56 protein-coding genes and 1 rRNA gene (1 of these 57 running past the window's edge) are annotated in these 57,671 nt (G+C 39.1%); 34 read left to right on the top strand and 23 right to left on the bottom strand.

What is annotated here, in order from left to right; translation table 11 throughout:
• Together glmS and AC1M9F_RS04165 are read left to right on the top strand one after the other, a co-directional pair.
• Nucleotides 1–1,827, top strand: the 3' portion of a protein-coding gene (gene glmS, locus AC1M9F_RS04170; RefSeq protein WP_481597146.1) for a glutamine--fructose-6-phosphate transaminase (isomerizing). Its footprint begins 12 nt before the window's first position; 1,827 of the gene's 1,839 nt are visible here — the last part of the coding sequence; the start codon falls outside the window, past its left edge; its stop codon occupies nt 1,825–1,827.
• 61 nt (nt 1,828–1,888) lie between these two features.
• Nucleotides 1,889–2,353, top strand: a complete 465-nt coding sequence (locus tag AC1M9F_RS04165) for a 2-thiouracil desulfurase family protein (RefSeq protein WP_481597145.1) — start codon at nt 1,889–1,891, stop codon at nt 2,351–2,353.
• A 6-nt stretch (nt 2,354–2,359) separates the two neighbouring features.
• On the opposite strand, the gene AC1M9F_RS04160 is transcribed toward AC1M9F_RS04165, so the two are convergent.
• The 3 genes from AC1M9F_RS04160 to mhpT form a co-directional block, all read right to left on the bottom strand.
• Entirely contained in the window at nt 2,360–3,325 is a 966-nt protein-coding gene (locus tag AC1M9F_RS04160; protein WP_481595697.1) for a bile acid:sodium symporter family protein, read from the bottom strand.
• Between the two features lie 49 nt (nt 3,326–3,374).
• A complete protein-coding gene (gene pncA, locus AC1M9F_RS04155) occupies nt 3,375–4,028 on the bottom strand; it encodes a bifunctional nicotinamidase/pyrazinamidase (RefSeq protein WP_481595696.1) in 654 nt (217 codons plus the stop codon).
• Between the two features lie 143 nt (nt 4,029–4,171).
• Complete coding sequence (gene mhpT, locus AC1M9F_RS04150; RefSeq protein ID WP_035264856.1) at nt 4,172–5,380, bottom strand: 3-(3-hydroxy-phenyl)propionate transporter MhpT; 1,209 nt, start codon at nt 5,378–5,380, stop codon at nt 4,172–4,174.
• 681 nt (nt 5,381–6,061) lie between these two features.
• Here mhpT and dapA point away from each other — a divergent pair.
• Genes dapA through purC form a run of 3 tightly spaced genes read left to right on the top strand, consistent with a single transcriptional unit; the run spans nt 6,062 to nt 8,341 of the window.
• Complete coding sequence (dapA, locus tag AC1M9F_RS04145; protein ID WP_092766583.1) at nt 6,062–6,961, top strand: 4-hydroxy-tetrahydrodipicolinate synthase; 900 nt, start codon at nt 6,062–6,064, stop codon at nt 6,959–6,961.
• A gap of 17 nt (nt 6,962–6,978) precedes the next feature.
• Nucleotides 6,979–7,584, top strand: a complete 606-nt coding sequence (locus AC1M9F_RS04140; protein ID WP_092766584.1) for a lipoprotein-34 precursor (NlpB) — start codon at nt 6,979–6,981, stop codon at nt 7,582–7,584.
• 37 nt (nt 7,585–7,621) lie between these two features.
• Complete coding sequence (purC, locus tag AC1M9F_RS04135) at nt 7,622–8,341, top strand: phosphoribosylaminoimidazolesuccinocarboxamide synthase (protein ID WP_092766585.1); 720 nt, start codon at nt 7,622–7,624, stop codon at nt 8,339–8,341.
• Between the two features lie 419 nt (nt 8,342–8,760).
• Here the strand turns inward: purC and AC1M9F_RS04130 are convergent, their stop codons facing one another.
• From AC1M9F_RS04130 to AC1M9F_RS04120, 3 genes are all read right to left on the bottom strand, one after another.
• Nucleotides 8,761–10,035 carry a replication-associated recombination protein A gene (locus AC1M9F_RS04130; RefSeq protein ID WP_092766586.1) on the bottom strand — a complete coding sequence of 425 codons (1,275 nt, stop codon included), beginning with the start codon at nt 10,033–10,035 and terminating at the stop codon, nt 8,761–8,763.
• Nucleotides 10,036–10,137: 102 nt separating this feature from the next.
• Nucleotides 10,138–11,322: a PQQ-dependent sugar dehydrogenase gene (locus tag AC1M9F_RS04125; RefSeq protein WP_481597144.1), complete on the bottom strand. Its 1,185-nt coding sequence runs from the start codon at nt 11,320–11,322 to the stop codon at nt 10,138–10,140.
• 107 nt (nt 11,323–11,429) lie between these two features.
• Nucleotides 11,430–11,882, bottom strand: coding sequence for a YcgN family cysteine cluster protein (locus AC1M9F_RS04120; RefSeq protein ID WP_481597143.1), 453 nt, complete (start codon nt 11,880–11,882; stop codon nt 11,430–11,432).
• A 190-nt stretch (nt 11,883–12,072) separates the two neighbouring features.
• On the opposite strand from AC1M9F_RS04120, the gene AC1M9F_RS04115 reads away from it, so the two are divergent.
• From AC1M9F_RS04115 to AC1M9F_RS04085, 7 genes are all read left to right on the top strand, one after another.
• Nucleotides 12,073–12,231: a DUF1328 domain-containing protein gene (locus tag AC1M9F_RS04115; protein ID WP_481597142.1), complete on the top strand. Its 159-nt coding sequence runs from the start codon at nt 12,073–12,075 to the stop codon at nt 12,229–12,231.
• A 229-nt stretch (nt 12,232–12,460) separates the two neighbouring features.
• Nucleotides 12,461–13,198 carry a dienelactone hydrolase family protein gene (locus AC1M9F_RS04110; protein WP_035264872.1) on the top strand — a complete coding sequence of 246 codons (738 nt, stop codon included), beginning with the start codon at nt 12,461–12,463 and terminating at the stop codon, nt 13,196–13,198.
• A gap of 62 nt (nt 13,199–13,260) precedes the next feature.
• Nucleotides 13,261–13,629, top strand: a complete 369-nt coding sequence (locus AC1M9F_RS04105) for an HIT family protein (protein ID WP_265596980.1) — start codon at nt 13,261–13,263, stop codon at nt 13,627–13,629.
• A 106-nt stretch (nt 13,630–13,735) separates the two neighbouring features.
• Complete coding sequence (mutY, locus tag AC1M9F_RS04100; RefSeq protein WP_416224315.1) at nt 13,736–14,767, top strand: A/G-specific adenine glycosylase; 1,032 nt, start codon at nt 13,736–13,738, stop codon at nt 14,765–14,767.
• 59 nt (nt 14,768–14,826) lie between these two features.
• Nucleotides 14,827–15,351: a M23 family metallopeptidase gene (locus AC1M9F_RS04095; protein ID WP_035264946.1), complete on the top strand. Its 525-nt coding sequence runs from the start codon at nt 14,827–14,829 to the stop codon at nt 15,349–15,351.
• Nucleotides 15,352–15,380: 29 nt separating this feature from the next.
• Nucleotides 15,381–15,626: a hypothetical protein gene (locus AC1M9F_RS04090; RefSeq protein WP_035264881.1), complete on the top strand. Its 246-nt coding sequence runs from the start codon at nt 15,381–15,383 to the stop codon at nt 15,624–15,626.
• A gap of 18 nt (nt 15,627–15,644) precedes the next feature.
• Nucleotides 15,645–16,214 carry a DNA-3-methyladenine glycosylase I gene (locus AC1M9F_RS04085; RefSeq protein WP_481597141.1) on the top strand — a complete coding sequence of 190 codons (570 nt, stop codon included), beginning with the start codon at nt 15,645–15,647 and terminating at the stop codon, nt 16,212–16,214.
• 5 nt (nt 16,215–16,219) lie between these two features.
• Here AC1M9F_RS04085 and AC1M9F_RS04080 read toward each other — a convergent pair whose 3' ends face one another.
• Nucleotides 16,220–17,662, bottom strand: a complete 1,443-nt coding sequence (locus tag AC1M9F_RS04080; RefSeq protein ID WP_481597140.1) for an aminotransferase-like domain-containing protein — start codon at nt 17,660–17,662, stop codon at nt 16,220–16,222.
• A gap of 94 nt (nt 17,663–17,756) precedes the next feature.
• Here AC1M9F_RS04080 and AC1M9F_RS04075 point away from each other — a divergent pair, with 94 nt between their 5' ends.
• The gene (locus AC1M9F_RS04075) at nt 17,757–18,167 is read left to right on the top strand and encodes a hypothetical protein (RefSeq protein WP_481597139.1); all 411 of its coding nucleotides are present in this window, start codon (nt 17,757–17,759) and stop codon (nt 18,165–18,167) included.
• 18 nt (nt 18,168–18,185) lie between these two features.
• Here the strand turns inward: AC1M9F_RS04075 and AC1M9F_RS04070 are convergent, their stop codons facing one another.
• Both AC1M9F_RS04070 and dapB read right to left on the bottom strand, forming a co-directional pair.
• Nucleotides 18,186–18,836, bottom strand: coding sequence for an START domain-containing protein (locus tag AC1M9F_RS04070; RefSeq protein ID WP_481597138.1), 651 nt, complete (start codon nt 18,834–18,836; stop codon nt 18,186–18,188).
• A gap of 55 nt (nt 18,837–18,891) precedes the next feature.
• Nucleotides 18,892–19,713 (bottom strand): 4-hydroxy-tetrahydrodipicolinate reductase, encoded by an 822-nt coding sequence (gene dapB, locus AC1M9F_RS04065; RefSeq protein WP_035264896.1) that lies wholly within the window; start codon nt 19,711–19,713, stop codon nt 18,892–18,894.
• A 220-nt stretch (nt 19,714–19,933) separates the two neighbouring features.
• Here dapB and AC1M9F_RS04060 point away from each other — a divergent pair, with 220 nt between their 5' ends.
• The 10 genes from AC1M9F_RS04060 to AC1M9F_RS04015 all read left to right on the top strand — a co-directional run bounded on the left by AC1M9F_RS04060 (nt 19,934) and on the right by AC1M9F_RS04015 (nt 28,961).
• Nucleotides 19,934–20,089, top strand: a complete 156-nt coding sequence (locus AC1M9F_RS04060) for a hypothetical protein (RefSeq protein WP_171076739.1) — start codon at nt 19,934–19,936, stop codon at nt 20,087–20,089.
• Between the two features lie 280 nt (nt 20,090–20,369).
• Nucleotides 20,370–20,768 carry an RcnB family protein gene (locus AC1M9F_RS04055; protein ID WP_092766593.1) on the top strand — a complete coding sequence of 133 codons (399 nt, stop codon included), beginning with the start codon at nt 20,370–20,372 and terminating at the stop codon, nt 20,766–20,768.
• Between the two features lie 179 nt (nt 20,769–20,947).
• A complete protein-coding gene (locus AC1M9F_RS04050; RefSeq protein WP_481586941.1) occupies nt 20,948–21,325 on the top strand; it encodes an RcnB family protein in 378 nt (125 codons plus the stop codon).
• Nucleotides 21,326–21,475: 150 nt separating this feature from the next.
• Nucleotides 21,476–22,828 (top strand): amino-acid N-acetyltransferase, encoded by a 1,353-nt coding sequence (gene argA, locus AC1M9F_RS04045; RefSeq protein WP_481597137.1) that lies wholly within the window; start codon nt 21,476–21,478, stop codon nt 22,826–22,828.
• A 363-nt stretch (nt 22,829–23,191) separates the two neighbouring features.
• Nucleotides 23,192–24,166 (top strand): sulfonate ABC transporter substrate-binding protein, encoded by a 975-nt coding sequence (locus tag AC1M9F_RS04040; protein ID WP_481591997.1) that lies wholly within the window; start codon nt 23,192–23,194, stop codon nt 24,164–24,166.
• An 81-nt stretch (nt 24,167–24,247) separates the two neighbouring features.
• On the top strand, nt 24,248–25,180 hold the full coding sequence (locus AC1M9F_RS04035; RefSeq protein ID WP_481597220.1) for a sulfonate ABC transporter substrate-binding protein: 933 nt from the start codon (nt 24,248–24,250) through the stop codon (nt 25,178–25,180).
• Nucleotides 25,181–25,201: 21 nt separating this feature from the next.
• Entirely contained in the window at nt 25,202–26,377 is a 1,176-nt protein-coding gene (gene ssuD, locus AC1M9F_RS04030) for an FMNH2-dependent alkanesulfonate monooxygenase (RefSeq protein ID WP_092766595.1), read from the top strand.
• Nucleotides 26,374–27,228 (top strand): aliphatic sulfonate ABC transporter permease SsuC, encoded by an 855-nt coding sequence (gene ssuC / locus AC1M9F_RS04025; protein ID WP_481597136.1) that lies wholly within the window; start codon nt 26,374–26,376, stop codon nt 27,226–27,228. The genes ssuD and ssuC overlap by 4 nt, the downstream gene beginning before the upstream one ends.
• Before the next feature lie 8 nt (nt 27,229–27,236).
• Nucleotides 27,237–28,031 (top strand): ABC transporter ATP-binding protein, encoded by a 795-nt coding sequence (locus AC1M9F_RS04020; RefSeq protein ID WP_035264921.1) that lies wholly within the window; start codon nt 27,237–27,239, stop codon nt 28,029–28,031.
• Between the two features lie 315 nt (nt 28,032–28,346).
• Nucleotides 28,347–28,961, top strand: coding sequence for a TetR family transcriptional regulator C-terminal domain-containing protein (locus AC1M9F_RS04015; protein WP_481592000.1), 615 nt, complete (start codon nt 28,347–28,349; stop codon nt 28,959–28,961).
• A 77-nt stretch (nt 28,962–29,038) separates the two neighbouring features.
• Here the strand turns inward: AC1M9F_RS04015 and AC1M9F_RS04010 are convergent, their stop codons facing one another.
• Nucleotides 29,039–29,608: a 5'-methylthioadenosine/S-adenosylhomocysteine nucleosidase family protein gene (locus tag AC1M9F_RS04010; RefSeq protein ID WP_481597135.1), complete on the bottom strand. Its 570-nt coding sequence runs from the start codon at nt 29,606–29,608 to the stop codon at nt 29,039–29,041.
• 189 nt (nt 29,609–29,797) lie between these two features.
• Here AC1M9F_RS04010 and ribF point away from each other — a divergent pair, with 189 nt between their 5' ends.
• The 5 genes from ribF to AC1M9F_RS03985 all read left to right on the top strand — a co-directional run bounded on the left by ribF (nt 29,798) and on the right by AC1M9F_RS03985 (nt 35,380).
• On the top strand, nt 29,798–30,799 hold the full coding sequence (ribF, locus tag AC1M9F_RS04005) for a riboflavin biosynthesis protein RibF (protein ID WP_481597134.1): 1,002 nt from the start codon (nt 29,798–29,800) through the stop codon (nt 30,797–30,799).
• Nucleotides 30,800–30,860: 61 nt separating this feature from the next.
• Nucleotides 30,861–33,707, top strand: a complete 2,847-nt coding sequence (gene ileS / locus AC1M9F_RS04000) for an isoleucine--tRNA ligase (protein ID WP_481597133.1) — start codon at nt 30,861–30,863, stop codon at nt 33,705–33,707.
• On the top strand, nt 33,700–34,242 hold the full coding sequence (lspA, locus tag AC1M9F_RS03995; protein ID WP_035270556.1) for a signal peptidase II: 543 nt from the start codon (nt 33,700–33,702) through the stop codon (nt 34,240–34,242). The genes ileS and lspA overlap by 8 nt, the downstream gene beginning before the upstream one ends.
• Nucleotides 34,235–34,717, top strand: a complete 483-nt coding sequence (locus AC1M9F_RS03990; protein WP_035270560.1) for an FKBP-type peptidyl-prolyl cis-trans isomerase — start codon at nt 34,235–34,237, stop codon at nt 34,715–34,717. Before lspA ends, AC1M9F_RS03990 begins: the two co-directional genes overlap by 8 nt.
• 120 nt (nt 34,718–34,837) lie before the next feature.
• The gene (locus AC1M9F_RS03985) at nt 34,838–35,380 is read left to right on the top strand and encodes an NADPH-dependent FMN reductase (protein ID WP_481588750.1); all 543 of its coding nucleotides are present in this window, start codon (nt 34,838–34,840) and stop codon (nt 35,378–35,380) included.
• Between the two features lie 135 nt (nt 35,381–35,515).
• Here the strand turns inward: AC1M9F_RS03985 and AC1M9F_RS03980 are convergent, their stop codons facing one another.
• The 12 genes from AC1M9F_RS03980 to AC1M9F_RS03925 all read right to left on the bottom strand — a co-directional run bounded on the left by AC1M9F_RS03980 (nt 35,516) and on the right by AC1M9F_RS03925 (nt 49,315).
• A complete protein-coding gene (locus AC1M9F_RS03980) occupies nt 35,516–35,782 on the bottom strand; it encodes a PAAR domain-containing protein (protein ID WP_481595680.1) in 267 nt (88 codons plus the stop codon).
• A 23-nt stretch (nt 35,783–35,805) separates the two neighbouring features.
• Nucleotides 35,806–36,564, bottom strand: a complete 759-nt coding sequence (locus AC1M9F_RS03975; protein WP_481597132.1) for an OmpA family protein — start codon at nt 36,562–36,564, stop codon at nt 35,806–35,808.
• The gene (tagF, locus tag AC1M9F_RS03970; protein WP_092766605.1) at nt 36,564–37,523 is read right to left on the bottom strand and encodes a type VI secretion system-associated protein TagF; all 960 of its coding nucleotides are present in this window, start codon (nt 37,521–37,523) and stop codon (nt 36,564–36,566) included. Before tagF ends, AC1M9F_RS03975 begins: the two co-directional genes overlap by 1 nt.
• Nucleotides 37,524–37,566: 43 nt before the next feature.
• Nucleotides 37,567–41,406: a type VI secretion system membrane subunit TssM gene (gene tssM / locus AC1M9F_RS03965; RefSeq protein ID WP_481597131.1), complete on the bottom strand. Its 3,840-nt coding sequence runs from the start codon at nt 41,404–41,406 to the stop codon at nt 37,567–37,569.
• Nucleotides 41,407–41,432: 26 nt separating this feature from the next.
• A complete protein-coding gene (locus tag AC1M9F_RS03960) occupies nt 41,433–42,839 on the bottom strand; it encodes a hypothetical protein (protein WP_481597130.1) in 1,407 nt (468 codons plus the stop codon).
• Nucleotides 42,836–43,831 carry a type VI secretion system baseplate subunit TssG gene (tssG, locus tag AC1M9F_RS03955; protein WP_481597129.1) on the bottom strand — a complete coding sequence of 332 codons (996 nt, stop codon included), beginning with the start codon at nt 43,829–43,831 and terminating at the stop codon, nt 42,836–42,838. Before tssG ends, AC1M9F_RS03960 begins: the two co-directional genes overlap by 4 nt.
• Complete coding sequence (gene tssF, locus AC1M9F_RS03950) at nt 43,795–45,603, bottom strand: type VI secretion system baseplate subunit TssF (RefSeq protein ID WP_481597128.1); 1,809 nt, start codon at nt 45,601–45,603, stop codon at nt 43,795–43,797. The genes tssG and tssF overlap by 37 nt, the downstream gene beginning before the upstream one ends.
• A gap of 13 nt (nt 45,604–45,616) precedes the next feature.
• Nucleotides 45,617–46,096, bottom strand: coding sequence for a type VI secretion system baseplate subunit TssE (tssE, locus tag AC1M9F_RS03945; RefSeq protein ID WP_092766610.1), 480 nt, complete (start codon nt 46,094–46,096; stop codon nt 45,617–45,619).
• A 68-nt stretch (nt 46,097–46,164) separates the two neighbouring features.
• The gene (locus AC1M9F_RS03940; RefSeq protein WP_092766611.1) at nt 46,165–46,668 is read right to left on the bottom strand and encodes an Hcp family type VI secretion system effector; all 504 of its coding nucleotides are present in this window, start codon (nt 46,666–46,668) and stop codon (nt 46,165–46,167) included.
• Between the two features lie 44 nt (nt 46,669–46,712).
• A complete protein-coding gene (tssC, locus tag AC1M9F_RS03935) occupies nt 46,713–48,194 on the bottom strand; it encodes a type VI secretion system contractile sheath large subunit (protein WP_092766612.1) in 1,482 nt (493 codons plus the stop codon).
• Nucleotides 48,187–48,699, bottom strand: coding sequence for a type VI secretion system contractile sheath small subunit (tssB, locus tag AC1M9F_RS03930; protein WP_092766613.1), 513 nt, complete (start codon nt 48,697–48,699; stop codon nt 48,187–48,189). Before tssB ends, tssC begins: the two co-directional genes overlap by 8 nt.
• Nucleotides 48,700–48,727: 28 nt before the next feature.
• Nucleotides 48,728–49,315 carry a hypothetical protein gene (locus tag AC1M9F_RS03925; RefSeq protein WP_092766614.1) on the bottom strand — a complete coding sequence of 196 codons (588 nt, stop codon included), beginning with the start codon at nt 49,313–49,315 and terminating at the stop codon, nt 48,728–48,730.
• 432 nt (nt 49,316–49,747) lie between these two features.
• Between AC1M9F_RS03925 and tssH the strand changes: the two genes are divergently transcribed.
• From tssH to AC1M9F_RS03895, 6 genes are read left to right on the top strand one after another with little or no spacing between them, the layout of a single operon-like run.
• Nucleotides 49,748–52,444: a type VI secretion system ATPase TssH gene (tssH, locus tag AC1M9F_RS03920; protein ID WP_481597219.1), complete on the top strand. Its 2,697-nt coding sequence runs from the start codon at nt 49,748–49,750 to the stop codon at nt 52,442–52,444.
• Between the two features lie 22 nt (nt 52,445–52,466).
• The gene (gene tssA, locus AC1M9F_RS03915) at nt 52,467–53,585 is read left to right on the top strand and encodes a type VI secretion system protein TssA (protein WP_481597127.1); all 1,119 of its coding nucleotides are present in this window, start codon (nt 52,467–52,469) and stop codon (nt 53,583–53,585) included.
• A 5-nt stretch (nt 53,586–53,590) separates the two neighbouring features.
• Entirely contained in the window at nt 53,591–54,955 is a 1,365-nt protein-coding gene (gene tssK, locus AC1M9F_RS03910; RefSeq protein WP_481594548.1) for a type VI secretion system baseplate subunit TssK, read from the top strand.
• Nucleotides 54,956–54,974: 19 nt separating this feature from the next.
• Nucleotides 54,975–55,778, top strand: a complete 804-nt coding sequence (gene icmH / locus AC1M9F_RS03905; protein WP_481597126.1) for a type IVB secretion system protein IcmH/DotU — start codon at nt 54,975–54,977, stop codon at nt 55,776–55,778.
• Between the two features lie 12 nt (nt 55,779–55,790).
• Entirely contained in the window at nt 55,791–56,408 is a 618-nt protein-coding gene (locus tag AC1M9F_RS03900; RefSeq protein WP_481597125.1) for a hypothetical protein, read from the top strand.
• Nucleotides 56,405–57,382: a M15 family metallopeptidase gene (locus AC1M9F_RS03895; protein ID WP_481597124.1), complete on the top strand. Its 978-nt coding sequence runs from the start codon at nt 56,405–56,407 to the stop codon at nt 57,380–57,382. The genes AC1M9F_RS03900 and AC1M9F_RS03895 overlap by 4 nt, the downstream gene beginning before the upstream one ends.
• A gap of 214 nt (nt 57,383–57,596) precedes the next feature.
• On the opposite strand, the gene rrf is transcribed toward AC1M9F_RS03895, so the two are convergent.
• A 5S ribosomal RNA gene (gene rrf, locus AC1M9F_RS03890) occupies nt 57,597–57,671 on the bottom strand; the annotation flags it as partial.

Below are 57,671 nucleotides of genomic sequence, written 5' to 3'. Positions count from 1 at the left end.
GTCGGCGGTGTAGCAGAACGAAGCATAACGAATATTCTAATTGAAGGCTTAAAGCGTCTTGAATACCGTGGTTATGACTCAGCGGGATTAGCTTTAATCAATGCAGGTCAAGTTTTACGTGAACGTCGTGTCGGTAAAGTTATCAACCTTGAAGAAGCGGTTTCAGAAGCAGCAATCACTGGCGCGCTTGGTATCGCACATACACGTTGGGCTACTCATGGCAAACCTACAGAAAATAATGCACATCCGCATATATCTGGTCAAGTCGCTGTGGTACATAACGGTATTATTGAAAATTACCAAGAGCTTAAAGATGATCTTGAAGCATTAGGATATGTGTTTACATCCCAAACAGATACTGAAGTTGTTGCACACTTAGTTCACGATGCACTGAAGTCTGCTCCTAACCTGCTTAAAGCCGTTGAACAAGTTGTGCCTCAACTCAAAGGTGCATTTGCACTCGGTATCGTACATACAGATTACCCAAATGAATTGATCACTGTTCGTGAAGGTTCACCGCTCGTGATCGGTGTGGGAATTGGTGAGAACTTTATCAGTTCTGATCAATTGGCCCTATTACCGATTACCAATCGTTTTATATACCTTGATGAAGGTGATATTGCGCGTTTAACACGTGATACGATTGAAGTCTATGTACAAGGTGAGCGCGTTGAACGCCCTGTCAAAGAACTTGATGCGACAGTGAGTAATGCTTCAAAAGGTGAATATAAGCATTACATGCTGAAAGAAATTTATGAGCAACCTGAAGCGATCAAGCAAACCATCTCTCAAGCCTTAAATGCCGATCACTTACGTGATGATTTTCTTGCAAATGCTGTAGAAGATTTTTCTCAGATTCAGCAAGTTCAAATCATCGCTTGCGGTACCAGTTACCATGCAGGCATGATCGCAAAATATTGGTTTGAACAACTGATTGATGTACCTTGCCAAGTTGAAATTGCAAGTGAGTTCCGCTATCGCACTCCAGTCATCGTGAACAATACACTCTATGTGTGTATTTCTCAATCAGGTGAAACTGCCGACACATTGGCTGCTCTTCGTGATACACAAAAACGTGCCAAAGCGAAAAATATTAATATCACTACGATGACGATCTGTAACGTTGCAACATCTTCCATGGTGCGTGAAACAGATTACAGCTTATTGACATTAGCAGGTCCAGAAATTGGGGTTGCGTCGACCAAAGCATTCACCACACAACTTGCTGCCTTGATGCTTCTCGTGCTTAAGTTCGGTCAAGTTAAACAAACGATTTCTAATAAACAAGTAACAGAAATCATTACTGGATTGTGGCATACACCTAAAGTGATTCTTGACACATTACAATGTGATAAAGAAATTTTACGCCTATCTGAATTGTTTGTTGAAAAACAACATTGCCTATTTTTAGGTCGTGGAACACAGTTCCCAATCGCGCTTGAAGGAGCGCTTAAACTGAAAGAAATTTCATATATTCATGCTGAAGGTTATGCAGCTGGTGAGTTGAAACACGGCCCATTGGCCTTAGTTGATAATGATATGCCTGTTGTCATTCTTGCTCCTCAGGATGACATGCTTGATAAGCTCAAATCAAATATGGAAGAGGTTCAAGCACGTGGTGGTGAGCTGTTTGTATTTGCAGATGAAAATAGTGGCATTAAGGAGAAAGAGCGCCAACACGTCGTTCAAGTTCCGAGCGTTTCAGCACTATTATCACCAATCGTATACAGTATTCCTGTGCAGCTTTTGTCTTATCATGTCGCTGTACTACGTGGTACCGATGTAGATCAGCCGCGTAACTTAGCAAAGTCAGTTACGGTTGAATAATTCAATTTGATCTACACTTAAAAAGATCGATAATGAAAATTATCGGTCTTTTTTTTATCAAATGAAATATCTTATCAGTGCATGTTTAGTCGGACATCCAGTTCGCTACGATGGTCAACATTGCCTTCAAGAAAAAATTAAAACGCTGATTGATGCCGATCAGGCCGTCGTAATCTGCCCTGAAATTTCTGGAGGACTTAGCACTCCCAGAGCCCCTGCTGAAATTCAAAAAGGAACAGGCTCCGATGTTTTGAGTGGCCATGCAAAAGTATTTGATCTTTCGGGAAAAGATGTTACCGAAGCATTTATTTTAGGTGCCAAACAGACCTTAGCTTTTGCGAAAAAACATGGGATTACTCATGCGATTTTGAAAGCTAAAAGTCCATCATGTGGTTTTGGTCAGATTTATGATGGCTCTTTTTCGGGGTCAAAAATAAATGCGGACGGTGTTACAGCAGCGCTTTTAAAGCAACATGGTATTCACATCATGACTGAAAAAGAATTTCTAGATCAGTTAATGAAATAAAATCAGCTACTTAATCACATCATCGTCATATTCATGTTTTTTAAGGTGAGCTTTGTCACGCGTCGCCCAATAACTCGCCAAGATGGGTCCCGAAATATTGTGCCATAAACTAAAAATCGCACTTGGAAGTGCTGTAATGGGTGTTGCCGCAAAATGAACCGCAGCTAAAGCAACGCCTAAGCCAGAATTTTGCATCCCTACTTCTATCGAAACTGCTTTAGCATCTGCTTGATTAAGCTGCAATAATTTTGCAGCCCAATAACCTATAAAATATCCTAATCCATTATGTAAAATTACAACAGCAAGGATCAGTAACCCTGACTGTAAAATTTGCATTTTGCTTCCAGCAATAATCGCAGCCACAATCAATACAATCGCGATGACTGAAACCATAGGCATCATTGCGATATATCGATCTATTTTTTGCTTAAATAGGCCGCTCACGATCACCCCTAAAATGATAGGGAACAAAATCACTTGCATTACCGATACAAGCATTGCTACCGCATCTATATCGATCCACTGACTCGCTAAGAGATAAAAAATCAATGGTGTCAGCAAAGGTGCTAACATCGTTGAAACTGAGGTACACGCGACGGACAAAGCCACATTTGCCTTTGCCATATAAGCAATGACGTTAGATGCTGTACCTCCGGGACAACATCCAACAAGGAGTACGCCAACGGCAATTTCAGCGGGTAATCGAAATGCTATGCACAATCCCCATGCCAATAATGGCATCACTATAAATTGAGCACTCACGCCAACGGCAACCGCCTTAGGCTGGCTGAAAACACTTTTAAAATCTTCCCACGACAGGGTCATTCCCATGCCAAACATGATAATCCCGAGCATCCAAGTGATATAAGACTTAAGCCAAATAAAAGCTTCTGGCATATACATGGCAATTCCTGCAAATAGGAGTACCCACAGCGCAAAGGTTTTCTGCACGAATTGATTGCTAGCTTTCATTTAGAAGTTCACTTGTTGGATTAACGACGTATGATCTTGAGCCATGCCTTTAAATGGTCTGCGCTGAGTGTCTGAGAGTCATCAGTTCTTTGGCGTAAATTCGTTTCACACCTTGTGCAAGCATTTCTTGCCATGCATGTTGCAACGAACCATTTAAATCGATGCCTTTAGTCGCATCTGACACGACATAACTGTTAAAACCTAATTTTGCAGCATCAATTGCCGTCCAAGCCACACAAAAATCAGTGGCGATCCCGACAATGAAGATGTCACGAATTCCACGCTCACGCAGATAACCTGCTAAGCCAGTCGATGTTCGATGATCAGCTTCTAAAAAGGCAGAATAACTATCAATATGTGGATGAAAACCTTTACGAATGACCAACTGCGCTTTGGATATATTCAAGTCTGGATGAAAATCTGCATCATGTGTACCCTGCACACAATGTGAAGGCCATAACACCTGGCGGCCATAAGCTAATTCAATCGTCTCATAAGCAGACTTTCCAGGATGATTTTCAAAAAATGAAATATGGTCTTGAGGATGCCAATCTTGGGTAAGGACAACATTGTCAAAATGCCGAGCAAGTGAATTAATGGTTGGAATAATTTGATCTGAATTTGCTACCGCCAAATTTCCCCCAGGGGTAAATCCATTCTGAACATCAACAACGATAAGTGCACTTTGTTGTGGTTGGAACATCCTTTTCAGCTCCCAATATTTTTAAAATTGTTAGGGACTATTGCATAGGATCAAGAGAACTACAATTGCTTGAGTTGAAAATTTGATATCAAAATTCTATAAAAAAAGCCTGCATCAAGCAGGCTTTAATCTATGTTTTTGTCTTAATTCTGGATACGACGTACCAACATTAACATGAAGATTGCAGAAATAATAATACAAGGGATTGCTGCAGAGATTACGCCTGCTGCACCAAATCCAGCCGTTAATAATGATCCTGCAATTGCTGGCCCAAGCATAGCACCGATACGACCTACTGCTGATGCAACACCAACACCTGTACCACGTACTTCTGTTGGGTACACAATACCACCAAATGCGTAAAGCACACCTTGACAGCCAATCACGAAAGCACCAACCAATGCTGAAGCCAAATACATTTGTGTGAGTGAGCTTGCTGCATTCAACGCAAGAAGGCCAGCCAAAATACCACCGTACATTAACAAGATCACATAAGCTTTTTTCCAGCGGTCAGTTAATACACCTAAAATCACAGTACCTACAGTAGCACTTACCATGAAGTAGAATTGCGCTGTCGCACCTTCTTTTCTTGAGAAACCTAATTCTTGGAATAGAGAAGGTAACCAGCTGAGCATGATGTAAACCACCATGAGCGTGAAGAAATAGCTACACCAGATGAACATCGTACGAAGAAGATTCTGTGAATTAAACAAATCTTTAAACGAACCTTGTGGAGCTTCTGCAATTTCAGCTTCAGTTCTATTTTGCGTTTTCAAGAATTCTTTAGATTCAGGTAAGAACTTCATCATTACTGGAATAACAATTAATGGTAATAAACCACCAAGATAGAAAATATTTTTCCAATTAGCACCGAAATCTGTACTTGCAATTAAAGATAAGATCGCAGCACCGACAGGCATACCACAGTACATTAGCCCTACAGCACGACCACGATTTTGTGGGGTTACTGCTTCAGAAGCCAAAGTGATGAGAATTGGCATTGCTGCACCTAGCCCTGCACCTGCAAGGAAACGTACAGCCAATAAACTGTTAAAACTATTTACCCATACCGTACATAAAGTGAATACAGCGAAAACAGCAACAGACCAAATTAAAACTGTTTTACGACCAATACGGTCCGCAATACGCCCACCTACCAGTGCCCCAGGTAACAGACCTAAAATACCAGCACTAAAAAACACACCTAATTGTGAACTATCTAAACCAAAATGTTCACGAATACCCGCAGCTGCAATACCTGCAGCCTGAATATCTAAGCCTTCAATTACTGCAATGAGGAAGCAGATACCTACCGTCAAAATTGCATGTTTGTTACTTACTGATTCTTGCATTGAACTTCCCTCACTCATCAGCATTTGAGTCCGATGCCCGATTATCTATGTAAGTCAATGAAAGTGAGAGTTATCAAATGGTGTAATAAAATGTAATCAAAATAAGATTAAATTTCATACCTCTTGCCAACCAAAATAAATTCTAGTCTTCAAAACGATTAATTATTTTTTTTATTTAGGAAAAAACCAAGAAAAATCTATTATAAAATCTATAAGTATTAGAATAATTTAACCTTTAAGTAAAAAAAATAAGACGTTTTATAAATTATAATAATCACATAATTTAAAAATTATTAGTCTATTCACCTGTATATACATACATCTTAAATCTGATGTAAGTGATATAAGCTATTAATTCAGGGTAAATTGGTCAGATTTTAGTTCGAATTTTCATTTTTATCCGCAATACTTTCATAGACGAACATCTATCTTCACTGTAATTTAAATGCCTAACCATAAGGTCTTAAAATTGCTTTTTTTAAAAAAAGTTACTTGTTTTAACTAAACTTTTTTTTGACTGAAGTGAATTCATATTGTTCTTATTGGTAGCTTAGTTCATAATTTGCATACGCATTATCCAGTATGCAGGCATATTGGATCGTGATATAAATCAAAATACATACCCATCCAAACTTCGCTTCTCAACCTTCACTGGATGGAAAAATAGGATCGTGTTTTAAAATGACTACTCAGCAAGCTCAGGTAATTCAAGGCTCAATCGTCGCAATCGTCACTCCAATGTTTGAAGATGGAACTGTTGATTGGAAGGGTCTCGAGAAGCTTGTTGAATGGCACATTGAACAAGGTACAAACAGTATCGTTGCCGTGGGAACAACAGGTGAAGCTTCGACCTTAAGCATGGCTGAACACACTCAAGTGATCAAAGAAATCATTCGTGTAGCCAATAAACGCATTCCAATTATTGCCGGCACAGGCGCAAACTCAACGCATGAAGCGATTGAGCTTACCAAAGAAGCTAAAGAGCTTGGTGCAGATGCTGCACTTTTAGTAACGCCATATTATAACAAACCGACTCAAGAAGGCTTGTATCAGCATTACAAAGCAATTGCTGAAGCTGTTGATTTACCGCAAATTCTTTATAACGTACCTGGCCGTACTGGCGTTGATATGAGCAATGAAACTGTAGTTCGTCTTGCTGATATTCCTCAAATCGTAGGGATTAAAGATGCAACAGGTGATGTTCCTCGCGGTGCTGAGCTTTTAAAAGCACTTGAAGGCAAAGATATGGTGGTCTATTCAGGTGATGATGCAACAGCATATCAACTGATTGAGCATGGTGCGAAAGGTAATATTTCTGTGACCGCTAACGTTGCTCCAAAGCAAATGAGCCAAGTGTGTGCCGCTGGTTTAGTGGGTAATGCAGCTCAAGCAAAAGCAATTAATGATCAAGTTGCAAATTTACACGAAATTCTATTTTGTGAATCAAACCCAATTCCTGTGAAATGGGCACTTCATGAAATGGGATTAATTGGTACAGGTATCCGTTTACCACTTACTCCATTAGCAGAACAATATCGAGCTTCACTGCGTGATGCATTAAAAGCTGCGAGCATTATTTAAAGAAGAGTTTAACAACTATGCAACTACGTTTTGGTTTACCCCTTGCCCTTTCAGCCCTCAGCATGGTCGGTTGTAGTACGATTGGTATCGATAATGGTTCACTCGATTATAAAAAATCTACTGCACAAGCCCCGCTTAAATTCCCTGAAGGTTCAATGGTTAGACCAGCAACACCGCTTTATCCAGCGCCTGTTGTTGAACAGCTTGCAATAGACAATGCGCCACAAATGGTTAATAAGCGAGGTAATCGTTTTGAGCTACCTCGTCCTAATGTGGCACCAACCGTTTCTAATCCTGTTGAGAGTGAACAATCAACTGCTGTCGGTCGTCCACAACTTTTAACTGATGGAAATGGCAATCCGTTGATCAAAATTGACGGAAATTCTGCTACAATTTGGCAATACACAATCGCCACCCTCAGTAGCCTCAACTACAACTTTGTCAATCAACCTAAGAATCCCCATTCCGCGACAATTCAAGTGGATGGTGAAAGTTTAGTGCTTAAACTGACATCTGTAGGTTCGAGTCATACCTTGGCCGTGTTTACCCCAACTAACGCGTTTGCAGACAAACAAAAAGCTGCGAGCCTGTTAACCCAGATTTATCAAAACTGGCCAGCCTAGTCGTTCTAGGCATATTTTTTCTGAAAAAGGTTCCACCATGTTAAAACAAACCTTGCTCTATACTGGTAAAGCTAAATCCGTTTATGAAACCGATAGTGCAGACCACCTGATTTTAGTCTTTCGTGATGATGCCTCAGCATTTAATGGCGAAAAAATCGAACAGCTAGATCGCAAAGGTAAGGTGAACAACCGTTTTAACGCCTTTATCATGGAAAAACTTGCAGCTGCAGGTATCGAAACTCATTTCGAAAAACTTTTAACACCAAACGAAGTTTTGGTTAAAAAGTTAAACATGATTCCAGTTGAATGTGTAATCCGTAACTATGCAGCTGGTTCGCTTTGCCGTCGTTTGGGTGTTGAAGAAGGTTTAGAACTTACACCACCTACATTTGAATTATTTTTCAAAGATGACGCTTTGGGCGACCCAATGGTGAATGAATCTCAAGCCATTGCTTTAGGTTGGGCTACTGCTGAACAACTTGAGCGTATGAAAGAGTTAACTCACCAAGTAAACGTGGTGTTAAAAGATCTTTTTGCTCAAGGCAACATGCTTTTAGTTGATTTTAAACTTGAATTTGGTGTGTTCCATGATCGTATCGTTCTTGGTGATGAATTCTCTCCAGATGGTTGCCGTCTATGGGACAAAGATACCAAGAAAAAATTAGATAAAGACCGTTTCCGCCAAGGTTTAGGTGGTGTGGTTGAAGCATATGAAGAAGTTGCTACACGTATCGGTGTTGACCTTTCTGATATCTAAATCAAAATTTAGATAAAATGAAGCCGAGTCATATGACTCGGCTTTTTTGTATCTGTTGATATTATTTTTATATTTTCAAATTGTTGTTATACATTCATTATTTTTGTTAAGTCGCATTACCAATGCTCTCTCCTCATTGGTAATGCTATTAATTTATCGAATCGATATTTAAATAAGATGACAAATCTGGGGTCTTGATCATTAAAAAACTCAATTGTTGTTTTTGTTTTTAAATTTACACCCATTAATCGAATAAATTAATGCTATTTATTAAAATGATTGTTTTTACAATATTACTAAGTTCAACTAATATATTTTTATACCAGGCAACTACAGGAGTTGGTGGCTCAAGAGAGAGACTGTAGTTGCCGACCAGATGAATCGCTTTTCGCCCAGCTTCCCATAGAACTGGGCTTTTTTTATTGTTGTTGCTGCTCTTGCTGCCAACGTCGCTGCTGTAAACGCTCTGCTTCGACTTCACGCTTATTACGAGCTGATTCGTACAATTTGGTGCCTTTCAGCTCTGGAGGCATATAATCCTGCAACACGAAATGTTCTGGATAGTGATGTGGATATAAGTAATCTACACCATATCCCTGCTCTTTCATTAACTTGGTTGGAGCATTTCTTAAATGCAATGGAACTGGAAGATTTGACGTACGTTCAGCCAACTCTAATGCTTTATTGATTGCTAAGTAAGTGCTGTTACTTTTCGCGCTTGTGGCCAAATACACTGCACATTGTCCTAAAATAATACGGCATTCTGGCATCCCAACCGCTTGAACGGACCTAAAACACTCCCCAGCCAATAACAACGCATTAGGATTAGAATTTCCAATATCTTCCGAAGCGGCTATCAACATCCGACGCGCAATAAAGACTGGATCTTCCCCCCCCTTTAACATTCTCGCCATCCAATATAGTGCAGCGTCAGGATCACTTCCACGAATTGATTTAATGAAAGCTGAGACTAAATCATAGTGCTGCTCACCAGATTTGTCATATCGCGCAATATTTTGTTGAGCTACTTTTACCACGATGGCATTGGTGACAATATTTTCAACATCTGCTTCAAATGTGCTCGCAATGAGATCCAATAAATTGAGTGCTTTACGAGCATCGCCTGCGGCAAATTGAATTAATGCATCATATTCTTCGATGTGAATATGACGGTCTTTCAAAAATTGGTCTTGCTTGAGTGCACGTTCAATTAAATGTTGAATATCATGCTCAGATAATGCATTCAGCGTATACACCTGACAGCGCGACAACAAAGCATTATTGACTTCAAAAGAAGGATTTTCTGTGGTTGCACCAACCAGAGTAATCTTGCCTTTTTCTACTGCGCTCAGTAAGGCATCTTGTTGAGATTTATTAAAGCGATGAATTTCATCAATAAAAACCACTGGCACAATGAGATCGCCACTTTCCCCAATGATTTCTCGAAGCTCTTTAACACCAGTGTTGAGTGCAGACAAGCTAATAAAAGTACGATCTACAGCTTGAGCTAACAATAGCGCAATGGTGGTCTTGCCGACCCCTGGAGGCCCCCAAAAAATAATCGAAGGTAAATGTCCTTGGTCAATCATTTGACGTAAAGGTGCGTCTTCACCAAGTAAATGATCTTGTCCGATAATCTCAGACAAATCACGTGGACGTAAGCGTTCAGGTAGCGGAATTTGTGTATCGGACATATTTTTTATAGATCTCAAAGTGCTGTTGACTAGTCTACTATGTAATAGTCAAATTCCAATATTAATAGTCAAAACAACCATCACTATTCAACATTTTTCATTTTACTCAGATTCGAGTTTTGCTTTTAATTTGAATAAATAAGCTTGCGGTCCATCTTCTATTCCCCAAATTGTGCCATCCTTCGCTTCATGCAAGTCTCGTACTCGACCCCCCATATCCAAGCGCTGAATTTCTCGTACAGGTTCAGATTGTGGATCTACCACAATAATGGCTTTCGATGATAATCCACCGATTAAGGCTTTGTTCTTCCATTGTGGAAAATAGTTAGATTTATAAAAAATCAGACTCGAGGGTGAAATCACTGGAGACCAATCAAGTTTAGGGGCTATAAATTCAGGTCGCGTTTCATGATTCGGAATCTGTTTCCCATCATAGTGATCACCATTAGATACAATTGGATAGCCATAATTCTTACCTTTTTCAATAAGATTGAACTCATCGCCACCTTTAGGGCCCATTTCTGCCACCCACAAACGATTTTGATGATCAAATGCCATACCTAAAGGATTACGATGACCTAAACTCCAAATCTGCGCTGAGACACCACCTTGCTTGGCAAATGGATTAGATTCTTGAGCACGACCATCATCATACAAATATACAATTTTACCTAGATTAGACTGCATATCTTGTGCAGGCTGAAACTTCTGCCGTTCCCCTGAACTAATCCATAAATTCGCTTGCTGGTCAAACACTATACGATGTGCATAATGCCCCTGACCCGACACTTTAGGGACTTGCTCCCATATGCGTTCGATATCCGTCAGTTTCGGTGCTTCGATATTCGATAAATCCAATTTCGCTCGGATTACCACTGCACCAGACAATCCATTTTTTTCTTCGGCATAACTGAGATATAACCAAGCGTTATTATTGAAATTAGGATGAATCGAAACATCACCTAACCCACCTTGTCCGCCATAAGCAACTTGAGGCACAGCAGCCACGTTAAAACTACGTTTTGATTGTGGGTCAAACAACTTAAGTATGCCTGACTTTTCTGTAATTAACAGTTGACCATTTGGTAAAGTTGCAATCGCCCATGGTTCATTAAATAGAGCAATTTTTTCAACTTGATATCGTTGTTCTTGAGCTTTTGAATTCTCGTTTTTGACTGTTGATTCCTGCGGATTCTGTGCTTCACTGGCTTTATTTTGATTGGCATGACACGCCATTATGATTCCGCTCAAACCAACAATCCAAATCAGTTTTGCAGCTTTTAACATGCCTTTCCCTTTAATCCTTGAATATCAGTCTCAAGGATTAAACGGCAATGATCATTTTAAAAGTGTTTTTATATTACAAAATATGTGTTGTCTAGCAATTGAATGTACTAGCGTACCCACCGCACGATGTATTCATCTATTTCATTTTCATCAACAAGCTGTTCAGATATACAACGACCTGCTACAGATTTTCGAGCACTAATCACACTTTGTTTATTGCCTGTCACCAAGTGATGCCAATTCGGTAGCTTTTTACCTTCATTAATACGTCGATATGCACAACTCGGAGGTAGCCAGCGTATTTGTTGTAATTTTTCAGGCGTTAACTGAATACAGTCAGGTACATGCACCTGACGATTTTCATAATCTGAACAATGCCCCGTCTGACAATCTAGAAGTTTGCACGCAACTTTGGTATATGCGATTTCTTCGGTTTCATCATCTTCTAATTTAACCAAACAACACATACCACAACCATCACACAGTGCCTCCCATTCTGCTTGGTTCATTTCAAACAGTGAATAATGTTTCCAAAATTCAGGGCGTAAAGATGTGCTCATGATTCAGCTAAATATCAAAAATTTGAGTCAGTATATCACTAATAATTCTCATAAAATTTCATCAATCTCAGTTACAGTTGATTAACTAAAGAATATCAATACTCTACGTTAAAATACCCTTTGTATACATTTTGCTCAGTTTATTTTCTTATACTGAATGAACATTAATAAAAATTTATGGAGAATCAAAATGTTCCGTTGGGCGATTATTTTTGCAGTGATTGCATTGGTAGCAAGTTTGCTAGGGTTTGGTGGTGTAGCAGGCTTATCTAAAGATTTCGCAATTATCTTACTTGTGATTGCAGTGATTCTCGCAATTGTAGGCTTTATCTCAAGAGGCAAAGTCTAGTGTTCTAAATCACTAGATTAAATTGAAAACACAAGATTGATGAAAAGAAGAAGGTACTCCTTCTTCTTTTTTTATTTCTTTTTATCTGTTCATTGATACGCGTTTTATATATTCCAATCTTTCATAAATTCTCACATTTGATTTTACTTTCTTATTGCAAATTCATCACTTCGGAAAACATTTATGCTTTAATCTTTGCTGATTTTCATAAACGAAAGGACTTTCAATAATGACTTCAGCAATTCAAACAAGAGAAATTCAGTATAAAGCGGCAGATGGTACTCAATTGATTGGTTATTTTGCCGCACCTGAAAACTCTTCAGGAGCTGCAGGTATTATTGTAGCCCCAGAGTGGTGGGGTCGTAATGAATATACAGAACAACGTGCTCGAGAACTTGCAGAACAAGGATATGCTGCTTTTGCCATTGATATGTACGGCGACAAAAAGGTAACCACTGAAGCTTCTCAAGCAAATGAGTGGATGATGCAAACTTTCGCACAGCCTGAAACAATTGTACAACGCGCTACAGCTGCGTTAGACACTTTATCTGCACAGCCTGAAGTTGACGCAACTCGATTAGCTGCGATTGGTTTTTGTTACGGCGGAAAAGTTGTTTTAGATCTTGCTCGATCTGGGGCGAATTTAAAAGCAGTTGCTACCTTCCATGCTAATTTATCTGCGCAAACACCTGCTCAACAAGGTCAAGTAAAAGCTGAAATTCTGGTTTTGCATGGTGAGCTAGATAGCATGGTCACGCTAGATGATGTGGCACAATTTAAAGAAGAAATGTTTGCAGCTCAGGTGCCACATGAGGTCATTATCTTTGAGGATGCAAAACATGGTTTTAGCAATCCACAAGCTGATGAACGGGCAAAAGCCAATGGTGTAGATCTCGGTTATAACGCTGAAGCTGAGGAAAAAAGCTTAGCTGCGATGTATGAGTTACTGTCGCGTCACTTAGATTAATTACTTTCAAAGTTTATTAGCGCTAAGATTATTGAAGAAAGAAGATAAAATATAAGAGGAATATAAGGATGAGTGAACAATGTACTTATTGCAATCACGATGAATATGATGTGATTGATAAAAATGAATTCGGTGTGATTTTGCCAGAACAGCAGCCGTTGACTAAAGGACATTCCGTTATTATTCCTTTACGTCATGTGAGTTCTTTTTTTGAAATTACCGACAAAGAGCGTAAAAGTTTACAGTCGTTGTTAGAACTGGCACGTAACGAGTTAAAAATCCGTCATCATCCGGAAGGCTTTCATATCGCTTTTAATGATGGCAAAGTTTTTGGCGATGAAGAGTCGGAACATTTACACATCCATATTATTCCTCGTTACAAAAACCAACCGCTTAAATTAGATAGTCGTTGGGGCATTATTCAAGAGTAATGTTGATTTTACAAAAAGGCGCAATATGCGCCTTTTTTCATGCTTTTTTAAAAGGTCTTTGCCTAGATTGGTTATACTGAGCACAGATTGTATTAATGGTATTTTCATGTTTTCTTTTTCAACTGCGTTACTGGATTGGTTTGATGTACATGGTCGACATGACCTGCCATGGCAAGTCGCAGATGATCCTTACAAAGTTTGGGTCTCTGAAATTATGTTGCAGCAAACCCAAGTGAAAACTGTTCTGAAATACTATGATCGTTTTATTGAGCGCTTTCCGACGGTCACCGATTTAGGTCGTGCTACTTGGGATGAAGTTGCTCCTTACTGGGCAGGTCTAGGCTATTATGCGCGTGCTCGCAACCTGCATAAAGCAGCCACAATCGTAAGTCAAAATGGACATTTTCCAGAGACTTTAGAAGCTTGGATGGCCCTGCCAGGAATAGGTAGATCAACTGCTGGTGCATTGATGTCACTTGGATTACGCAAATACGGCGTGATAATGGATGGAAATGTTAAGCGTGTTTTAGCACGTTTCTTTGCCATTGAAGATGATTTATCAAAGCCTGTCCATGAACGTGCAATGTGGGAATTAGCCGAGCAACTCTGTCCTGAACAACGCAACCATGATTACACGCAAGCCATTATGGATTTGGGTGCAACAATTTGTACTCCTAAAAAACCACTTTGCCTGTACTGTCCAATGCAGTCAGAATGCCAAGCTTTAAAGCAGGGTCTGACACAAGAGTTACCATTTAAAAAGCCAAAAAAAGCAGTGCCTATAAAAACTGCGGATGTTTTATTACTGCGAAGTACTGAAAATACATGGTTATGGCAACAACGTCCGCATTCAGGCTTATGGGGTGGTTTATGGACCTTACCCATCATTGATGAAACTTCAGAATTTAGTCAATTGACTCAGCAATATGGTTTGGTGAGTAATCAATTACCAACTCAAATTTCACACAGTTTCACCCACTTTACCTGGTTACTGAATGCACATATTTTCCATGTTGATCTCGACCAGATGGAATACCTCCAAACAGAATTAGGAGGTGAATGGCTCGCTCCACAAGTTGTAACAGAAATGGGCATTCCAACTGCGATGAAAAAATTGATCTCAGCCGTGAATTTGTGACATAGTCGATTCAAATAAGTGTGGCTGTATCATATCAAGGAGTTCGAGTGACTAAGTATTTGCGACATTACATCATCCTAAGTGTAGCTATTTTACTTGTCGCCTGCAGTAGCCAACCTCCAAAACAAACGCCGCTTGATCCAACCCTCGTTGCTCGCTTACATATGCTTCCTTTGGATCGAAAATTACCTATCCCAGTACAAGGTGTAAAAGCGAGACAACTGACAGACACTTGGGGTGCATCACGAAGTCACGGTCGAACACATGAAGGCATTGATATCTTGGCGGCTCGTGGTACAAAAGTTTATAGTGCAACTGATGGAATTGTTCGCAGTATGCGCGATAATAAGCTGGGTGGGAAAGTCATTTGGATTTTAGGACCCGCTGGTTCTTGGCATTATTATGCGCATTTAGATCAGCATAAAAAAGGTCTCAATGAGGGTGACTTCGTGCGACGAGGTGACCATATTGGTTATGTCGGCAATACGGGTAATGCTCGACATACTGCCCCTCATTTACATTATGGAATTTACTTAGATGGTCGCGGTCGAGGCCCTGTCAATCCATACCCTTATTTACGTTAAATTAAAGTTTTTATTTTTAGGAAGTTTTCATGTCAGAAGCCTTGATTAATCGTCTAGTTGAATTTGCAGAATCTGGCAATCAACAACGTATTGTCTTAAATGGACAAAGCCATCAGGGCTGGATTATGGAAATTACCGAAGAAGCTCTGTTGATTAGCACTGGTTTTGCAGATAAAGCAGGTAAAGATTTCTGGATTAATTTTTCGGATTTAGAACAAGCAGAGTTGTTCTTTTGGGACAATCAAAACGATCAGTGGGTTGCTTTTACCATTTGATCACTTCGGAGCATTCGCATGACGATTCAACGCTGTAGCTGGTGCTCCGATGAGCAGATTTATATTGATTATCACGATCAAGAATGGGGTGTTCCTGTATATGATGAACACACCTTATTTGAAATGCTCTGTTTAGAAGGTCAGCAAGCAGGACTCGCTTGGATTATTGTTTTAAAAAAACGCGAGCGATATCGACATCATTTCTTTCAATACACCATTGAAGAAATTGCGACTTTTACAGATGAACAGTTAATCGAAATAGCACAAGATCCGGGAATAATTCGTCATTTAGGTAAACTAAAGGCGATTCGAGATAATGCTCGAGCATGGTTGAATATGCGCCAAATCATGCCTGATATGGTCAAATGGCTATGGAGTTTTGTAGGGCATCAACCCAAAGTTCATTCTGTGCCAGACTATCGCTTAGCACCAACACAAAGCGAATTAAGCCTGCAACTGTCTAAAACTCTAAAAAAGAATGGTTTTAAATTCGTGGGTCCAACCATTATCTATTCTTATCTGCAAGCGGTAGGAATGATTGATGATCATGAAAATCACTGCTTTAAAAAGCTTAGTTTAGCGCCATGATCTTTTTAAGAAGGTGCTTGGGATGATGACCTCATTTTTTGTTTCACCCAATCCGCTAAAAACACGATGGAGTCATGAATTTCATGAGTCAGTTCATGCCCTGCATTTAAGCGAATATAATTTTTATAACGGCGCTCTTCTCCAAAAACATCTCCGGGAACAATGTTAATACCATGTTGACGTGCAGCATAATAGAGTTCTAAACCATCAATATGTGTCGGCAATTGCAGCCATAAAACATAGCCACCATCTGGCTGACTTAAACCAATGTCAATCCCGTGAAAAGCGCTTAATATCGTTTGTCGATATTCATCAACTTGATGATTTAATTTTGGTTTTAATCGGAGTAGATGCTCACGATAGGCTCTACTATACATCAGGTCAGCCAAAGCCAATTGCAAAGGTGTATTCACACTGACATTTTGAATGACAATTTGACGATGCAAATATTTAAGCCTCGGCGGTAAACAAAACCAACCTACTCGATATGCGCTGGACAATGATTTTGATATTGAACTGCATAAAATGACATAGCCTGCTTCATCCCAATGCTTAATCGGTAAAGGTCTTTGTAAATTAAAACTACATTCAGCATAAATATCATCTTCAATCACATAGCATTGATATTGTTCAGCCAATTGCACAATTTTCTGTTTATCATGATTTGAAAGCTCAAATCCTAGTGGATTTTGATAATTCACAGTCAATAGACAGGCTTTGGTATCGGGGTGCTGCATTGCTCTTTCTAAGCGTTCTAAATCAAAACCATCCACATTTGCAGGTATCTCAATCAACTTGCGTTTCAGTGTCCCTAACAACTGTAATTGACCATTAAAATTTGGGGTTGGAATCACAATGCCATCCCCTTCCTTGGTCAAGAGCTGAACCACGAGTGATAACGCAGCCATACAGCCATTGGTGATATAAATCTCGTCTGGATTGATATAAAAACCATCTTCAGCCCAATGGTCTGATAAAGCTTGTCTCAATCTCAAATGCCCTTGTCGATTACTGTAAAGGAAATCTTCTGGTTGACTGTGTTTTAAAGCACGTTGAATTGACTTTCGGATTGCATCTACAGGCACGTGATTTGGAGAGATTTGTACTGCACCTAAATGAATTGATCGGTTATTGATTGAAGACTCCTGTATTTCAATTTGCAAATCTAAGTTACTGATATCCTTTGCTTCAGCTTCAAATTCATGATGATAAGGCAATACTGGCGGATCGTTTCTGGATTTCAAATGTTGAACAAAATAACCCGATTTATTTTTAACAGTGATGAGCCCTTCCGATTCCAATAATGCATAACAATTTTTTGCTGTATTTAAACTGACGGCATGTAATGCTGAAAATTGCCGAAGGGAAATGAGCTTCTGTCCTGAACACAGTTCTCCACTCAAAATTTTCTGTTTGATATGTTTGGCTAAGATTTGATACTGAAACATGAACTGTGCTCATTTTTATAAAATGTGTGTATCTGTATCTATAAACCTAGCAAATTTATGATGGTCTTACAGCTAAAAAAACACAGGAGGCCACATGAACAACGATAAATTATATTTGATATTACCCTTGGTAACACTTTTGACAGCTTGCCAACCAGAGCATGCGATCGATCAAGTTGCACTTGAGCAAAAATTTATTTGTACATCATTAATTGATGGCTTCTTGAAAGTGACACACAACAGCCATTATCGTTTTACGAAAAATATTGAATCTCCAGAGCAGGAGAAAATTTACCTTTACACCGTGTCTTCTGATCATGCAGTCAAGCTCATTAGTCCCACACAAAAAAATTTAAATTTTCAATGTGATGATTCCAAAAAACAGACCTACCAAGTTTTTCTATTGGATCAGGCATCTAAGACAAAGCAACCAATTTTGAGTTTTCATTTGCCTCAAGCAGCAGAGTTAAAGCAATTTACAGCTTACACTTTGAAAAATGATTAAATGCCTAATTTAAACTCATTATTTCAAAATATCTGGTAACGGTATCTGCGCAGATTGAGATTTTGCTAATTCAGTTTTCATTTTTTGCAACATTTGATAAGGCTGCTGTTGTACAAACATATTGGTCACACTTTGTGGAATTGCACCTTCTGGATCCGCATATCCTGAAGTGCTGACCTTCACCTTATTCGGTCCAATCTGTTCAAAGCTCCAGTCTCCAACATAGTGTTGCAGCCGAATATACTGAGGATTCTTAGGTTTTCCCGTTTGAGAAGCTTTATTCTTAATATGAATAATACCTTTTGAGTCCTTATACATTTTCCCTTGCACAATCAGGTCTCGATCTTTCAAAGGAAATGGAAAATCTAACACCATGTAGAGTTTAAATTCACCTTGCTTCAAATCTTGAGAAATCACTTGTGCTGAACCGACATTGGGTACCCATGATTTTGCATTTTCTACATCTAAAACAATTGCAACTGCTCTTTCGAGTGAAGCATCAACTACTGTTTCAGCACGATAGGACAACACAGGATGATCAGGATTTTGTATCGTCCACACCTTAATATTGTTTTTGTTAATGGTGAGTCGTGAGGCTTCATTGGCTTGAACTTGGCTTGTCAGGCCAATGGCACTGACAAGCAAGCAGATCATAGAAATTTTCTTCATTTTTATTCTTCATATTTAACATTATTATTTAGATGATCACGCAGTTTTTTTAAACTTAAACTTTGATATCGTTGAAGCCTAAAACGTCTTTCATGTCATATTTTTTCGGTGCTTTACCTACAACCCAAGCAGCGGCACGTACTGCACCTGCAGCAAAGTTCATGCGATTCGTGGCTTTATGTGTGATTTCTACACGTTCACCTTCACCAATAAACATTACCGTATGTTCACCCACAATATCGCCACCACGAATGGTTTGAAAACCAATACTTTGACGTTCACGAGGACCAGTATGCCCTTCACGGTGATAAACAGCATCTTGCTTCAAATCACGACCTAATGCATCAGCAATCGCCTCACCCATCATTAAAGCTGTGCCTGATGGCGCATCAACTTTATGACGATGATGTGCTTCGATCACTTCAATATCGACACTGTCACCAAAGACTTTAGATGCTAATTCTAAAAGTTTAATGGATACATTCACGCCTACGGAGTAGTTTGCTGCGTAGACTACAGGAGCAATCGTTGCACTTTCATCTAAAAATGCTTTTTGCTCATCGTTCATTCCCGTCGTACCGATCACTAATGCAACACCAGCCTCACGGCACAGTTTCAAATGCTGTTCAGTTGCAACTGGTGCAGTAAAATCAATAAATACATCGCAATCATTTAAAACATCTTGGATATCACCCACGACTTTCACACCAAGTGTACCAATACCCGCTAATTCGCCTGCATCCGCGCCAATAAGGCTACTGCCTGGACGCTCTACCGCTGCTGCTAATTGATAACCAGCATCTTGAACTGCTTGAATCAATGTACGACCCATACGGCCACCAGCACCTAAAATCCCAATACGCGGAGCGACAGACATAACCTATTCCTAGTGTTGCTTTAAAATTGTTCTTACTATAACAAAAGTCTATACATACGCTAAGTTTATCGATATAAAAAATTATGCTGTCTTCTAAGCATTTGATTCGAACATTAATCGAATAATTAGATTAAATTAAGAAAAATATTCGGTTTTTTATATTTATAAATTTTAACTATGATCAATGCCATGAAATTCAACACTTTTATAAGGAAATAATATGGCAGACCAAGCTCGAAAATTATCAACGATCCAAACGATCGAACAGTTACAGTTGGATGCTTCATTAGTTCAAGGTTTAGATCATGCCGAAACTGCGTGGATCATTATCGAAGCTATTCAACAATTGCAGGAATATCATAATCAGTGGCACTGAGATGAAACGGATCAGATGATTTTTCTTATTTAAAAGAAAATCATCTTCTGTGTTATTAAAATATTTACAATTTAAAAATCATATTAGGATTCAAAATTTAAAATTGCTCAAAGCATTGATTGCTCAGCTAAAGCATCGGTTTCTATTTTCATTCCTATTAAAATATGTTCTTATTATCTCGTTATTTTTAATCTAAATTACATTCTATCTTCACAGTTTCTCTGCATTTTTTCAGTACATTAGTGTGAACCCCAATTTATAAGGTCAACGAGGGCGGAATATGAAAAAGATTATGACAGTTTTGACATTATCTTTAAGTGCAATATTTACAGCAAATATTGCCAATGCTGCTCCTTACTCTGATGACTACCAAGATAAAGGTTCACGTGAACGTGGTAAAGGATTTGAGAAACGTACTCAATATGATGCTTCATCAGATCAAGAGTTCCAAGATCGTCGTAAAAACAGAGAAGAGCGTGGCGTAAAACGTTTACGTCAACATAAATGGCAAACTGGCTACGTCATGCCTCAACACTATCGTGGCAATAGTTATAAAACCGAATATAAAGATCATAACCTACCAAAACCTGGTAAAAACCAACAATGGTACAAAGTGAATAATGACTTTATTCTGGTGGATTCAAACAGCAATAGCATTTTGAAAATCCAGCAAGATTAATTTTGACGTTTAAATCGACCCGACTTCATGTCGGGTTTTTTGTTGAGTTCAATCCTAATCATTCATCTTCATCACTTCTTCATACATTTCACAAATTGACTATATCTCTCCACGGTTTATCTCAAATCATTTTGTACTTTAGCGATATCGGATAAATAACAAAGTTAGAGGTATCCCACATGAAAAAGTTAGTATCAGTACTTACATTAGCAATGAGTGGTTTATTGGCAACATCTGCGATGGCTGGTCCACATGACGATGGTCGTCACTATTCAAAACCAACTCCACCACCAGCGCATTGGAATAAAGGTCAGCTTGGGAAATATCAACATGACCGCTATGAACAAAATCGTGGCTTCCAAAATGTAAATCCAAGCCGTCAATGGCGAGTAGGTCAACAGTTACCACGTCAATTCAACTCTTCAAAATTTGAGTTAAGTGATCGTCAAGCGAAGAATCTACCTAAAGCGGCGCGTAACCAGCAGTGGTACAAAATTAATGGAGACTATGTCTTAGTGAATGAGCGTACAGATCGCATCGTGCGTATCATCGGATAAGCTTATTCCTAGATCTTCTCAAATTGATCTTCCCTGCACTCAGCCCAAACTCAGTTTGGGCTTTTTTATGTCTTTATTTTAATGCAGGTGTGGAAAATCATTTTTTTGTTTAGAATCTGATGACCACTTCCCGCTTCTATCGGTACATGCATGCAATCGGACTCAATAGATACAACTCAAAATATGACACAGCAATATGTGCATTGGTTCCGAAACTCAGCGCCGTATATCAACGCCCATCGTAATAAAACCTTCGTTTTAATGTTTGGCGGCGAAGCAGTTCAATTACCAAATTTTCAACATATTATTCATGATATTGCCCTTTTACATTCTCTCGGCATTCGACTCATTCTGGTTCATGGAGCACGACCACAAATCAGTGCAAATCTTGCTGAGAAGAATTTAGATAGCCCTTTTCATAATCATCGTAGAGTAACAACACGTGACTCATTAGGTGCGGTCATGTCTGCCGTAGGCTCAATCCGTTTACAAATCGAAGCCTTATTGTCTATGGGACTTGCAAATTCACCCATGTATGGTGCTCGCATTGATGTGGTATCTGGTAATTTTATAACAGCTAAACCTTATGGCATTCGTAATGGTATCGATTTTCAACTTACCGGTGAAGTGCGTTCAGTCGATGCAGATGCGATTCAAAAACATTTGGACAATCACAATATTGTATTACTTGGCCCCTCAGGTTATTCAACCACTGGTGAAGTTTATAACTTGCTTGCTGAAGAAGTGGCGACCAAAACAGCTATCCAACTCGGTGCCGATAAACTCATTTTTCTCGGTTCCGAACAAGGTTTAATGCAAAGCCCACAGCAGTTGTTGCGCGAAGTGACCCCGCATCAGCTAGATCAACATATTGACGTTGCTTTAGAGCAAAATTATGAATTGGCATTGCATTTACAAAATGCCAAGGAAGCCTCTTTAAATGGCGTTAACCGCGTTCATTTATTATCTTATGAACATGATGGTGCATTAATCGAAGAATTATTTACTCGTGATGGGCATGGCACGATGATCACCGATGCACATTATGAAGAAGTCCGCACAGCGACGATTCAGGATGTCGGTGGATTAATCAGTTTATTACGCCCATTAGAACAAGAAGGCATTTTGGTATACCGCTCTAGAGAACGCTTGGAAAATGAAATTGATCATTTCGCTGTGATTGAACGTGACGGTATGGTTCTGGCTTGTGCAGCATTATATCCAATACCAACTGAATCAAATGAAATTCGTTCTGCAGAAATAGCCTGTGTGGCAGTACATCCAAGTTACCGCAAATCAAATCGTGGTAGCCAAATCTTGCACTATTTAGAAGAGAAAGCAAAAAAGTCTAATATCCAACAGTTATTTATTCTTACGACACGAACCGCACATTGGTTTTTGGAACAAGGGTTTGTCAAAGCATCGGTGGATGACTTACCACAAGCGCGTCAGGCACTTTATAATTTCCAAAGAAACTCAATTGTTTGTAAAAAGCCACTCTAAAGTGGCTTTTTTATTGCACCCTTATGAACTGCTTTATCTTTCTTTTATATATCGATATTCCTAGGTGAACTATCTTCACAATCATTCGATATATTCATACAAATCATATCCTTATCACAATTTAATATTTTAATATATATTTATATATTTCATAAACTTAGAAACAAAAATATCGTTATTCTTAGATTGAGCCTTTTGCATTTTTTTAGATATTTTTTTCTCTTTTAATTTTATCTTTTTTATTCATTAGGAATTCCTGAATTCTTATTTTTTACGAAATAGAAAATTCATTAACTTAGGCGCGTTACATGACGCATTTATTTTTTTGATTTTTTTTATTTTTAAGTTTTCAGGATTTTCAATATGAGCAGCTTTAACGCTAATCTTTGGAAAAAAACACTCATTTTGTCTTCTGCGTTAACAGGTGCTTTGCTACTCACTGGTTGCGACTCAAAAAAAGAAGATAAAACCCAAGTGTTAAATATCGGTTATCAAAAGTATGGCTTACTGCCCGTGATTAAAGAACGTGGTGAATTAGAAGCCGCTTTGAAGGATCAAAACATTCAAGTGAAATGGGTAGAGTTCCCAGGTGGACCACAACTGTTAGAAGGTTTGAATGTCGGCAGTGTTTCATTTGGTGAAGTCGGTGAAGCACCCCCTATTTTTGCCCAAGCAGCGAATTCAAATTTGGTTTATGTCGCAAATCAACCTGCGACTCCACGCGCTGAAGCGTTGATTGTTCAAAAAAATTCGAACATCAAAGATATTCAACAACTTAAAGGTAAGCGTGTAGCGTTAAACAAAGGTTCTAACGTTCATTATCTTCTCTTGAAGATCTTAGAAAAGAATCATTTGACGCTTGATGATATTGAAGTGGTTTACCTACCACCATCGGATGCTCGCGCAGCATTTGAGCGCGGTGCAGTCGATGCATGGGTAATCTGGGATCCGTTCTTTGCAGCAGCAGAGCATCAAATCGGCGCACGTGTTCTCGCTTCTGGCGAAGGGAATGCCAATAACTACCAGTTCTATATGGCTGATCGTAAGTTCGTTGAACAGAATCCTGAAATTATACAAACCGTTGTTCAAGAACTTAATGAAGCATCAGATTGGATTGCTTCCAATAAAGACGAAGCAGCTCAACTGCTCGTGAAGCCTACAGGCCTAGATTTCAAAATTCTTCAAACCTCAATTGGACGTATGAGCTTCGGCGTTTATCCAATTAGTACTGAAGTTGCTCAACATCAGCAAAAAGTTGCCGATGTATTCCATCAACAGAAGTTAATTCCAAACAAAATCAATATTCAGGCCGCAATTATTGCGCCTACACCCAAATAACAACATGAAAAGGTGATGAACATGACTCAATATCAATCAGGAAATACAGCACACACTTGGTTTAAAACCTCAAGTCATTCAATGACAACGATGCTATTTGCCTGTGCGATGTTGGGTTGCTCAGCTGCATGGGCTGTTGATCCCTCAGTGACAGAATTACGCATTGGCTTCCAAAAATCTTCCGTAAATTTGGTGATTGCTCAACAGCAAAAACTGTTTGAGCAAGATTTTCCCAATGCCAAAATTACATGGAATGAGTTCCCTGGTGGTCCTCAAATTTTAGAAGCACTTGCAGTGGGTTCAGTGGATATTGGTGCAACAGGTGATACCCCCCCTGTTTATGCGCAAGCAGGAAACAAACCTTTGCATTACATTGCTTATGAGGCGGCGAAGCCTCTTTCTTCAGCAATCTTAGTGCCGCAAAAATCCAAAATTACTCAGCTTAAACACCTCAAAGGCAAGCGTGTCGCAGTACATCGTGGCTCTAGTTCACATTATCTATTGGTCCAAGCCGTCCGAAAAGCAGGTTTGCAATGGAGCGATGTAAAACCAATTTGGTTAAGTCCTGCTGATGCACGCGCAGCATTCCAAAAAGGTGCTGTTGATGCATGGGCCATTTGGGACCCGTATTACGCTGCTGCTGAACTTGAAGATAAAGCAAAAGTTTTGACCACTGGACAAGGGCTGAGCCCGAATTACACGTTCTATCTCGCTTCAGGCAAGTTTATCGACAAACATCCTCAAGCGATTTCAGGTGTCATTGAACAGATTAATCTTGCTGATCAATGGGTTCAAAAGAACTTAAAAACTACAGCAACGATTTTTGCCAAAACAACAGGTTTAAAGCCGAATGTGAGCCAAACCTTTGTTCAGCGCCGACCTCGTCCATCTTATGCAGCACCTTTAACCGCGAAAGTCATTGCAGATCAGCAACAACTGGCTGATCGCTTTGCTGAACTCAAAATCATTCCTAAACCGATACAAATTAACCAAGTCGTATGGACTGGTAAGTAACTCATATTAAGGACTTAAGTAATGAAAATTTTCTGGTTTATTCCTACTCATGGTGATAGTCGCTACCTAGGTACAAGCAAAGGCGGACGTGTTGTCGACCATGCCTACATGAAACAAATCGCTGTGGCGGTGGATAATCTAGGTTATGAAGGTGTGCTTATCCCGACTGGTCGTTCTTGTGAAGATCCATGGTTGACTGCCGCAAGTTTAATTGATGCCACCAAAAATCTTAAATTTCTCGTTGCTTTGCGTCCAGGGGTAACCACTCCTGCACTGGCTGCACGTATGGCAGCAACCTTCGACCGTCTTTCAAATGGCCGTGTTCTATTGAACTTGGTCACTGGTGGTGATGAGCAAGAGTTAAAAGGTGACGGCGTCTATGAAGATCATAAAACGCGTTATAAAACTGCGACTGAATATACTACGATTTGGCGCGAAATTTTAAAACGCTCACATACGGGTGAAAGCTTCACTTTCCATGGTGAACGTCTAAGCGTGGACGATGCAAAATTATTATATCCACCCGTCCAAAAACCTTATCCACCATTGTGGTTTGGTGGTTCTTCTGATGATGCTGTTGAACTGGCAACTGATCAAGTAGATACCTATTTAACTTGGGGAGAGCCTCCAGCAGCGGTTAAAGAAAAAATTGAAAATGTCCGCGCTAAGGCGGCAGCTAAAGGTCGCACCCTAGATTACGGTATTCGTTTACATGTCATCGTCCGCGAAACCAACGAGGAAGCATGGCGAGCTGCTGAAGAATTAATTCAGTATGTTGATGATGAAACCATCGCTGCGGCACAGAAAAAATTTAAACAAATGGACTCTGTTGGTCAACGTCGTATGGCTGAACTTCATAATGGAGATCGCTCGAAACTTGAAGTGTCACCAAACTTATGGGCTGGCGTAGGTCTCGTCCGTGGGGGTGCAGGCACGGCATTAGTAGGTGACCCTGAAACTGTGGCGGCACGTATCCAAGAATATGCAGATTTAGGCATTAATACCTTTATTTTCTCGGGTTATCCGCATCTTGAAGAATCAATTCGTTTTGCTGAATTGGTATTCCCTCTTCTGCCATTAGAAACACGCCAAAAACTGACTCAACCTAATCTGACTGGTCCTTTTGGTGAGATTGTCGCGAATAACTATACTCCTGAAGAAAATAAAAAAGGAGATCAGGTTCAGGAGCCGGCATGACAACAGCGGTAGATAAAACTCAAAAACATTCTATCGTGTTGAGTAAAACCAAGGTAGTTAAACCTGAAGGTTTTCTCTCTCGAGGAATCAAACAACTGGGGCAACGTTTGTTGCCTTGGTTAGTACCCATTTTTCTTATTGTGATTTGGCAACTTGCTTCAGTCACTGGCATTTTAGAAAGCCGTGTCTTGCCTGCTCCAACCGCAGTGGTTTTGGCTTTTTGGCATCTATTGCTTAGTGGTGAACTGTGGACACATGTCCAAGTCAGTGCGGGACGTGCACTGATTGGCTTGCTGATTGGTGGGGGCTTAGGATTATTTTTAGGATTGTTAAATGGCTCATCTAAAGTAGCCTCTACGTTACTCGACACGACCCTACAAATGATCCGTAATATTCCAGCTTTAGCTTTAATTCCATTGGTGATTCTATGGTTTGGAATTGACGAATCTGCCAAATTATTTTTGGTCGCGATTGGCGTGTTTTTCCCAATTTATATCAATACGTATCACGGTATCCGATCTGTAGATCCTCAGCTGATCGAGATGGGCAAGAGTTATGGTTTAACACGCTGGCAGTTATATAAAGAAATTATTTTACCAGGTGCTCTTCCTTCCATTTTAGTTGGTTTGCGCTTCGCACTAGGTTTAGTTTGGGTTCTGTTAATTGTGGCTGAAACCATCTCAGCACAAGCTGGAATTGGCTACATGACCATGAATGCGCGTGAATTTTTACAAACAGATGTCGTTTTAGTTGGGATTCTACTGTATGCCCTACTTGGTAAATTAGCGGATGTACTCGCGGTTGCCTTAGAAAAATATTTATTACGCTGGCATCCAGGCTATCAAAAATAGGAATGCGTATGACTGATTTAAGTATTTCAAATCTCGCTGATGAACATGTCATTCCAGATCATGCCAGATCAGCTCCACAAAAGATCGGTGCAGAAATCAATCTTGAACAACTGCACAAGTTCTATGGCAAAGTTAAAGTATTAGAGGATTTAGACCTACATATAGAACCTGGTGAATTTGTTGCCATTGTGGGTCGAAGTGGCTGTGGTAAGAGTACGTTGTTACGGTTAATCGCGGATTTAGAACAACCGAGTTATGGTGAGATTAAATTTAAATCTGCACTGAACTTTCGTGAAGGTATTACCGCTGATGACATCCGCGTCATGTTCCAAGATCCTCGCCTATTACCATGGAAAAGCATTTTAAAAAATGTGCAATTGGGCTTAGATAAATCCCAGCATGATAAGGCTGAAGCATTATTGGAAAAAGTTGGCTTAAATGAAAAAGCTGAACTTTGGCCTGCACAACTTTCAGGTGGACAACGTCAACGAGCAGCGCTAGCACGTGCCTTGTCTCATACCCCTCGAATACTATTACTTGATGAACCTTTGGGGGCTTTAGATGCGCTTACGCGTTTAGACATGCAAAATCTAATCGAGAAACTATGGTTAGAACAAGGCTTCACCACCATCTTAGTGACACATGATGTCAGTGAAGCAGTCCAGTTAGCAGATCGTATTATTTTGCTCGATAAAGGTCATATCGCACATCAGTTCAAAGTAGATTTACCACGACCGCGACAAAAAAATGTCAAATTTGCAGAGCTTGAACAACAAGTTTTAGAAGCCGTACTTTCAACTTAAGCGATACAAAATATGACATTCTGAATTGTTGAATAAGGTAAATGGAAGTGTCTAATTTTCGTCGGAAAATTAGACACTTTTCGTACTGATAAATGGCTTTTTTTAATTAAATTAAAAGATATTCTCGATCAGCATTTCCCACATGAGTAATATGTATTTGTTTATCAAATAGATTGTACATGTGTCTTATTATTAGTTTTATCACTTAACTACACAATTATTCTTCATATTCTTTTGCAAATGCCCTAATCCTTGTGCACAAATCGCACGTTTTGCCGTACAATTTGAGGTTCCTTTTTATAATTTACTGACGAGATGGAACAAAAGAAGAGTACGCAAAAACGTCAACAGCTTTTAGCTGCTGCATTAGATGTGTTTTCTGTGTATGGTTTTAGTGGTGCAAGCTTAGATGAAATTGCACAACTCGCGGAAATGCACAAATCGAATATTTTCTATTACTACGAAAATAAAGAAGCGCTCTATGTCGAAGTGCTGACTACAGTCATGCAAAAATGGTTAGCTCCACTGCAAATGTTGGAAGCTGATTTAGAGCCTGCTGAAGCGATTACGCAATATCTTATGCAAAAAATTGAGGTTTCCCGTACTCAACATAAAGCATCAAAATTATTTGCTTTAGAAATTATCCAAGGCGCACCACATATCCTGCCAATTTTGAAAGGTCCATTAAAAAAACTCTTCAAACGTAAATCCAAAGTGATTGCTACATGGCAAGAGCAAGGCAAAATATCAGACAAAATCGATCCTGAAGTTTTAATTATTAACCTTTGGGGAATCACACAAAACTATGCTGATTTTAGCACTCAAACTGAAATGGTGACGGGAAAAACCTTACGTAATCGCACCATGTATCAACGTACCATCGAGCATACGGTACATATGATGCTATATGGTATTTTACCTCGCCCATAATTGGTTTCTCTAAATCTCTTCGAGATTGATCTCTGGCATACGACCATAGTTTCTATGGTCGCCAAAACCTTCAAAATCTAGTGTTCCATACTCTGATATAAAGCCAATAATTTTTGAGCGCCCAACAACAAGTTCTCCTCCCAATCTAAATGTGCGGTGTCGTTTGCCTCATCTGTAATGTATTTCACGGAAATCAAACGAACGCCAAGTTTCTTACATACTTTGGCGAGCGCATATCCTTCCATATCAACCAACTGACATGGCACCTTAGGTGCACCAGTTTCAAAGCTATCGCCAGTCCCACAAATGCCCTTGGGAAGATGTTGAAAATACGGCTCTAGGTTAATCGCTGCGGGAAATTCCTGATCCATCGGTGTAACACCAACTTCAAAGCCAAGCGGTGAAACATCCATATCTCGCTGTACAAATGTTGTTACTTCAACCAAGGAATGCGCATCAAAATGCGAACTTCCTGCTGTTCCTAAATTCAGCAAAGTTGTGCATCCCGTTTTTTGAATCACTTCAAAAGCTTTAAATGCTGCATTGACCTTACCAATACCACTGTAATGTACTGCAATATTTTCAGCTTCGAATAATCCTTTAGATTCACTTGATAAGGCCATAATTAGGGCTAGATCAGACATCACTTACTCATTAAATATTTAATGGAACACATTAGACAAAAATATATCCGGAAATAAAAGTTTCTTTGATCTAATGACTCAAGCATCTTGATCTAGAATAAGAAAAGTATTGAATAAAAACACAACAACAAGACGAAACTGTGAGAATATGGCAATATATAGCCCAAATTAATTTTAGTCACCTTTTCGCCCATGAAGCTACTCCGTCTGAATGCTTTAGCGCCCAACTTTCAATTGCCCAAAACTGCCGTCACCATTGGCAATTTTGATGGTGTTCATTTGGGTCATCAGGCGATGGTTCAGCAATTAAAAGACATAGCACAACAACAAGATTTAAAAACTGTGGTGATGATTTTTGAGCCACAGCCTTTAGAATATTTTAAAAGTTACGAAGCACCACCACGAATTAGTTCATTACGTGAAAAAGTGGAACATTTGGCTGCACTTGGTATCGACTATATTGTTGTTGCCAAATTTGATGACACATTCCGTAATTTAAGTGCGGAAGAGTTTGCTGATATTCTAAAATACAAACTGAATACCCAAAGCCTAGTACTCGGTGAAGATCATCATTTTGGTAAAAATCGACAAGGTAATAGCCAATTCTTGCGCGATTATGGTTTTCAAGTCACCGATTTAGATAACGTTGAACTGAATGGCGAGCGTATTAGCTCCACCTTAATACGCCAAACTTTGGCTACAGGGGACCTTAAAAAAGCTGCGGAGCTACTTGGTCGCCCGTATAGCATTACGGGTCGTGTTCAATATGGTGATCAAATCGGTCGCACCATTAACTTTCCAACTATCAATGTTCGTCTAAACCGCCATAAGCCCTGTTTGCATGGCATCTATGGTGTTGAAGTGATTTGTGAAACAGAATCGTTAAAAGACAAAGTTCGCAATGAAAATGCCGAATATCCAGGTATTGCTGGTTATGAGGCTACAGCCCTTTTCGGTGCAGGACATGTCGGCACCCGACCAGCCATCGAACAGGAACACCCAGAGTGGCGATTAGAAGTACATTTCCCTGATGTTTCTGCTAATCTGTATGGCCTGTTAATGCGGGTAACATTTTTGAACTTTGTTCATGGCGAAAAGAATTATCCTTCGCTAGAAGCACTCAAAGCTGGGATCGATGATGATGTTGAGCAACTGCTTGAGTTTCGCCGAAATAACCCCAACTTTCCTTATTAATACTCCTTAATTTTTGTAAAACGCGTCAGCTTTAGACTGATTAAATTGGAAGACAACTTGCATGAGCGATAAGCAAACTCCTGAAAATGCAGTGGACTATAAAGCCACGCTAAACCTCCCAGGTACTGACTTTGCGATGAAAGCAAATCTCGCAGTACGTGAAGCGAAATGGTTAGAAGAGTGGTATGCCGACAACATTTATCAGCAGATTCGTGCGTCGCGTATTGGCAAGAAAAAATATGTGCTTCATGACGGCCCTCCATATGCGAATGGTCAAATTCACTTAGGTCATGCGGTTAACAAAGTCTTAAAAGACATCATCATTAAAAGCCGAGTAATGGATGGTTTTGATGCACCATACGTACCGGGTTGGGACTGTCATGGTCTTCCAATTGAACTTAAAGTTGAAGAAAAAGTCGGTAAAGTCGGCGTAAAAGTAGATGCTTCTACATTCCGTAAAGCCTGCCGTGAATATGCTTACACACAAGTTGAACTGCAAAAGAAAGACTTCGTGCGTATGGGCGTGTTTGGTGATTGGGACAATCCGTACTTAACGATGAACTTCAAACAAGAAGCCGACATCGTGCGTTCATTGGGTGCTATTGCCAAAGCAGGTCATATCGAACCAGGTCTTAAACCCGTCAACTGGTGTTTAGACTGTGGTTCATCATTGGCTGAAGCTGAAGTTGAATACGAAGATAAAAAATCAGACGCAATTGATGTGGGTTTCAGCGTTGTTGATTTAGCTGACCTTTCTGCACGTTTGGGTGTAGACATTGCTGAACGTACCGACATCGTGATCTGGACCACAACACCTTGGACCATGCCTGCCAACCAAGCGGTTGCGCTTCATGCTGATCTCGAATATCAACTTGTGAAAGCGACTGGCGAAGACAAAGTACCTCAAAACTTCATTCTTGCGAAATCATTGGTTGAATCAGCTATTCAGCGTTATGGTTTTACTGCATTTGAAGTCATTGCAGAATTCACTGGTGCAAAACTTGAAAACCTTGTTCTGCAACACCCACTGATCGCTGAACGCCAAGTGCCTGTAATCTTAGGTGAGCACGTGACTGACGGTAGCGGTACAGGTGCTGTACATACTGCACCAGGTCATGGTGTAGACGACTATAAAGTTGGCTTACAGTACAACTTAAAAGTTGAAAACCCAGTCGGTGGTAATGGTGTGTATCTACCAACTTCGCCACTCTTTGCAGGCGAGCACATCTACAAAGCCAATCCAAAAATTATTGAAGCATTGACTGAAGCAGGCAAACTTTGGGCACATGTTGTGATTAAACATAGCTACCCACATTGCTGGCGCCATAAAACTCCGATTATCTTCCGTGCAACACCACAATGGTTCATCAGCATGGATGCCAAAGGTCTACGCCAAGGTGCATTGAACGCGATTGAAAATGATATTGAGTTTGTACCAGATTGGGGTAAAAACCGTATTCAAGCGATGATCGAAGGTCGCCCAGATTGGTGTATCTCTCGCCAACGTACTTGGGGTGTGCCAATTCCATTCTTCGTTCATAAAGATACTAACGAGTTACACCCTCGTACACCTGAATTGATTGAAGAAGTTGCGAAGTTAATCGAGCAAGAAGGTATTGATGGTTGGTATAACCGTGATGCACGCGAATTCATCGGTGATGATGCAGATTGCTATAACGCTGTTCGAGATACTTTAGACGTATGGTTCGATTCAGGTACAACACACTTTGCAGTCCTTCGTGAACGTGAAGAGCTACAAGACCCTGCTGATTTGTACCTTGAAGGTTCAGACCAACACCGTGGTTGGTTCCAATCTTCATTGTTGACTTCAATGGCAATCAACGAACGCGCACCGTATAAAGGCTTGTTGACACACGGCTTCGTGGTCGATGAGAAAGGCCGTAAGATGTCGAAATCGATCGGTAACGTCATCACACCGCAAGACATCATTAAAGATATGGGTGCTGATGGCCTTCGTTTCTGGATTGCATCTGCAGACTACCGTTATGAAATGACCGCAGGTAAAGAAATCTTTAACCGTGCCTCAGACGGTTACCGTCGTATTCGTAACACATTGCGTTTCTTGTTAGCAAACTTAAATGGTTTCCAACCTGCGACTGATTGCTTAGCGATTGATGATTTAATTGCACTTGATCAATACATCTTGCAACGTGCTTCAGAAGTGCAAGAAACCATTAAGAAAGCTTACGAAGATATGAACTTCCATATCGTGACAAGTGCGCTGACGAATTTCTGTATCAACGATTTAGGTGGTTTCTACCTAGACATTATCAAAGACCGTCAGTACACCACCAAAGCAGATTCTCAAGCACGCCGTTCTGCACAAACTGCGTTGTACCATTTGGTTCAAGCATTTGTACGTTGGATGGCACCTATTTTAACGTTCACCGCACAAGAAGCTTGGCCATTGATTCCCGGTCAAACTGAGAAATATGTCTTCACTGCTGAATGGTATGATATTCCGACTGCATCAAGTGCCAATGTCGTATCAGAAACTGAATGGCAAACATTGATCAATGTGAAATCGGCAGTGAATAAGTTTATCGAGGCAGCACGTGGTGCGAAAACTGTGGGTTCAAACTTGTCTGCTAAGGTTGAGCTTTGGGCGAATGATGAACTTAAAGCCGTTCTAGACAAATTAGGTGATGAACTTCGTTTCGTTCTCATTACTTCACAAGTGATAGTCAATAGTTTCGATGCAGCACAAGGTGAAGTATCTGACTTAGAAGGCTTGAATGTGAAAGTTTCTGCTGCTGACGGCGAAAAATGCGTTCGTTGCTGGCATGTTCTGCCTGATGTGAATACACATCCATCACATCCAGGACTATGTGGTCGTTGTATTATTAACCTCCCTACAGGTCAAGGCGAAGAGAGAAAATATGCCTAATCCACAAAATAATAAAAAAGGTTTATTCCAATTCTATCCCCACAATTTGTGGTGGATAGGATTGTCTATTGTTGCCATTATTTTGGATCAATGGACTAAATGGATAGCAAGTACACATCTGACTTATGCAGACCCTGTACCTGTTTTACCTTTTTTAAATTGGACATTACTACATAACTACGGCGCTGCCTTTAGTTTCTTGTCCGATGCCGGTGGATGGCAACGTTATTTCTTTACATCACTTGCAGGAATTGTCTCGGTTATTTTTGTGTTTTGGATTATGCGTATGCCAAAAAACATGAAAGTATTGCCTTTAGCCATCGCACTCATCTTAGGTGGGGCGATTGGTAATCTTATTGATCGAGTAAGTTTGGGCTATGTTGTAGATTTTATTCATGTCTACTATAACAATAGCCACTTCCCTGCTTTTAACCTTGCAGATAGTGCCATTACTTTAGGTACCATCTTAATGCTGATCGATACTTTTTTCTTAGAGAAACATCGTATTCAACGTGCGGAAGCGCAAAATGACTGATTTTATTAATCCAAATGAAGATACTCGCATTGAAGCGGGTTCAAAAGTACATTTACACTTTTCAGTAGCCATTGAAAATGGTGTTGAAATTGATAATACCCGTAGTCGCGAAGAACCTGTAAGCCTCGTGATAGGTGATGGCAGCTTATTGCCTGGTTTTGAAAAAGCTTTATTTGGCTTACGCGCGGGTGACCGTCGTACAGTAAGTTTACCTGCTGAAGATGCTTTTGGCCCTTGGAACCAAGAGAACGTGCAAAAATTTGATACTGTTAAATTTGAGCAACGTCCTGCTGAAGGTCAAATGATTGAGTTTGAAGATAAAGCAAAGCAGTCATTATATGGTGTGGTTAAATCGGTTGGTGATGATATCACTGAGGTCGACTTTAACCATCCGCTTGCTGGTAAGGACATTACTTTTGAAGTTGAAATTTTCAAAGTAACACCAGCAGGTCAGCAAGGCATCAAAATTATGTAATGCCTGATTCGTACATAAAAAAGCGCCTTATGGCGCTTTTTTTTAGATACATTTTCGATCTACCTTTTTTAAAAAAAACATTTTAAAGTCAGTGTGATAACAGTTAGAAGGATAAATTTGGTGAATATTCAAATTATTGTGGGAAGCATTCGAGAAGGCCGCACAGCCATTAAAGTTGCAAATTGGGTTCAAAACACGATTTCATCATATAACTACAGCACGATTAAGACAGAAATTGTGGACTTAAAAGAATGGGATTTACCGTTTTTCGCTGGAGCAAATCCACCACTAACGGGTATATATGATCAACCTAAGCAACAAGAATGGGCTGCTCAAATCGCGAAAGGTGATGCATTTATATTTATTAGTCCTGAATATAATCATGGATACAGCCCTGCACTTAAAAATGCACTCGACTATTTAGGTAAAGAGTGGAATGGAAAACCTGCTGCTTATGTCAGTTATGGCGGTAGTAATGGCTCTCGCTCTATCGATCAAATCCGTCAAGTTGCTACGCAATTAGGTTTAGTCGACTCAAATGCCGTGGTTGAGATTCGCGATATTTTTGCACGCAATCGCAATGAAACATTCGAAGGCAATGAATTCGATGACAAAGCGCTTAAATCTGCGTTTGATAAAATTGTGCAATATGTAAGTGCGTAATAATCATCTTCAGATCATCAGTAGGTGCGCGATTACAAATACCGAAGACACTTTGATCGAGATAAAATTATAGTTGAAAAAGTGAACCCTCTAAAATTAGAGGGTTCTTTTTAGATACAGATCCCAATGAATTAACTAATTTTGTCCAACCGTTAAACTTTGATTCCCTATACATTTGCATCCACATGCCAAAGGTGAATTATGCTGTGCGGCGGGTTTTCCCATAATAAGCATTTTGCTGTCACCCGCAACAATTGTCGTCACCGTTTTATGTTTAGGACAGGTGGCCTTATCCCCTACACAAGCAACTGGCTTACCTTCGATTAAGAAAGAACTATTTGCTGAAATAACCTGCCCACCACCAGTGGTTGGAGAGCCAATCGTAATATAAGGGAAAGCCATACACTTGTTCCTTTTATAATATTTTATTGAACTTCAAACTCGATTCTTCGATTTTTCTTACGACCCTCTTCCGTTGCATTGTCTGCAACAGGTTCATCAGCACCCATACCCGCTGTACTTAATCGTGAAGGTGAAATATTCTTGGCAATCAAATATTGTTTTACTGCATCCGCACGTTGCAAGCTCAATTCTTTGTTTTTCTGTGGATTACCTTGACTGTCAGTATGTCCGATGATTTTGACATTTTTGCCTTGAACTTTGTTTAGCGCAACCACCATTTCGTCTAAAATTTGTGTGCCTGCTGGTAAAAGTGTGGCACTTCCAGAAGCAAATTCAATAATTCGATTTTTTAAAGCATTATCAATGATGGCTTGTTCTGCATGATTCACAGATAACTGTGCATTAAAGCGATAAGGTGCCACAACTAAATTTTGAAATGTATTTTGAGTCGGTACGATATCATTTTGATTGAGGACTTTACCTGTGAGCTCAACTTGTGTTCCTCTTACACTCAATTTTCCTTGAGAAACTTTTTTAAGATCAGGTGTAATGACTTGTGTCACGGAATCACTCCATCCATTGGGTGCAGTGACAGGACGAACCTGAATTTTATCGATAATTTGGTCTTGGCTATAGACCACTTTCATTTTATTCAATATGGCCTGTTTGCTCATCTCGTTAGGAACAACTCCCTCAACGATAATTTCTTTCGCAAACGATATAACACTTATACACAATATCGAACTAAGCAATGAAATCTTTAATAAGGTTTTCTTCATCATTATTCTTCTATAAAAGTCTGTCGGAATAATTTCATTCCTTGATTTAAACTTAACTGTCGTTCGCACAAAGATTGCTCGAGTGCAGCAAGACCTGCATTTTGCTCCAAATAGCGATCAATCCACTGTGCTTGTACCAATGAAACCCAATGTTCAGAGCTTAAGTTCTGATTGAAAATATCACTTAATGCTTCAATATCTGCGCCCTGAAAGCCAAATAATAAAACTGGACGTTCTGAATGAAGAATACCAATCAACACTTCGGTATTATGTTTTGGCAAAAATCTTGCGATTAAACTAACCCAGAATGCTGCGATTTCATAACAAAAACTAGGGTTGTGAATTGGTAAAATTAACACCTTATTCAGTTTACTCGTTCCATTTTTTAATACAGGTTGGAGTAAAAGACCTAGTCCAATCATGCTTTGTGCAAGCTCATAGACCGATATTTTCATCATTTGTGCAAATGAATGCATGGTGTGATTTTCAAAAAAAGCGGTTGATTCAGTTACATCAAGAACTTGAATTTCTTTTTTGAGCTGAGCCAGTTTTTCGATTAAATCATCAGCATCTCGAATTTGACGAATCACACGGTTTCTTTGAAATAAGTCAATCAAAACTGGCTTATAGCTATAAGGTGCATAGAGCAAATTTTGGTAGGGTGCATCCACTTCCAATAAGTGACTCAACACCATAGGAAACTGACGACCTGAGCTGTCTTGGCTGGTCACTAAGTTTGCAACCAAGAACATATTTTCACGCGGATTGGCAATAAAGAAATCTAATGATGCCAAACTTTGATAATTTTGATCGAAATTTGGATTTCTCATTGCCATTTCAAGCGCTTCAGTAATCCACTGATCAATCACTTGAATCAAAGAATACTGTCCTTTGGTTTTCAGAAAATCGCCACGAGCAGGACTCTTACCATAGTACAAAGGCGTTGTTTTCACACTGTACATATCGCCTCCTACTGATGATCCATCTTAAGTTGTACTCCATACATCATGGCTGTGCTCCTTGTGTTACATTTTGCAATGCCGTATTCGTTGAATTCTCAGCTTGAGGTGCTGGTGTTGGTGCCTTTTGAGCAGATACCACACGTGCTGTCGCCTTGTTGGTCGTCACCTTATCAACCAATTGCAAACCGTTTAAATCACGATTAGAACCAACGCCTGTTCCACCTTGACCTGAATTCCCACTGATCAAACGAAAGTTTACTTTTACCGCTAATGATGGTTGTTGAGCACTTGCCCAAGTCATTTCGATGACACCATTTTGATCACGACGTTGCGAAGAGTCGATCAAACGATTGATCCCGTATTCACCTGGTGCATCAAAAATCGTATGCATTTTTCCTTCGAGATCGACTGCAGTAATACGTGCTCCAGGAATAGCACCAGTATTCGGCCAAACAAAGTTCACCCACTGTTGGATACCATTTTCAAAGACCATACGTTGACCATCAATATCAATCGTATAAGACAGCAACTGTGGATTAGACAATGGATAGAATTGGAAGTTGGACTGATTGGTCGCAGCAGGCGCAGAACCTTGTGACAAAGTACCTGTAGCTACACCGTTAAGTGGTGAAACATAGCGTTGGAAACTCATCACAAATTGTGGATTCAAGATAATGCCTTGGTCTTTCCACGTTTTAGAAGTCAGTGTGTAGCCACGACGAATCACAAATGGATCGAGCGTTTCTTTAACAAAATTGGCAATACTACCGCCCTCACCGAAGATTTGACCGATTTCACTACTCGTCGCTTGGATTGAAGCCGAGGTATTGAATGGAACCTTTTGGCTCAGAGTCTGATTAAACGGTTGATAAGCTTGCATCACCCATAATTTATTAATCTCATCTTGTGCTGGCGTGATTAAGCTTGCAAAGGATTGTGTCAGTGGACTCACCAAAAGCTTTTGAATGAGCTTATTGTCAATATCATTCAGACCGACCGTCAGTTTTTCATCGACAAGTTTTTGCGTAGTATTAAATACTGAGGTTTGTTCATTGATGGTTTGTTTTACCAAAGCCATCGCATTTGGGCCAATATCCCCTGCATTTCGGAGATCATTAAACTTACTGCGTACCTGTGCGAGATTTTCTAAATACTCATCAAGTAATGATTTATTTTGCTGATCATCACGTTTACGAACCAACTGATAAAAAACGTTAAATTCTTTTGAGATAGCACCTTGGGCGCGCTCAGCTGCACGTTGAATTTCATTGGTATTATCTTGACGAAGAACCTTACGTTTAAACCAAGCGATAAATCCTGTTTGTGGAGCAGCCAATTCCGCTTGAACCACAGGGTTATCCCAATTGGTTTCTTTCGCTGTATGCTCAATGAGCAAACGTATCGGGGAGTTTTGAGGCTCACCCAATAAATCTATTGTTTTATGTTGCTGGGCAAAATCAGGTTGTTTTGCATAATAAATTCCATTCAAGAATTTACGCCACTCTGCGATATATTCTTTCTTATAGAGTTCAGTCAGCTGCTTACGAATTTGATCTGGACTACCACTAAAGGTGAGGTCATCTGATTGATTGCTGTTCAACACCCAGTCACGACTGTCTGTCGGACTATTCGCAGCTTCATCAATGGCTTGATCGATATATTCGTTCCATGCCTTATATGTAAATACCCCAGGAAGAGCATAAGAACCTAATACGGCACTACGATTGTTCTCACCTACAATTTGAGCTGCTGTCACTGCTGGATATCGTACGGCAGCACGCATTTTGATCTCATTATAAACTCGATCACGTGCTGGCATCCCCTTCATCACCGCCAACAATACTTGTCGGCTTTGATCAACCAATTGCGCATCCGCTGACAACTGTGGGAATTTTGGATCATTCGCCAATGTCATGGTATAGGTCAGCACCTGCTCCGCTTTTTGGATCATTTCACCACGTGGCATTTGTCCACGATTGGCATCTAACCATGAACGCCAAAAGCGCGTAACCTGATCACTCAGATGACTTGCTTCCATATATTTTGAATTGCTCATCATCAAATAAGCTTTCAATGCGTTGTAAGCATCTTGGGGATTCGAATCAGAAGGTTCCAAAGCATTTTGTGCAGGTTTAGCCGATACTTGCTGAATTTCAACATTAACGTGATTTTCTTTTAGTGTCGCTTCATTATTTTTTACACGCTGCAAGAACTGACCAATATTTTGTTGAGATGGTTCTAAAACAATTTGTCGCACACCATTTAAATATTCGGTTTTAAGTTTTTCCCGCAGATCATTGCCTTGATACAAACCAAAGCCAAACTTTAATGGACGATCTTCTTCAAATTGATCTAACTGTTCTAAACGCTGTTGTAAAATTAGTAACGAGTCGAGCTGTGTCGCCAAATGCTGACCTGATGCCTGCTCCATTTGCATCACTTTATTCAGATCAGCTTGAACATCTGCGATCAACTGTTGATTGTTACGGTAAGACCACACCCACAGGCCTAAAATTACAGATACCCCAAGTAAAGCTGCAATAAAACTCAAATAACGTTGGCGCTTTTTCGCCGGGTTAATATGTTGCTTCACCAAGTTTTTATCTTTCAGAATGACATCTGAAAATAATCCCTTTAAGAAATACCCATGATTCTGTGATACAGAATTTTGTGGAATACCATGTTCGCTGTTCGGAATTTTCTGAAGTCTAAATTCTTGAGCAATTTGCTCCGTCATTGGACTCTCGATCGTTCCTTCTTGTAAAGCACTGGTGAAGTAAAAACCACGGAATACAGGTTTGAACTGATACGGATTTTCCTCAAATAGTGTTCCTATAAAAGTTTTGAGTGCTGGTTTTAAAGTCTTAAACTCAAGCGGAAAAGTCATCACACTTGGTGAGATATTCTGTGCATGACGGCGACTTAAATGAGTCGTACTTACGCTTTTCAATCCATCATACAAAATATTGTAATGATGCTCGAATAGATCAACAGCATTTTCAGATGAATCTGGATTATAAGGCAGCGTTGCTCCCCAAACTTGGTCAAATTCATCCTGATCATAACAATCAAAAAACTCAGTGAATCCTGCGATCAAATCCATTTTAGAAAACACCAAATACACAGGCGCAAAGATTTCTAAACGTTCCGTCAAATCTTGTATACGTGCTCTCAAGTTTTTAGCGAGTTTCAAAGATTTTTCAGGACTTTGGCTAACTAACTCGGCAATACTGACGGTGACAATCAGTCCATTAATCGGCGCTTTAGATCTATTTTTTTTGAGCAAGTTCAAAAAACCAATCCATTCAGAGTGATCTTCTGCATAGACTGAGTAACGACCAGCAGTATCTAACAATACTCCTTCTGTTGAGAAAAACCAGTCGCAATTACGTGTTCCACTCAAACCTGAAGACACTGCATTTTTATGCGTTTCTTCGAATGGGAACTTTAAGCCCGAGTTATAAATGGCAGAACTCTTACCGGCAGCAGGGTTACCAATGACCATATACCAAGGCAACTCATATAGCGCTGCATTCCCTTTTTTATCACCCAGCTTTGACTTACGAATGAGCTGAATTGAATCCTTCATCTGTTGATGAACCAATTGTAGTTCATCTTTATCCTTCTGCTTACCATACTCAGCTTGGCTATCTTTTTCGATTGCTTCCGCCAACTCTTCCCCTTGTTTCTCGTGGCGTTTGCGTTGAATGAACCAATAGATTCCATAACCGATTAGACCCAGTACATAAGCCACCGCAAGCGGCCAGAAATACTGTCTAGGTATCGTGTGATAGGCAGACACTAAGGCAACAAACAATGACAATGCAATGATTGCCTTTGGGTTTGAAACGTACTGCCATACATAGCCTAATATCGTGTGCATTGTATTCTCATTTTTTTCGTAAATTTTTAAACGTTTTGCTGCTCAGGATTTATGTCCGATTCTGATTGATAAGTTTGAATAAATGTCTGAACATCTGGGTTTTGAGTTGTATACACCATTGTCATCAAGGCATCATCAAACTGAAAAGCGAGAGTAAAGCCAAAAATTTTAGCTAAGCTTTGTGTATTCCCAAGTGTTGGATAAAGCATTAAATAGTGATGTTGCTCAATATTCGTATTGGCAAAATTTTGCTCAATTTTTTTAAGTGTTTTGAGTTGAGTAATGTCATCCAACAGAATTGTAAAGGGCTGCTCATTTTCCACTTTGAACTGATGATCAATGTTATAGCGATCTAAACTCTGTTTCAGTTGTTTTTCATTTATCGCAATATCTAATGTTTTCGTAGGTAAAACATTTTCAATTTGAATTTTAGGTGAAGCTAAACAACAGCTCGAAATATATTCTGCAGGAATATATTGTTCTGAAATCCAAATCTTTTCATCCAATGTATCTTGATCAATTTCGGAATCAACGATAAACACAAGACTTATAGACGACTCATCTTTTTCAATACTTTGTAAAAGATGAATCCATTCACTATAGCTTGTTTCAGCACCCCAATAGTGGTGTTCCACGTGAAACACTTCAGGAATATAATTGAGCTGACTCAGGTAGTCTGAAATGAGTTGCTCAGAATCTTGTTCATCCCAAACATGCAATAATTCTTCAGCGAGAACCAGGTGGATTTTAAGCTTATTCAGTCGATAAACTTGCTGCACAGAAGGAGTATCTTCTTCCCCATCATGATACTCAGCCTGAGGATCAATCCATGCTGGATGCATACGATAAGATTGGCTAATTTGAGTATCGTAGAAAAGCGCAGATTTTTTTAAATGCTCACTAATTTCCCAGAGTATTTCTGTTTGTTGTTCGAGTTGAGTCAGAATCAATTGATGAATGCGGTATTGCCGTTTGAAGCTATATTCATCCTCTTCATCTTGTTCGACGTCTAAATCAGAAATTCGATAACTCAGAATAGGCAACCCATACCCATTCAATAATTTGTCATCAAGTTCAGGGCTCTTGAACTCCCGAATCGCATCAATAATCAGATGATTTTCACCCAAAGCATTGAGTGCATAAGCGCGATAGACATTTAAATTGATCCACTCCACAGGCTCAGGCTGTAGCTCCTCAATTGTGGTCTCATCGCTAAGTTGAGGATCATTCTGTTTATTTTTTTGCTCTTTTATCCAATGATAAATCATATATGGCATCACCAAAAAAGCAGTGATTGCAACAGGTAACAATCCAAAAAAGATAAGTAGATCACTGCCAGAAGGATCAAAATTGATGTCACGCCAATACAGCACCACAATCGCAGAAATCACCAGATAAACAGTAAGGAACACTCCAACAATGATTTTGATCATGACGCTACTCCAAGCAATGGGTAGCAAGTTTCATCATTGTCTAGCGGTTGATTATGAGCTAAAAAGGCACCCTGACTAAGCCCCATAGAATGCTCCGAATTTAAAGTAATAGGCTGTATTTCTTGTTTTGATAAAATTAAACGAACATCAACCAATAAGGTTGGGCTACACCAGCTTTGTAGTAGTTTTTTTAATTTTAAACTTAGTTTTTGTTGTGGTAGAAAATCTAGGTAAGTTTTACGATCCAACGGTCCAATTTGAATTTCAATTTTGCCATCAATTTGGGTAATAGTCTCTCCACAAAATGTATTCAATCCTAACAAGCTTGGCGTCGCCCCTCCTAAGGATGTTCTCTGCTGAAGCTCTAATTTAAATTTTTCAGGGATAAACTCTTGTATTGCCACATGCTGATTAAATACCTGTGCAATCATGGTTTTTAAAGCATGTGCTGTATTATTTTGCCCCTGCATTAATCCTGCAAATTCAGCAAAATAATCATCAAGTTCTTGTTGTTGATGTTGCTGACTAATATAACCATTTAATGCATGGATAATATTCAGATAATGATTTTCAGACTCGACCTCATACCGTACTGGTAAATTGTACTTGACCGTCGCATCAACGAATTGTGAAGTGAGCTTATGATTAAATAAACTCAAAAATTGCGTTGTTTCAACTCGAAATTTGCGTGGTGCTGATTTAACTTTATTGGTATAGCTATAGGGTAATGCCCCCTGCATTCCAGTCAAACCCACCATTAAATTTGTAAGCTGAACTTTTTCATCTTCTAAAGCGAGTGATTCAATTTCTTTTTTAGGGAAGTTAAGCTCTAAGGAAGGATGAAATTTAAAATCACGATCCCATGGTGTATGTGGCCGAGCATAGGGCACATGTCTTAACAATCGAATCGACTGAATAAATTCATATGCAGTCGGCTGTTGAAATAAATGGTCTGTTACAGAAGCTTCTTGCCACCAACGTTCTGCACGCATTGGTATAACTCCTGTTGTGATTGAGCATCTTCGATTATGACATCGACAAAACTGTTTAACTGCACTTTTAAGTTAAACACATGACTCAGCAATTGACTGAAAATATAAAGACTATGACCTCTGAATATTTGTTCATCGATTCGGATAACAACTTTGAGTCCTCGTACGAAAAGCGGGAAAGGTTTTGCTTCAACCAACTTATGCGTCAGGCTAAATTCAATTTGTTTAATCGAATTAATTAACAGATGATTTTCTTTATTCGCCGGTAAGTTATATAACTCTAATAATTCTTTTAAATGTGCTACCGCATCCCCTTTCATCAGTGCTAACGTATTTAATGAAAGATGAGAAATAATGCGCCATTGCTCTTTCTGATTTTGCTCAAATTGATAGGGTAAACTCGGACGCTTCAATACCAACGCTCGACGTGCCAAACTACTATCATTCAGATTTAAAATATTATTTGACTGGCTTAATGCTTCATGCGGTAAATTCCGATTAGAACATAGCAATACGGTGCTAATAAAATCAGACTTTATATCATACGGCTGTAAATGCTTAGAAATAATGGAATAACCCGTTTCAACAAACTTACTGTTGAGCTGTGATGAGTTCAATGCATAGAAAAATTGGACATTTTCATCATGGTAATGACTCATTCCAAAGAACGGCAACACTGGATGATAAACCTGTTCCTGATTAATCTTTTCACGAACCATGTGCATTTTCTGAATCGAATAGACCTGATAAAACTCAGGATGATGCGCATCCGTGATCAATGGATATTCAAGTTGTCGATGATGTATTTTTTGTGGTTCAGCATTTTTTTCAAAAAGATTAACAGCCGGCGTGCTAAATAATTTGAAATTTGCAACATTCATCTCTGAATAATTACGAATAATCGCCTGATCGTTTAGGTTTAACTTAAAATGAATTTGGAGATCAAAACTCGTTTGTTGATCTAATAAATTTCTTAAAAAAGACAAATCAAGATTAAGAAAGCTGAATTTATCTGCAAAACAAAAATATTCCATCAACAAGCGATAGGCATGATGTGTATGTTGATCAATAGGCAATAAACTCTCATCTTCCTCAAAGCCCATTAAGGAAAATGGATTAGAAATTTGATAAAGCTGTGTTCCAATGCGTACCGTAAAAGTCGTATCTTTTTTGAAAATACTATCCAAAACTTGCAGCGGAAAATTTGAAATAGCATCTAAATAAATAGGGAGTTTTTCTTGATGAATCCACAAGCCTGCTTCATTGAAAGTTTCAAAACTTAATTGCAAAGTGGCATTTTGATTGAGATGAATTTGAGCACTTGGGTTCGTTTTAAATTGAACTTGATTCAGTTGAATGGGAAGTAATCGTACAGCTTGAGAGGTATTAAATTCACATTGTACCCCCTTAAAGCTTCGTGATTTTAGCGTTGTTGCCTGCGGAATGACGTGAGCTTCAGTTAATTGTTTTATTTTATTTTGATCCTCGAAACTGACGACAGTACAACTTGGAAAATGTCTTAGATATTGAGGGAACATCACCTCAAATAAAGCACGTGTAAAAACGTCATAACTGTCTGCTAATTTTTTATCAATTCGAGCAGCAATCAACGAAAACGCCTGAATTAAGCGCTCAATGTGTGGATCATCAATCTGTTCTTGGTTGAGCGAGAGCCGTTGGGCAATTTTAGGATACTTCTGAGCAAACTCGCGAGATTGTTGACCAAATTCTTGTAATTGTTTTTCGTAGTACGGTAAAAGTTCTTCTATCACAAAAGCCCCAATCTTAAGATCTAGCCGAAATTACATATTGTTGTGTCGTTGGTTTCAATAAAGCATCAAAAACTACAGGCTCATACAATGGATGGATATTTAAATATGCTTGAATACTGAGGCAAAGTGCGCCCATATTGTCGCTGTCTAACAACATTTCAACTTGAATTTGTCGTAGGCGAGGTTCATGTGCCGCAATGGACTGCTGAATAGATTGGCAAATTTTGTCTCGATCCATTGGATTGGCTGTTGATAATCCAACAAAATCAATAATGCCAAACTGTGCAATCGAGCCTTTAACCGTAGGGAAGTCATCAATTTGATCAAACTTGGCTACTCGACTATTGAGTAGATCTTCCAAGTCATGTGCAACAGATTCACGTAGCTCTTGCATAGATAAGCCTTTGATCTGATCCTCATATTCTGGAATCAAGCGGTCAAATAAAGTTGCACGGAAGCCAAATGGATAAAGATGATCTAAATTTGTTTTCATCTTGCCTACTCTAAAAGATGAATAAAGGCCAACTTAAGTCAGCCCCTACTCCTCTCACTTTCAAGACTTTAAGCTTTGTAGCTTGCAGTGTTGTTAGAAAGTGACCATTGCTTCGTGATCGCACCTTTTTGAGTACCATCGATATCTTGTTGGTTGTATGTCCATTCAACAGCAGCATATTTCAAACCAAATGCTTCAGTCGGAACACCTTCAGCATTTACAGATGGTGTTACGCTTGAAACTAGAACATGTTTCAATTTGATTTGAAGGTACTTGATACGCTTATCACCATTCGCACGGTAGTAATCGATTTGTACTTCATCAAAAGTGTAACCAGCAGAACATGCTTCCCAAAGTTTCGGGCTAGTCGCATCTAAATCTTTAACGAATAACATGTCTGAATGTTCAACACGCTCAGAAGTATGACCACCAACACTTGAAGATGTCGCAGATTTAGGCTGACGGATGTTATGAGACCAAGAATTAACTTCCAACCAATCTTTGTGCTCAGTGTCACGAGATTCGCCGTCTACTTTGTATTTTCCTCGAAATTGAACATATATATCTTTCATGAAGATTTCCTGTTTTATTTAACGTTATTATAAAGTTGCTCTATTTAATTAGAGGACTGAGGTAACTCAGTGACAAGTCTCAAAGATACCGACAACTCGTCCAACTGGAAGTGCGGTCTTAAAAACACGACCGATTTGTAGTGACCAGGGTTCGCCGGGTCTTCCACAACTTTTACAGATGCTTCACGAAGCGGGCGCTTAGCTTTGGCCTCTTGTGATGCACCATCATCTAGTAATACATATTGAGATAACCAATCATTCAAAAAGCTTTCTACATTTCCAGCTGAAGCAAAACTTCCGACTTTATCTCGCATCATTGCTTTCAAATAATGCGCAATACGCGACACAGCCATGATGTATTGAATCTGGCTTGAGAGTGCTGAATTTGCATTCGCTGTATCGCTATCATATTTCTTAGGCTTTTGGGTCGATTGAGCCCCAAAGAACGCTGCGTAGTCTGTGTTTTTGCAGTGTACTAATGGAATAAAACCGAGATCGCTCAACTCTTTCTCACGGCGGTCCGTAATCGCAACTTCTGTCGGACACTTAAATACGACTTCACCATCATTGGTTTTGAAGGTATGTACTGGCAAGCCTTCTACTAAACCACCACCTTCAACCCCACGAATTGCTGCACACCAACCATGCATATCAAATGCATTCGTTAAACGTGTACCGAAACCGTATGCTGCATTCATCCAGAGATATTGATCGTGATCTTCACCTGAGACCTCTTCAACGAAGTTAAAGCCTTCTGTTGCCCAACCCTCTTTAGGGTCATAAGGCAGGCGACCCAGAACGCGTGGCATAGTTAAAGCCACATAGCGAGAATCATCACTTTCACGGAATGAGCGCCACTGTACATATTCTGCAGTTTCAAAAATTTTAGATACATCACGAGGACGATCAATTTCAGTGAAAGATTCAAGACCTAGAATTGAAGGGCTTGCTGCTGAAATAAAGGGTGCATGAGAGGCAGCGGCAACATGAGAGATTTGTTCTAAAAGATACATATCTGACGGTGTGCGATCGAATTCAAAATCACCAATCAAAGTTGCGTAAGGTGCACCACCAAAAGAACCATATTCTTCTTCATACACTTTTTTGAACAATGTGCTTTGATCAAAGTCAGTTGCGCCTTGGAAGTCCTTAATCAATTCTTTTTTAGTGGTATTTAAAATGCGGATTTTAATTAAAGGATTTGAAGGTGTTTCTTGACAGAAGTAGTAAAGTCCACGCCAAGTCGATTCAATCTTTTGAAACTGTTCATGATGCATAATTTTGCTTAATTGAGCAGAAATTAAAGCATCAATTTCAGCAATACGCTTATCTATTGAGACCGTCATGTTTTCTGAAACAGTAATTGTTCCAGCCATAACTTCTTTGGCTAATTCCCCAATTAAATTTTTCGCACGAACATGTTCATCATCGTTACGCGCAATTCGACTTTGTTCAACAATCGAATCTAGAAGACTCGTTTCTTCAACAGCATTGCTTGTCGCAGGTGCGGTTTGTAAATTACTCACGGTCGTCGCCTCCTGCTTCAGCACTTAATTTGCGTACTTGATCTGTATTTTGAAGAATTTCATCAAGCAGATCTTCTAGACGTTCACTATTTGAAATTTTATTACGCAAATCTGAAAGGCGTTCACGCGCTTCAACCAATTTGCGTAAAGGGTCAACTTGTTGAACAACATTTTCAGGTCGGAAATCTTCCATTGAGTTAAAAGTAAGATCTACCGACATATTTCCACCCTCTTCCGAAATTGTGTTTTCAACTTGGAAGGCTGCTCTTGGTGCTAGCGAACTCATTACTTCATCAATGTTATCCAAATCTACATTAATAAATTTCTTATCTTTCAGTTTGGTTCTTTCAAGTTCAGATGCTGCTGAGAAGTCCCCTAATACACCAACAACAAAAGGAAGTTCTTTTATTTCTTTACCATCACCTACTTCTACGTCATACGTCAGTTGTACTCGAGGTGGTCGGATGCGTTGTAATTTTTTTTGAACACTTTCACGCTTAGCCATATTATTTTTTCCTAAATTTGTAATTTGATCAGTTCAACGAGCCAAATGGATTCTCACGTTTTGGTGCTGCTGGTTTTTCAACTTTCGCAGGTGTCGTTGTTTTAGCGGGTGTTGTTTTTGCTGGAGTCGATGCACGGCGCGTCGTACGTGCAGGCTGTCGAGTAGTTCGAGTCTCTTGAACACGCTTAGGTGCTTCTTCAACTTTGGTTTCGATTACAGTCAAAGGTTTAGCTTTTTTAACTGCTTCAGAAAGTGCCAACGCAGGTTCGTAAGTCTCTTCAGTCAAATAACGTACTTCTGGTCCACGCATTTGCTCTAATGCCTCATTCGCGATTCCGATTCCAGCTAAAAACTTAGTATCTGTTAACGATGAGTGCTGAACATTTTGTGCATTAAGACTGTTCACCAATTGAAGTGCTTTCTGATTTTGTCCGATTTGTTGAAAACGCTGAGCTGCTTGTGCTAGAAAACCATTTTTGTTGTCTTTATTTTTTTTATCACATGCTTGAGCATAAATTTGTAGCAATGTCTGGTCTGTTTCACCCGCTACTAATGGATGATCTTTAACACAACCTCTTTTGAGTTTTACTTCATCTGCGTAAGTTGTAGACGCCATCCCCAACCCAATTAGCAGAGTTGTAAGCAGAATTTTAGTATTCAAAATACACCCTCATTTATTATTAAATTTACATTAACTATATGATTCATTAAATCATTTTTTAACACACTCAATGTTTAGAGCAATGTCTTCTATATATTAGATTTAATTAAAATTTAAACTTATAAATGCAAACTTAGTCAACATTATGACCATTATAATAAAGAAACAATTAAGTTTTTTAAGTTACAAAATTATATAGTTCTGTAAACGATTCACACTATAGGATAGTTTTTTTATCACCTTTATTTAGGTAGAATAAAAAATATGGGTGAATTTTTTCATACTAAAAATTATTGTTTATTAAATATTTAGTCGTTAAAAATCTTAAAAATAGACGTTATCTAGGTTTATTTTAAGTAACTATAAATAATTTGAACACAGAGAATTCTGATGAATAACTTGAAAATTTTGATTACAAAACTATCTCCTACGACAAGAACAGCACTAGAAAAGTCTGCAAATTATTGTATTAATCAACAAAATTACGAAATCGAAATTGAACATCTACTCTTCGAATTATTAAATCAAAACGTAAAAAATGATCTCTCTATTTTGCTCGATCACTATAAAATTTCTAAAAATGCACTGATCGATGATTTACAAGAAACGATTTCGCACTTGCCCAAAGGCAATACGCGTACACCTATTTTTGCTCAATCGATTGTACGTCTGCTAGAACAAGCTTGGCTTATTGCTTCCGCAGATCAAACCCCAGTCATCCGTAGCGGGCACTTATTAGTTGCGTTATTGACTGCAGGAGATTTATATCAAATCGCGCTTCGTGCATCGAGTTTATTCGATCTGTTCCCGATTGATACGATGAAACACAAATTTATAGAAATTTGTAAAGCTAGCATTGAAGAGCATCTCCCTCAAGCTGATCATCAAAATGATGTTCAGGATCAGGATACGATTCAAAGTTCAGAATCTCATGCAAAAACACCTGCACTAGATCAATACACCATTAACTTGACTCAAAAAGCGCTTAACGGTGGGATTGATCCTGTCATTGGACGTGAGTTTGAAATTCGCCTTATGTTGGATATTCTGATGCGTCGTCGTCAAAATAATCCTATTTTAACAGGTGAGCCAGGCGTAGGTAAAACTGCTGTCGTTGAAGGTTTAGCGCTGAAGATTGCCAACAACCAAGTGCCTGATGCATTAAAAAATGTACATATCCATGTTCTTGATATGGGTCTATTACAAGCAGGTGCAAGTGTAAAAGGTGAGTTTGAAAATCGCTTAAAACAAGTCATCCAAGAGGTTCAAAGTTCCGCTCATCCTATCATCATCTTCATTGATGAAGCACACACACTGATTGGTGCAGGCGGTCAAGCTGGTCAAAATGATGCGGCGAATCTCCTTAAACCAGCCTTAGCACGTGGCGAGTTAAGAACAATTGCTGCAACTACATGGGCTGAATATAAGCAATATTTTGAAAAAGATGCGGCGCTCAGTCGTCGTTTCCAAGTCGTCAAAGTTGAAGAACCGACTGAAGAAGTTGCGATTGATATGCTTCGCGCCATGATTCCTGTCATGGCTAAACACTTTAATCTTCAAATCGATGACGAAGCCATTGTGACTGCTGTTCATTCTTCACATCGATATATTGCTGGTCGACAACTCCCAGATAAAGCAGTGAGTGTTTTAGATACTGCTGCCGCTCGTGTGGCATTAACTCAGAATGCTCAGCCGGTAAAGTTAGATCAGCTACATGCTCAAAATCATAATTTATTGCTTGAATTAGATATTTTGGAACAAGAGCATAATCAGTTCCCACAGCATGACGAACGCATCTCCAATCTTAAAAATCGGATCACTGAAATAGAAAATGAGTTAAATGCCACAACTGAAAAGTGGAAACAAGAACTAGAAATTGTTCAAAAAATCAAAACACTTGAGCAAAAAAATTCTGAATTAAAAGATGAAGAACACAGTAATGATTTTAAAAATCAGATTCAGCAACTCAGATCAGATTTAAAAATATTACAAGGTGAACAACCTCTGGTATTTGAACGTGTTAATGCTCAAATCATTAATGAGATTATTTCAGATTGGACTGGTATTCCTGTAGGAAAAATGGTCAATGACGAAATTAAGCAAATTCTAAGTTTAGAAGAAAAACTGGAACAACGCGTCATGGGTCAAGACTATGCCCTGCATCAACTTGTTCAAGGAATCAAAACCTCTAAAGCAAAACTTGAAGATCCAAACAAGCCTCAAGGGGTATTTATGTTGGTTGGACCAAGTGGTGTGGGGAAAACAGAAACGGCTTTAGCTTTAGCCAATGAGCTGTATGGTGGGGAATCTCATCTCATCACGATTAACATGTCTGAGTATCAAGAGGCTCATACTGTTTCCTCATTGAAAGGTGCGCCTCCAGGCTATGTAGGATATGGTCAAGGTGGTGTCCTCACTGAAGCTGTTAGACGCAATCCGTATAGCGTTGTTTTGTTAGATGAAATTGAAAAAGCACATTCAGATGTTCAAGAGTTATTTTACCAAGTCTTTGACAAAGGCACACTTGAAGATGGTGAAGGACGTGTTATCGATTTTAAAAATACCACAATTTTATTGACCTCTAACACTGGCTCAAGCGCAATTATGCAGGCCTGTTTGACTAAACCTGTAGAAGAATGGCCTACGGCAGAAGACTTAATTGAACATTTAAAACCAAGTTTATATAAACAGTTTAAACCTGCCTTCTTGGGACGTATGCGTATCGTGCCTTACTTCCCACTCCATGATGATCTACTTGTGCGTATTATTCATCATAAGTTAGGCAAAATTACTGATCGTATTTTCAAACAATATCAAACACGTGTTGAGTATACGGATGATTTGGTGGAACTACTCTTAAGTCGCTGTACAGAAGTCGATAGTGGCGCACGTAATGTCGACAATATTCTAAACTCTTCAGTTTTACCTGAACTTGCAACACAAATATTGATCGCCTTGGCGGATAACAAAGTCCCTAAGTTAATTCAAATTGATAGCAAAGATGACCTGATTGAGTATCGATTAGATCCAACAACAGCACCGAAAAAGCGTAAAGCCACCAAAAAGAAAATTGTTGAAGCATAATTATTTGAGTATATAAATTAATATGAACATTGATATAGAACAGCTACTTCAACCAATCTCAGATCAAGTAATCTGTGGCGAAGATCTATCTTTTTCGAATGAATTTCATGAGATCAAGAAAGCGAAAACCCAAGATGATCCGCTCTTAGATATGGGGGATTGGGTAGCTGAACCTAAACAAGCAGATTGGTCATTTGTTTCGGCAAAATGTATCGATGTTCTGACTCAAAAAAGTAAAGATATTCGTTTATTGACTTGGTTAAGCGAGGCTTGGAGTCAACTCTACGGTTATGAAGGAGTCGCTCGTAGCCTTGAGCTTTCGCATCGTATGTTATCCAATTATTGGAAAGATATACATCCTGAAATTGAAGATGATGATTTAGATCAACGTCTAGGTTTATTGCAAGGTTTGACTTCTCAGTTACCTGCTTTGATTAAACGTGTTCCACTCATCAATTCAGCTCCTTTCTATTCAATCTATGATTATGAAAAATTACTGCATCAACAAAATGTAAGATTAAAAAATGCTGATGATTATGGATCTTCTCAGAATCATCCAGAACTCGAGCAATTCGAACAAAGCTTATTTAATACCTCAAAAAGTTTCCAATACAACAATTATCAGTTCTTTTTAGAAATTTTGATGCACTGGGATACCCTCAAGCAAGTACTTGATCAACTGATGCAATTAGACGCTCCAAGTTTCGCAAATACTGATTCTCAGTTGGAAGACATACATAAAACACTGAAAAAAATTTACAAAGCAGATGCATTTTTAATGTCTGAGGATACTCCTGACATGAATCAAGACCTACAATTCCAAGAAAACAATTCAAATATAAATTCTGCTCCAACAGCAAATATACAAGCATCAGTAACTCAGCAGTCATTTCAACCTCAACCACAAAGTCATCTACAAAATCGTGAACAAGCAATGCGGGTGCTTAAAGATATTGCGGATTATTTTCAAGCAAATGAACCACATAGTCCTGTGAGTTATATGCTTCAAAAAACCATTAAATGGAGCCAAATGCCGCTTCATGAATGGCTCGCACAAGTCATTAAAAACGATAACAACCCATTGGAATCAGTCCATGAACTCTTGGGTGTAAAAAATAGCAATGAATCTAATGAATGGTAATCTCAATGTTTAAAGCAGAAAAAGTACTGTGGGGTGAAGGTCTATTTTTAAGACCGCAGCACTTTCAAATTCAAGACAGTTATCATGAACAGCGTTTAAATCAAACTATTCGCGCCACCATTCCATTCGCATATGGGGTACAACAGCTCAAATTTGATGAATCTCAATTAACGACCCATGTGCTAGCAATTGAGCACATTGAAATGATTTGGCAAGATGGTGAAATTTACGCTGCTCCTTCGCGAGATCTTTTACCTCAGCCCGTACTGCTCGATGAGCTCAATTTCCGTGGTGAAATGACCATTTTTCTTGCGCTCCCTATCGTTCAACCAAACAAGCGTAATATCGCCCATGAGGCTTCGACACAACCAAGTCGATATCATTCGTATCTGAATGAAACTCATGATTTGTTCACAGATGCCACACCTGCTGAAATTACTTACATTCGTCGTCGTGCTGAGCTGAAATTACTGGAATCTCAGAATGATACTCCTCATGAACTGGATGGTTTTTTATATTTGCCAATAGGAAAAATTAAGCGTCATAGTTCAGGAAGCTTTGAACTTGATACAAAATTTATTCCACCAATTTTGCATATTGCTTCATGTGAGTCATTGGTTGCTAATTTAAAACGTACCTTGAATGTCATTAAAGCAAAAATCAAAACTATTCAAACCAACAATCGCGAAAACGAACAAAAATTAATTGAATTTAGATCAGGTGACATTGTTTCATTTTGGCTAGTGAATGCATTGAATACTGCTCATGCAACTCTCAGCCATTTATTGACTCATCCCCAAATTCACCCTGAACGCTTATTTTTTGAATTACTCAGATTGACTGGCTCATTACTGACATTCTCAACAGCCTATGAAGTTGAACATTTACCTCAATATCAACATCATAATTTACAAGATAGCTTTGCGCAGTTAGATGTCATTTTAAGAGAGTTACTCGACACAATCATTTCAAGTCGATACTTCAATATCAGTCTTAAAGAAATACGTCCTTCGTATTGGGTTGGTAGCTTAGAGTCAGATAAGATCACTCGCGAATCTCGTCTGTATATTGCTGTGTCTAGTTCAATGATGCAGACACACGAACTTGTACAAATTGTCCCACTACGTTTTAAAGTGGGCACAACAGTCGATGTTGAGCAACGTGTCGTCTCTGCATTGCCTGCTATTCCGATTCACCATTTGATGCAAGTACCTACTGCGATTCCAGTCCGCTCTGGGGTGAGTTATTTTGAAATTGAACCTCATCATGAACTCTATCAACGCATGTTGGAGTCTGAAACCATCTGTATCTATGTACCTGCTGGATTCCAAGATATCAGTATTGAACTCATCGCAGTGATGAATGGCTAGAGATTGAGAAGAGAAAAATATGAATATGCCTAATGGAGCGCCTTCACTGTTCGATGACGGTCAGATTGGAGCAGGCTCTACACCACAGCAACAGAATAAATTGACACAGTCTTCTAATTTGGTTGATTTAATGCATGACGGTTTCTACATCGTTTTTTTAATTCGTAACCAATACGTTCCTGACAACGTCGATGAATTTCGCCAAAAAATCATGGATCAAATACAACGTTTCGAATTACAAGCGAAGAAGTTGCAGTTCTCAGCCGAGGATATCCATGATGCAAAATATGCATTTTGTGCATTACTTGATGAAACGATTGTCACACAACAGGACCCTAGTTATTTCCATTTACAAAATTCGTGGTTAATTAGTCCTCTTCAGTTAACTTTATTTGGATCTCAACTCGCAGGTTATCAATTTTTTGACTTATTAGAAAAAATTAGAACTCGTGGAAAAGATCGCTTAGCGGCTTTAGAAGTTTTTCACTACTGTTTACTGTTAGGTTTTCAAGGTAAATACCGTATTGAATCAATTGAAAGCTTAAATCATTTGGTTGCACGCGTAGGCGATGAAATAGATTATTTAAAAGGTAAAAAAGCCCTCTTTTCACCTTTCGCTGCATTGCCTGATCAAATTAAAAACATTATTCATAGAGAACTTCCATTCGCTTGGATTCTCTTATTTTTACTCCTCTTTGCATTATTGGCATTTTCTGGACTTCGCTATATGCTCAGTCAACAAGAGATCAAAGCCATGACTCAATATAATAATGTCATTAGTGCACCTGCTGAACAGGCCCACATAACGATTCATTTACCATAAAAGATATTCAACATGAGCCAAGAAAAGAAAAATATTAGAGTCCTTACACCTACTAAAAAAAATAAAAAAATTTCGCCTCTAGTAAGTGGGATCATTGGTGTAGCAATTGGTATCTCTGCCACATCTTTAGCTTTTTATACCTATTTAAATCAACCAAGCTTCCAACCGATTAACGCAGCAGATACAGATTCAACACACTCAAATGATAAATTATCCAATATTGATTCAGGAGTCACTCAAGCTGATGAAAACGAGCAATCTGAACCTGATGAATATCACCAAGCTCAACCCAAGCTAAATGAGCTTAATAATATTTTCAAACATCAGCAAACAAACTCTGCTCAAGCAACTCAACCAGTGACTTCAAGTAAAAATCCCTTTGAATCAACTTTTAATCAAGCGCAACCTTTAAGTAACAAAACTCCCCAAGTTCCACCTAAAGCAGAACCAGTAAAAAAGACCACAACTGAAGCATTACCGAAAACCATAAAAAAGCCTGAGTCTAAGCCTACAACAACCAATGCAAATAAAGTTGCTGAAAGTAAAGCTGACACTGATGAAAATATTGATATTCCTGTAGCCAGCGTAGAAGTTTCAGTCACACGAACTGCTAAAGAACCTGCACCGTGATTTTTTTTATCATTGTCAGTTTTGTGATATTAATCATCGCACTGACTTTATTGATGTCTTATGAGATAAGACAAAAAGTAATAGATTTTGCACAAAGCTTATTACCACAAGGTAAAAAAAAGCTTTTAAACGCACGTAAATTTGCACATGAAATGAATCATGCTGCTTCAGCAGACCAAATTCAAACGCATTGGCACTTACAGCAATGGTGGATACTCATTGCTGGTTTTTTCTTACTTAGCAGTATTATGCTTTTTGCTTTTACAAAACCCGTTGATCCTACAAAAATAGAAGCAAACTATTTAAAGAAAGCTGATCCTCAAATTTATAACTTATTAAACGGGGAAATTCTTTCCCCTCCACCAGAGGTTGAAGAAAGTCTCGTTGATGCAGCAATCGTTGAAGCTGTACGTCTTGAGCAACAATATCAAGCTCAAACTGGCGGTTCTGTTTCATCTACAACTATTCCTAATGTAGAAAATTCAGAGTTTTCTCATGGTCATCTCGATACTTCAATGGTAAATCGTAAGTGGGACAAGATGCATCCACGCTATAAACAACGATTACTTATGGTCTTCAAAATTATGAAGGAACAACATGGCTATGAATTAGTATTACTAGAGGGTTATCGTAGTCCTGCACGACAAAATAGCCTATCTCGGAATAAAGCAACCACTTTAGCGACTGCATACCGTAGCTATCACCAATTTGGTTTGGCAGCTGATGTCGCATTCAAGCGAGATGGTAAAGTCGTTATTTCTGAACGTGATCCTTGGGCTATGCGTGGCTATCAGTTATATGGTCAAGTTGCTGAGTCTGTCGGTTTAGTTTGGGGAGGACGTTGGACAAAAATTCATGACTACGGTCATACAGAATATCGAATGCCTGGCTTGGTTCGTAGCAAGGAAACTCATGATCGTTTCATGCGAGAAGCTGAACAAGGTAATTTAATAGCAAACAATATAGAACAGTAATATTCCATTGATTCTCTTTTCAAAATGCCTGTTAACGATACAGGCATTTTTGTATTTATTGATATGGTTTGCGCTTGTAATTAACTATGTGAAGACATCGATTTAGAAGTTAATTTTCCCGTACCCATGCCTTTCCCTTAATTTTATTTGTTTATTTTTTTCTTTTGATATAAAAAAACACCCCCTTCTATTGAAGGAGGTGTTTAGAATAATGAGCTGGCGATGACTTACTCTCACATGGGTAACCCCACACTACCATCAGCGCTAAGAGGTTTCACTTCTGAGTTCG

It is taken from the genome of Acinetobacter sp. ANC_7504 (assembly GCF_056779995.1).
This window is presented reverse-complemented; position numbering and strand designations above follow the sequence as displayed.

Coding starts and splice junctions, on each gene's coding strand:
- AC1M9F_RS04120 (WP_481597143.1), bottom strand. CDS start 11,882: ATGAGCACATCTTTACGCCCTGAATTTTGGAAACATTATTCACTGTTT.
- argA (WP_481597137.1), top strand. CDS start 21,476: ATGCAATCGGACTCAATAGATACAACTCAAAATATGACACAGCAATAT.
- AC1M9F_RS04110 (WP_035264872.1), top strand. CDS start 12,461: ATGACTTCAGCAATTCAAACAAGAGAAATTCAGTATAAAGCGGCAGAT.
- mhpT (WP_035264856.1), bottom strand. CDS start 5,380: ATGCAAGAATCAGTAAGTAACAAACATGCAATTTTGACGGTAGGTATC.
- AC1M9F_RS04015 (WP_481592000.1), top strand. CDS start 28,347: ATGGAACAAAAGAAGAGTACGCAAAAACGTCAACAGCTTTTAGCTGCT.
- pncA (WP_481595696.1), bottom strand. CDS start 4,028: ATGTTCCAACCACAACAAAGTGCACTTATCGTTGTTGATGTTCAGAAT.
- tssG (WP_481597129.1), bottom strand. CDS start 43,831: ATGCGTGCAGAACGTTGGTGGCAAGAAGCTTCTGTAACAGACCATTTA.
- AC1M9F_RS04055 (WP_092766593.1), top strand. CDS start 20,370: ATGAAAAAGATTATGACAGTTTTGACATTATCTTTAAGTGCAATATTT.
- AC1M9F_RS04165 (WP_481597145.1), top strand. CDS start 1,889: ATGAAATATCTTATCAGTGCATGTTTAGTCGGACATCCAGTTCGCTAC.
- AC1M9F_RS04080 (WP_481597140.1), bottom strand. CDS start 17,662: ATGTTTCAGTATCAAATCTTAGCCAAACATATCAAACAGAAAATTTTG.
- AC1M9F_RS04140 (WP_092766584.1), top strand. CDS start 6,979: ATGCAACTACGTTTTGGTTTACCCCTTGCCCTTTCAGCCCTCAGCATG.
- AC1M9F_RS04035 (WP_481597220.1), top strand. CDS start 24,248: ATGACAACGATGCTATTTGCCTGTGCGATGTTGGGTTGCTCAGCTGCA.
- ssuC (WP_481597136.1), top strand. CDS start 26,374: ATGACAACAGCGGTAGATAAAACTCAAAAACATTCTATCGTGTTGAGT.
- icmH (WP_481597126.1), top strand. CDS start 54,975: ATGAATATGCCTAATGGAGCGCCTTCACTGTTCGATGACGGTCAGATT.
- mutY (WP_416224315.1), top strand. CDS start 13,736: ATGTTTTCTTTTTCAACTGCGTTACTGGATTGGTTTGATGTACATGGT.
- AC1M9F_RS04125 (WP_481597144.1), bottom strand. CDS start 11,322: ATGTTAAAAGCTGCAAAACTGATTTGGATTGTTGGTTTGAGCGGAATC.
- dapB (WP_035264896.1), bottom strand. CDS start 19,713: ATGTCTGTCGCTCCGCGTATTGGGATTTTAGGTGCTGGTGGCCGTATG.
- tssM (WP_481597131.1), bottom strand. CDS start 41,406: ATGCACACGATATTAGGCTATGTATGGCAGTACGTTTCAAACCCAAAG.
- AC1M9F_RS04040 (WP_481591997.1), top strand. CDS start 23,192: ATGAGCAGCTTTAACGCTAATCTTTGGAAAAAAACACTCATTTTGTCT.
- AC1M9F_RS03900 (WP_481597125.1), top strand. CDS start 55,791: ATGAGCCAAGAAAAGAAAAATATTAGAGTCCTTACACCTACTAAAAAA.
- ssuD (WP_092766595.1), top strand. CDS start 25,202: ATGAAAATTTTCTGGTTTATTCCTACTCATGGTGATAGTCGCTACCTA.
- AC1M9F_RS03940 (WP_092766611.1), bottom strand. CDS start 46,668: ATGAAAGATATATATGTTCAATTTCGAGGAAAATACAAAGTAGACGGC.
- ileS (WP_481597133.1), top strand. CDS start 30,861: ATGAGCGATAAGCAAACTCCTGAAAATGCAGTGGACTATAAAGCCACG.
- AC1M9F_RS04050 (WP_481586941.1), top strand. CDS start 20,948: ATGAAAAAGTTAGTATCAGTACTTACATTAGCAATGAGTGGTTTATTG.
- tssA (WP_481597127.1), top strand. CDS start 52,467: ATGAACATTGATATAGAACAGCTACTTCAACCAATCTCAGATCAAGTA.
- AC1M9F_RS04115 (WP_481597142.1), top strand. CDS start 12,073: ATGTTCCGTTGGGCGATTATTTTTGCAGTGATTGCATTGGTAGCAAGT.
- tssE (WP_092766610.1), bottom strand. CDS start 46,096: ATGAAAACAAATTTAGATCATCTTTATCCATTTGGCTTCCGTGCAACT.
- AC1M9F_RS03960 (WP_481597130.1), bottom strand. CDS start 42,839: ATGATCAAAATCATTGTTGGAGTGTTCCTTACTGTTTATCTGGTGATT.
- AC1M9F_RS04075 (WP_481597139.1), top strand. CDS start 17,757: ATGAACAACGATAAATTATATTTGATATTACCCTTGGTAACACTTTTG.
- AC1M9F_RS04130 (WP_092766586.1), bottom strand. CDS start 10,035: ATGTCCGATACACAAATTCCGCTACCTGAACGCTTACGTCCACGTGAT.
- tagF (WP_092766605.1), bottom strand. CDS start 37,523: ATGTACAGTGTGAAAACAACGCCTTTGTACTATGGTAAGAGTCCTGCT.
- AC1M9F_RS04020 (WP_035264921.1), top strand. CDS start 27,237: ATGACTGATTTAAGTATTTCAAATCTCGCTGATGAACATGTCATTCCA.
- tssK (WP_481594548.1), top strand. CDS start 53,591: ATGTTTAAAGCAGAAAAAGTACTGTGGGGTGAAGGTCTATTTTTAAGA.
- purC (WP_092766585.1), top strand. CDS start 7,622: ATGTTAAAACAAACCTTGCTCTATACTGGTAAAGCTAAATCCGTTTAT.
- ribF (WP_481597134.1), top strand. CDS start 29,798: ATGAAGCTACTCCGTCTGAATGCTTTAGCGCCCAACTTTCAATTGCCC.
- tssB (WP_092766613.1), bottom strand. CDS start 48,699: ATGGCTAAGCGTGAAAGTGTTCAAAAAAAATTACAACGCATCCGACCA.
- AC1M9F_RS03925 (WP_092766614.1), bottom strand. CDS start 49,315: ATGGCGTCTACAACTTACGCAGATGAAGTAAAACTCAAAAGAGGTTGT.
- AC1M9F_RS04160 (WP_481595697.1), bottom strand. CDS start 3,325: ATGAAAGCTAGCAATCAATTCGTGCAGAAAACCTTTGCGCTGTGGGTA.
- AC1M9F_RS04070 (WP_481597138.1), bottom strand. CDS start 18,836: ATGAAGAAAATTTCTATGATCTGCTTGCTTGTCAGTGCCATTGGCCTG.
- AC1M9F_RS03990 (WP_035270560.1), top strand. CDS start 34,235: ATGACTGATTTTATTAATCCAAATGAAGATACTCGCATTGAAGCGGGT.
- AC1M9F_RS03980 (WP_481595680.1), bottom strand. CDS start 35,782: ATGGCTTTCCCTTATATTACGATTGGCTCTCCAACCACTGGTGGTGGG.
- lspA (WP_035270556.1), top strand. CDS start 33,700: ATGCCTAATCCACAAAATAATAAAAAAGGTTTATTCCAATTCTATCCC.
- AC1M9F_RS04090 (WP_035264881.1), top strand. CDS start 15,381: ATGTCAGAAGCCTTGATTAATCGTCTAGTTGAATTTGCAGAATCTGGC.
- dapA (WP_092766583.1), top strand. CDS start 6,062: ATGACTACTCAGCAAGCTCAGGTAATTCAAGGCTCAATCGTCGCAATC.
- AC1M9F_RS04085 (WP_481597141.1), top strand. CDS start 15,645: ATGACGATTCAACGCTGTAGCTGGTGCTCCGATGAGCAGATTTATATT.
- AC1M9F_RS04060 (WP_171076739.1), top strand. CDS start 19,934: ATGGCAGACCAAGCTCGAAAATTATCAACGATCCAAACGATCGAACAG.
- AC1M9F_RS03975 (WP_481597132.1), bottom strand. CDS start 36,564: ATGATGAAGAAAACCTTATTAAAGATTTCATTGCTTAGTTCGATATTG.